Source organism: Streptomyces sp. NPDC059247 (assembly GCF_042754005.1).
Taxonomy (GTDB): Bacteria; Actinomycetota; Actinomycetes; order Streptomycetales; family Streptomycetaceae; genus Streptomyces.
In genome coordinates this window covers 115343-173013 of the sequence record NZ_JBHYZW010000004.1, presented here as the reverse complement: position 1 = coordinate 173013, position 57671 = coordinate 115343, and the positions used below count along the sequence as shown (strand labels likewise).

Annotated in this window: 43 protein-coding genes and 1 pseudogene (2 of these 44 running past the window's edge); 21 read left to right on the top strand and 23 right to left on the bottom strand. The window is 73.1% G+C overall.

Annotated elements, in window-relative coordinates:
* Positions 1-638, bottom strand: partial view of a glycoside hydrolase family 6 protein gene (locus ACFXGN_RS10685; RefSeq protein ID WP_384856256.1) — the 5' portion only. It extends 379 nt beyond the left edge of the window; 638 of the gene's 1017 nt are visible here — the first part of the coding sequence; its start codon is at positions 636-638; its stop codon lies off the left edge, out of view.
* Positions 639-875: 237 nt separating this feature from the next.
* Here ACFXGN_RS10685 and ACFXGN_RS10680 point away from each other — a divergent pair, with 237 nt between their 5' ends.
* From ACFXGN_RS10680 to ACFXGN_RS10670, 3 genes are all read left to right on the top strand, one after another.
* Positions 876-1385, top strand: a complete 510-nt coding sequence (locus ACFXGN_RS10680; protein ID WP_384856255.1) for a MarR family winged helix-turn-helix transcriptional regulator — start codon at positions 876-878, stop codon at positions 1383-1385.
* Between the two features lie 65 nt (positions 1386-1450).
* The gene (locus ACFXGN_RS10675; protein WP_366442277.1) at positions 1451-1783 is read left to right on the top strand and encodes a DUF3817 domain-containing protein; all 333 of its coding nucleotides are present in this window, start codon (positions 1451-1453) and stop codon (positions 1781-1783) included.
* A gap of 74 nt (positions 1784-1857) precedes the next feature.
* Positions 1858-3558 (top strand): methylmalonyl-CoA mutase, encoded by a 1701-nt coding sequence (locus tag ACFXGN_RS10670; protein ID WP_384856253.1) that lies wholly within the window; start codon positions 1858-1860, stop codon positions 3556-3558.
* Between the two features lie 66 nt (positions 3559-3624).
* Here ACFXGN_RS10670 and ACFXGN_RS10665 read toward each other — a convergent pair whose 3' ends face one another.
* Both ACFXGN_RS10665 and ACFXGN_RS10660 read right to left on the bottom strand, forming a co-directional pair.
* On the bottom strand, positions 3625-4035 hold the full coding sequence (locus tag ACFXGN_RS10665; protein ID WP_384856250.1) for a PPOX class F420-dependent oxidoreductase: 411 nt from the start codon (positions 4033-4035) through the stop codon (positions 3625-3627).
* A 9-nt stretch (positions 4036-4044) separates the two neighbouring features.
* Entirely contained in the window at positions 4045-4713 is a 669-nt protein-coding gene (locus ACFXGN_RS10660; protein WP_384856247.1) for a TetR/AcrR family transcriptional regulator, read from the bottom strand.
* A 298-nt stretch (positions 4714-5011) separates the two neighbouring features.
* Here ACFXGN_RS10660 and ACFXGN_RS10655 point away from each other — a divergent pair, with 298 nt between their 5' ends.
* The 4 genes from ACFXGN_RS10655 to ACFXGN_RS10640 all read left to right on the top strand — a co-directional run bounded on the left by ACFXGN_RS10655 (position 5012) and on the right by ACFXGN_RS10640 (position 9240).
* The gene (locus ACFXGN_RS10655) at positions 5012-5980 is read left to right on the top strand and encodes a tetratricopeptide repeat protein (protein WP_384856244.1); all 969 of its coding nucleotides are present in this window, start codon (positions 5012-5014) and stop codon (positions 5978-5980) included.
* Between the two features lie 589 nt (positions 5981-6569).
* Positions 6570-7244, top strand: coding sequence for a DUF6230 family protein (locus ACFXGN_RS10650; RefSeq protein ID WP_384856241.1), 675 nt, complete (start codon positions 6570-6572; stop codon positions 7242-7244).
* Between the two features lie 111 nt (positions 7245-7355).
* On the top strand, positions 7356-7928 hold the full coding sequence (locus ACFXGN_RS10645; RefSeq protein WP_384856238.1) for a DUF6114 domain-containing protein: 573 nt from the start codon (positions 7356-7358) through the stop codon (positions 7926-7928).
* A complete protein-coding gene (locus ACFXGN_RS10640; RefSeq protein ID WP_384856235.1) occupies positions 7918-9240 on the top strand; it encodes a hypothetical protein in 1323 nt (440 codons plus the stop codon). The genes ACFXGN_RS10645 and ACFXGN_RS10640 overlap by 11 nt, the downstream gene beginning before the upstream one ends.
* A 130-nt stretch (positions 9241-9370) precedes the next feature.
* On the opposite strand, the gene pyk is transcribed toward ACFXGN_RS10640, so the two are convergent.
* The 3 genes from pyk to pta form a co-directional block, all read right to left on the bottom strand.
* A complete protein-coding gene (pyk, locus tag ACFXGN_RS10635; protein WP_384856232.1) occupies positions 9371-10801 on the bottom strand; it encodes a pyruvate kinase in 1431 nt (476 codons plus the stop codon).
* An 82-nt stretch (positions 10802-10883) separates the two neighbouring features.
* Positions 10884-12149, bottom strand: a complete 1266-nt coding sequence (locus tag ACFXGN_RS10630) for an acetate kinase (RefSeq protein WP_384856229.1) — start codon at positions 12147-12149, stop codon at positions 10884-10886.
* Entirely contained in the window at positions 12146-14239 is a 2094-nt protein-coding gene (pta, locus tag ACFXGN_RS10625) for a phosphate acetyltransferase (RefSeq protein WP_384856228.1), read from the bottom strand. Before pta ends, ACFXGN_RS10630 begins: the two co-directional genes overlap by 4 nt.
* 354 nt (positions 14240-14593) lie before the next feature.
* On the opposite strand from pta, the gene ACFXGN_RS10620 reads away from it, so the two are divergent.
* From ACFXGN_RS10620 to ACFXGN_RS10605, 4 genes and pseudogenes are all read left to right on the top strand, one after another.
* Positions 14594-15619, top strand: a complete 1026-nt coding sequence (locus ACFXGN_RS10620; protein ID WP_384856225.1) for an ATP-dependent 6-phosphofructokinase — start codon at positions 14594-14596, stop codon at positions 15617-15619.
* A gap of 256 nt (positions 15620-15875) precedes the next feature.
* On the top strand, positions 15876-17612 hold the full coding sequence (locus ACFXGN_RS10615; protein ID WP_384856222.1) for a helix-turn-helix domain-containing protein: 1737 nt from the start codon (positions 15876-15878) through the stop codon (positions 17610-17612).
* A 364-nt stretch (positions 17613-17976) separates the two neighbouring features.
* Positions 17977-18783, top strand: a complete 807-nt coding sequence (locus ACFXGN_RS10610) for a phytanoyl-CoA dioxygenase family protein (RefSeq protein WP_384856219.1) — start codon at positions 17977-17979, stop codon at positions 18781-18783.
* Positions 18780-19262: pseudogene (locus ACFXGN_RS10605) on the top strand (DUF6309 family protein); the annotation flags it as partial. The gene ACFXGN_RS10610 and the pseudogene ACFXGN_RS10605, both read left to right, overlap by 4 nt.
* A 30-nt stretch (positions 19263-19292) precedes the next feature.
* Here ACFXGN_RS10605 and ACFXGN_RS10600 read toward each other — a convergent pair.
* Positions 19293-20042 (bottom strand): SDR family oxidoreductase, encoded by a 750-nt coding sequence (locus ACFXGN_RS10600; protein ID WP_384856218.1) that lies wholly within the window; start codon positions 20040-20042, stop codon positions 19293-19295.
* 90 nt (positions 20043-20132) lie between these two features.
* Here ACFXGN_RS10600 and ACFXGN_RS10595 point away from each other — a divergent pair, with 90 nt between their 5' ends.
* Positions 20133-21467 (top strand): aspartate aminotransferase family protein, encoded by a 1335-nt coding sequence (locus ACFXGN_RS10595; RefSeq protein WP_384856215.1) that lies wholly within the window; start codon positions 20133-20135, stop codon positions 21465-21467.
* A 28-nt stretch (positions 21468-21495) separates the two neighbouring features.
* Here ACFXGN_RS10595 and ACFXGN_RS10590 read toward each other — a convergent pair whose 3' ends face one another.
* The 3 genes from ACFXGN_RS10590 to ACFXGN_RS10580 form a co-directional block, all read right to left on the bottom strand.
* Positions 21496-22104 (bottom strand): helix-turn-helix domain-containing protein, encoded by a 609-nt coding sequence (locus tag ACFXGN_RS10590; protein WP_384856830.1) that lies wholly within the window; start codon positions 22102-22104, stop codon positions 21496-21498.
* A gap of 146 nt (positions 22105-22250) precedes the next feature.
* Positions 22251-22946: a response regulator gene (locus ACFXGN_RS10585; protein WP_384856212.1), complete on the bottom strand. Its 696-nt coding sequence runs from the start codon at positions 22944-22946 to the stop codon at positions 22251-22253.
* Positions 22943-24751 (bottom strand): ATP-binding protein, encoded by a 1809-nt coding sequence (locus tag ACFXGN_RS10580; RefSeq protein ID WP_384856210.1) that lies wholly within the window; start codon positions 24749-24751, stop codon positions 22943-22945. Before ACFXGN_RS10580 ends, ACFXGN_RS10585 begins: the two co-directional genes overlap by 4 nt.
* A 354-nt stretch (positions 24752-25105) precedes the next feature.
* Here ACFXGN_RS10580 and ACFXGN_RS10575 point away from each other — a divergent pair, with 354 nt between their 5' ends.
* Positions 25106-26458, top strand: coding sequence for a cation:dicarboxylate symporter family transporter (locus ACFXGN_RS10575; protein WP_384856827.1), 1353 nt, complete (start codon positions 25106-25108; stop codon positions 26456-26458).
* A 164-nt stretch (positions 26459-26622) separates the two neighbouring features.
* On the opposite strand, the gene ACFXGN_RS10570 is transcribed toward ACFXGN_RS10575, so the two are convergent.
* Together ACFXGN_RS10570 and ACFXGN_RS10565 are read right to left on the bottom strand one after the other, a co-directional pair.
* A complete protein-coding gene (locus tag ACFXGN_RS10570) occupies positions 26623-27504 on the bottom strand; it encodes an aldo/keto reductase (RefSeq protein ID WP_384856207.1) in 882 nt (293 codons plus the stop codon).
* On the bottom strand, positions 27504-28403 hold the full coding sequence (locus tag ACFXGN_RS10565; RefSeq protein ID WP_384856205.1) for an NAD-dependent epimerase/dehydratase family protein: 900 nt from the start codon (positions 28401-28403) through the stop codon (positions 27504-27506). Before ACFXGN_RS10565 ends, ACFXGN_RS10570 begins: the two co-directional genes overlap by 1 nt.
* Before the next feature lie 67 nt (positions 28404-28470).
* Here ACFXGN_RS10565 and ACFXGN_RS10560 point away from each other — a divergent pair, with 67 nt between their 5' ends.
* From ACFXGN_RS10560 to ACFXGN_RS10545, 4 genes are all read left to right on the top strand, one after another.
* Positions 28471-28998 carry an Lrp/AsnC family transcriptional regulator gene (locus tag ACFXGN_RS10560; protein WP_384856202.1) on the top strand — a complete coding sequence of 176 codons (528 nt, stop codon included), beginning with the start codon at positions 28471-28473 and terminating at the stop codon, positions 28996-28998.
* A gap of 161 nt (positions 28999-29159) precedes the next feature.
* Entirely contained in the window at positions 29160-29597 is a 438-nt protein-coding gene (locus tag ACFXGN_RS10555; protein WP_384856199.1) for a MerR family transcriptional regulator, read from the top strand.
* Positions 29594-29932, top strand: coding sequence for a thioredoxin family protein (locus tag ACFXGN_RS10550; RefSeq protein ID WP_384856196.1), 339 nt, complete (start codon positions 29594-29596; stop codon positions 29930-29932). Before ACFXGN_RS10555 ends, ACFXGN_RS10550 begins: the two co-directional genes overlap by 4 nt.
* 203 nt (positions 29933-30135) lie before the next feature.
* Positions 30136-32379 carry a HelD family protein gene (locus tag ACFXGN_RS10545; RefSeq protein WP_384856194.1) on the top strand — a complete coding sequence of 748 codons (2244 nt, stop codon included), beginning with the start codon at positions 30136-30138 and terminating at the stop codon, positions 32377-32379.
* Here ACFXGN_RS10545 and ACFXGN_RS10540 read toward each other — a convergent pair.
* The 5 genes from ACFXGN_RS10540 to ACFXGN_RS10520 all read right to left on the bottom strand — a co-directional run bounded on the left by ACFXGN_RS10540 (position 32354) and on the right by ACFXGN_RS10520 (position 41513).
* Entirely contained in the window at positions 32354-33244 is an 891-nt protein-coding gene (locus tag ACFXGN_RS10540) for a ScbA/BarX family gamma-butyrolactone biosynthesis protein (RefSeq protein WP_384856192.1), read from the bottom strand. The genes ACFXGN_RS10545 and ACFXGN_RS10540 overlap by 26 nt on opposite strands.
* Positions 33245-33532: 288 nt before the next feature.
* Positions 33533-35794 (bottom strand): 1,4-alpha-glucan branching enzyme, encoded by a 2262-nt coding sequence (gene glgB, locus ACFXGN_RS10535; protein ID WP_384856188.1) that lies wholly within the window; start codon positions 35792-35794, stop codon positions 33533-33535.
* Between the two features lie 460 nt (positions 35795-36254).
* The gene (locus ACFXGN_RS10530; protein WP_384856185.1) at positions 36255-37604 is read right to left on the bottom strand and encodes a maltokinase; all 1350 of its coding nucleotides are present in this window, start codon (positions 37602-37604) and stop codon (positions 36255-36257) included.
* A 232-nt stretch (positions 37605-37836) separates the two neighbouring features.
* Positions 37837-39531, bottom strand: a complete 1695-nt coding sequence (gene treS / locus ACFXGN_RS10525) for a maltose alpha-D-glucosyltransferase (protein WP_384856182.1) — start codon at positions 39529-39531, stop codon at positions 37837-37839.
* Entirely contained in the window at positions 39528-41513 is a 1986-nt protein-coding gene (locus tag ACFXGN_RS10520) for an alpha-1,4-glucan--maltose-1-phosphate maltosyltransferase (RefSeq protein WP_384856179.1), read from the bottom strand. The genes treS and ACFXGN_RS10520 overlap by 4 nt, the downstream gene beginning before the upstream one ends.
* A 766-nt stretch (positions 41514-42279) precedes the next feature.
* Between ACFXGN_RS10520 and glgP the strand changes: the two genes are divergently transcribed.
* A complete protein-coding gene (gene glgP / locus ACFXGN_RS10515) occupies positions 42280-44835 on the top strand; it encodes an alpha-glucan family phosphorylase (RefSeq protein WP_384856176.1) in 2556 nt (851 codons plus the stop codon).
* 36 nt (positions 44836-44871) lie between these two features.
* Here glgP and ACFXGN_RS10510 read toward each other — a convergent pair whose 3' ends face one another.
* From ACFXGN_RS10510 to ACFXGN_RS10485, 6 genes are all read right to left on the bottom strand, one after another.
* Entirely contained in the window at positions 44872-46416 is a 1545-nt protein-coding gene (locus ACFXGN_RS10510) for a sensor histidine kinase (RefSeq protein WP_384856173.1), read from the bottom strand.
* Complete coding sequence (locus ACFXGN_RS10505; protein ID WP_384856171.1) at positions 46409-47065, bottom strand: response regulator; 657 nt, start codon at positions 47063-47065, stop codon at positions 46409-46411. The genes ACFXGN_RS10510 and ACFXGN_RS10505 overlap by 8 nt, the downstream gene beginning before the upstream one ends.
* 87 nt (positions 47066-47152) lie before the next feature.
* A complete protein-coding gene (locus ACFXGN_RS10500) occupies positions 47153-49177 on the bottom strand; it encodes a M4 family metallopeptidase (protein WP_384856168.1) in 2025 nt (674 codons plus the stop codon).
* Between the two features lie 1232 nt (positions 49178-50409).
* Positions 50410-52332, bottom strand: coding sequence for an ABC transporter ATP-binding protein (locus ACFXGN_RS10495; RefSeq protein ID WP_384856167.1), 1923 nt, complete (start codon positions 52330-52332; stop codon positions 50410-50412).
* Complete coding sequence (locus ACFXGN_RS10490; RefSeq protein ID WP_384856164.1) at positions 52329-54287, bottom strand: ABC transporter ATP-binding protein; 1959 nt, start codon at positions 54285-54287, stop codon at positions 52329-52331. The genes ACFXGN_RS10495 and ACFXGN_RS10490 overlap by 4 nt, the downstream gene beginning before the upstream one ends.
* A 388-nt stretch (positions 54288-54675) precedes the next feature.
* On the bottom strand, positions 54676-55032 hold the full coding sequence (locus ACFXGN_RS10485) for a hypothetical protein (protein WP_384856162.1): 357 nt from the start codon (positions 55030-55032) through the stop codon (positions 54676-54678).
* A 71-nt stretch (positions 55033-55103) separates the two neighbouring features.
* Here ACFXGN_RS10485 and ACFXGN_RS10480 point away from each other — a divergent pair, with 71 nt between their 5' ends.
* The 3 genes from ACFXGN_RS10480 to ACFXGN_RS10470 form a co-directional block, all read left to right on the top strand.
* Positions 55104-55970: a TIGR03620 family F420-dependent LLM class oxidoreductase gene (locus ACFXGN_RS10480; protein WP_384856160.1), complete on the top strand. Its 867-nt coding sequence runs from the start codon at positions 55104-55106 to the stop codon at positions 55968-55970.
* Between the two features lie 363 nt (positions 55971-56333).
* Positions 56334-57239, top strand: coding sequence for an ABC transporter ATP-binding protein (locus ACFXGN_RS10475; RefSeq protein WP_384856158.1), 906 nt, complete (start codon positions 56334-56336; stop codon positions 57237-57239).
* Positions 57236-57671, top strand: partial view of an ABC transporter permease gene (locus ACFXGN_RS10470; RefSeq protein WP_384856155.1) — the 5' portion only. The gene runs 329 nt beyond the window's last position; 436 of the gene's 765 nt are visible here — the first part of the coding sequence; its start codon is at positions 57236-57238; its stop codon lies beyond the right edge, outside the window. Before ACFXGN_RS10475 ends, ACFXGN_RS10470 begins: the two co-directional genes overlap by 4 nt.

Below are 57671 nucleotides of genomic sequence, written 5' to 3'. Positions count from 1 at the left end.
TTCCCCGGATCGTCGATCCACGCCGGATTGCCCGCGTCCAGATAGACCCGGGTGCGCGGCTGCCGCTTCAGCCGCTCGACCGCCTCCGCGAGCAGCGCGTACCGCTCGTCGTGGTACTGCCCCGGAGTGCAGCCGTCCACCACGTGCGGCACCGCGTCCGGTTCGAGGACCACGATCGCCGAGGAACCGCCGAGCGCCGAGGCGAAGGAGTCGACCCACCTCCGGTACGCCGCCGCGTCGTGCGACCCGCCCGCCGAGTACATGCCGCAGTCGCGGTGCGGGATGTTGTACGCCACGAACACGGCCGTACGGCCCTGGGCCGCCGCGCCCCGCACCGCCCGGGTGATCTCCGGCACGGGATCGGCGCCCGAGGGCCAGTCCGCGACCGGCCGGTCGGCGATCCGCTTCAGGACCCGGGCGTCCTCGGCCCTGCCCTGCGCCTCGTACCGGCGCATCTGCCGGACCGCGTCGCTCTCCGGGTCCACCCAGAACGGCGAACCGCCCGCCGGGGACGCCGCCTCCCCGCGCGCGGACGGCGGGCCGACCGGCCCCTTCGGTGGCGCGTCCGCGCCACAACCGGTCAGGAGCAGCACGGAGACGAGGGACAGGGCGACGGCGGTGACGGTACGGCGGGACATCCGGCCCCCAGGGTCGGGTTCGGCGGGTCCGCCGCCGCGTACGACGACGGGACGAGCCGGGCCATCGTGACATGCCGGTCAGCCGCTTCCGGGCTGCGACACCGCGATGCCCGGCGTACGGCACTCGGTGGCCGTACCGCCGGGACCCCCTGCCTCCCCGCCGCCGCCTCCGGACCCCGGATGACCGAAACGCGAGACGGGGCTGACCGGCATATGACCAGTGGGTAAGGTCGACGCGTGCCGAAGCCGCTCAGTCTCCCCTTCGACCCCATCGCCCGCGCCGACGAGCTCTGGCAGAAGCGCTGGGGTCCCGTCCCCTCGATGGCCGCGATCACCTCGATCATGCGGGCCCATCAGATCCTGCTCGCCGAGGTCGACGCCGTCGTGAAGCCGTACGGACTGACCTTCGCGCGGTACGAGGCGCTGGTGCTGCTCACCTTCTCGAAGGCGGGCGAACTGCCGATGTCCAAGATCGGTGAGCGGCTGATGGTCCACCCCACCTCGGTGACGAACACCGTGGACCGCCTGGTGAGGTCCGGTCTGGTCGACAAGCGCCCCAATCCCAACGACGGCCGGGGCACCCTGGCGACCATCACGGAGAAGGGCCGCGAGGTGGTCGAGTCGGCCACCCGCGACCTGATGGGGATGGACTTCGGGCTCGGCGCCTACGACGCGGAGGAGTGCGCCGAGATCTTCGCGATGCTCCGTCCGCTGCGGGTCTCGGCGGAGGACTTCGAGGAGCGGTAGCGCGGCGCGCCGCCAAGGGTGCCCCGGGCGAAGATCGCCCGTAACGTGCCGATACGCTCGACGCCATGAAATCCAGCGTGCTGACCCGTTACCGCGTGATGGCGTACATCACCGCCGTCATGCTGCTCGTGCTGTGCACGTGCATGGTCTTCAAGTACGGGTTCGACATGGGCGAGGACGTGACCTTCGCGGTCTCCCAGACCCACGGCGTCCTCTACATCATCTACCTCGTCTTCGCCTTCGACCTGGGCTCCAAGGCCAGGTGGCCCTTCGGGAAGCTGCTCTGGGTGCTGGTCTCCGGCACCATCCCCTTCGCCGCCTTCTTCGTCGAGCGCAAGGTCGTCGCCGAGACCCTTCCGCTGATCGAGGGCGCGCGCCCGGAGCCGGTCGAGGTCTGATCCCGGGACCCCCGCACCCCGGTGCGGGGGTTTCCCCATCGACATTTACTAGGACGTCCTAGTAAATTCGAAGCATGGACGCTGACGCCATCGAGGAGGGCCGCCGTCGCTGGCAGGCCCGTTACGACAAGGCCCGCAAGCGCGACGCGGACTTCACCACGCTCTCCGGCGACGCCGTCGAGCCGGTCTACGGGCCCCGGCCCGGCGACACCTACGAGGGGTTCGAGCGCATCGGCTGGCCCGGCGAGTACCCCTACACCCGGGGACTCCACCCGACCGGCTACCGGGGCCGGACCTGGACCATCCGCCAGTTCGCCGGCTTCGGCAACGCCGAGCAGACCAACGAGCGCTACAAGATGATCCTGGCCGCGGGCGGCGGCGGCCTCTCCGTCGCCTTCGACATGCCGACCCTCATGGGCCGCGACTCCGACGACCCCCGCGCCCTCGGCGAGGTCGGCCACTGCGGCGTCGCCATCGACTCCGCCGCCGACATGGAGGTCCTCTTCCGGGACATCCCGCTCGGCGACGTCACCACCTCCATGACGATCTCCGGCCCCGCCGTCCCCGTCTTCTGCATGTACCTGGTCGCCGCCGAACGCCAGGGCGTCGACCCCGCCGTGCTCAACGGCACCCTGCAGACCGACATCTTCAAGGAGTACATCGCGCAGAAGGAGTGGCTCTTCGAACCCGAGCCCCATCTGCGTCTCATCGGCGACCTGATGGAGCACTGCGCGCGCGGCATCCCCGCGTACAAGCCGCTCTCCGTCTCCGGCTACCACATCCGCGAGGCCGGGGCGACGGCCGCGCAGGAGCTCGCGTACACCCTCGCCGACGGCTTCGGCTACGTCGAGCTGGGCCTCAGCCGGGGCATGGACGTGGACGTCTTCGCGCCCGGTCTGTCCTTCTTCTTCGACGCCCACCTCGACTTCTTCGAGGAGATCGCCAAGTTCCGCGCCGCCCGCCGCATCTGGGCCCGGTGGATGAAGGAGGTCTACGGGGCGCGGACCGACAAGGCCCAGTGGCTCCGCTTCCACACCCAGACCGCCGGGGTCTCCCTCACCGCCCAGCAGCCGTACAACAACGTCGTGCGGACCGCCGTCGAAGCCCTCTCGGCCGTCCTCGGCGGCACCAACTCCCTCCACACCAACGCCCTCGACGAGACCCTCGCGCTCCCCAGCGCCCAGGCCGCCGAGATCGCCCTGCGCACCCAGCAGGTCCTGATGGAGGAGACCGGCGTCGCCAACGTCGCCGACCCGCTCGGCGGCTCCTGGTACGTCGAGCAGCTCACCGACCGCATCGAGGCCGACGCGGAGCGGATCTTCGACCAGATCAAGGAGCGCGGGCGCCGCGCCCACCCGGACGGGCGGCACCCGATCGGCCCGATGACCTCCGGCATCCTGCGCGGCATCGAGGACGGCTGGTTCACCGGCGAGATCGCCGAATCCGCCTTCCAGTACCAGCGGTCCCTGGAGAAGGGCGACAAGCGGGTCGTCGGCGTCAACGTCCACCACGGCTCCGTCACCGGCGACCTGGAGATCCTGCGGGTCAGCCACGAGGTCGAGCGCGACCAGGTCCGCGCCCTCGGTGAGCGCCGGGCCCACCGCGACGACACCGCCGTCCGCACCGCCCTCGACGCCATGCTGACCGCCGCCCGCGACGGCTCCAACATGATCGCCCCGATGCTGGACGCCGTCCGAGCCGAAGCCACCCTCGGCGAGATCTGCGACGTCCTGCGCGCCGAATGGGGCGTCTACACGGAGCCCCCGGGCTTCTGACCCCCCACGGGACGACGGAGGGCGGTACGGATCCCCGTACCGCCCTCTCCCACCGGGCGAGGTGACTTACTTCGCGGCCGAGCCCACGACCTTCGACGGGGTGATCCGCACGACCACCCGGACCCGCTCCGGCGGCAGCTCCAGGTACTCCCGCCCGGCGCCCTCGCCCTCGTACTTCTCCGCGAGGCGTACGGCGAGCGCCCGCCCGGCGTCCTCGGTGACCGTCGCCGTGCCCCGTATCTCGGCGTACACGAGCGCGTCGCGCCGGTCGTGGACGATCAGGCTGACCCGGGCGTCGGCCCGGATGTTCTTGACCTTGCGGAGGCCCTCCGTGCTGGAGATCAGGACGTCGTCGCCGTCGCGGCCCACCCACACGACCGAGGTCTGCGGGGAGCCGTCGGGCTGGACCGTGGCGAGCGCGGCCACATTGACGTCGTCGAGCAACGCGCGTACGGAATCGTTCAGTTCGATGTTCACCCCCGCACGCTAACCCTGCGCGACCGCCGCGCCCAGCCCGCCGAGGAGCAGGGCGGAGAGCCGCGCCGCCCAGGGCCCGTCCACCGGCTCCGCGCTCACAAGGGCGCGGTGCACCACCGCGCCCGCTACCACGTCGAAGATCAGGTCGTCGAGGGCGGCGACGGTGGCCGCCGGATGCGCGTCGAGGAGTTCGCCGCGCTGCTGCGCCCGTCTCCGGCCCGCGAGCACCAGCCGCTTCTGCCGGTCCACGATGGAGGCGCGGATGCGTTCCCGCAGCGGCTCGTCCCGGGTCGACTCGGCGACCACCGCCATCAGCGCGGTCCTGGTCTCGGGGCGTTCGAGGAGGGCCGCGAACTGGAGCACCACATGCTCGATGTCGGCCCGGAGGGACCCCAGGTCGGGGAGTTCGAGCTGGTCGAAGAGGACCGCGACCGCGTCCACCACCAGCTCGTTCTTGTTGGCCCAGCGGCGGTACAGGGTCGTCTTGGCGACCCCCGCCCGCCCGGCGACGTCCCCCATCGTGAGCTTGGACCAGCCCAGCTCGACCAGCAGCGCGCGGGTCGCCTCCAGGATGGCCGCGTCGGCCTCGGCGGAGCGCGGCCGGCCGGTGCGGCGGCTCCCGGGCCCGGTGCGGCACCCCCCGGACGAGCCGGGCGGCGGGGACGAGGGGGACGACATGGAGACCGACCATACCCGTCGGTAGGTACGGCGCCAGGGGCCCGGCGTGTGAGGCAGTTCACCGCCCTGATCAACCATGCGCCCTCCCGTGCGCTCCGCCCCCGCAGTTACGCTACGACCTGTAGCGAAAGGCCTGAGCGGCCCCAGCGACGACCATGGCGCCGGGTGGGGACCCGGCGCGGACCGAGGACGGGGAACCGTGTCGTCCGCACGTCTCGCACACCGGCGGGAGGCGCGGGGGCGGCACGGTTCAGCCATGGCTTACCGGTAACGCGCGCGGAAGGGGGAGGATGTACCCATGCAGCCCCGAAACATGTCCATGAGTGGCGTCGTCGACCTCGCCGCGGTGAAGGCGGCCGGAGAGGCCAAGGCGAAGGCGGAGCAGGCGCGTGCCGAATCCGCCCGGCAGGGCGGTCTCGCCGCAGTGCCCCCGTCCGCCCTGGTGATCGACGTCGACGAGGCGGGCTTCGAGCGCGAGGTGCTCCAGCGTTCCGCCGAGGTCCCGGTCGTCCTCGACTTCTGGGCCGAGTGGTGCGAGCCCTGCAAGCAGCTCGGCCCCCTCCTGGAGCGGCTCGCCGTCGAGTACGACGGCCGCTTCCTGCTCGCGAAGATCGACGTCGACGCCAACCAGATGCTGATGCAGCAGTTCGGCATCCAGGGAATTCCGGCCGTTTTCGCGGTGGTCGCCGGTCAGGCGCTGCCGCTCTTCCAGGGCGCCGTGCCCGAGGCCCAGATCCGCGAGACCCTCGACCAGCTGATCCAGATCGGCGAGGAGCGCTTCGGACTCACCGGCATCCTCGTGGACGGTGCCGCCGGGGACGGCGAGGACGCCCCCGCGCGTCCGGCCGGTCCCTACGACGCCCTCCTCGAAGCGGCCATGTCCGCGCTCGACGCGGGCGACCTGGCCGGAGCCGTCCAGGCGTACCGGAACGTGCTCGCCGACGACCCCGGCCACCCCGAGGCCAAGCTCGGTCTCGCCCAGGCGGAACTGCTCACCCGCGTGCAGGGTCTCGATCACGCCGCCGTCCGCAAGGCAGCGGCCGACGGGCCCGGTGACGTCGGGGCGCAGATCGCCGCCGCCGACCTCGATCTGGTGGGCGGTCACGTCCAGGACGCGTTCGGACGCCTGGTGGAGACCGTGCGCCGCACGGCGGGCGAGGACCGGGACGCGGCACGGCTGCGGCTGCTCGAACTGTTCGAGGTGATCGGTGCCGACGACCCGCGGGTCACGGCGGCCCGACAGGCCCTCGCGAGGGTGCTCTTCTGAGCGTTTCCGCCCGCCGGGTCGTCTGACGATTTGGCAGGAGGGTGACAAAAGGCGGCCGTGCTTTACCAAAACTTGGTAATCGCGGCCGCTGTTACTTGCAGTAAATCGAACCCGGCGTTCTGTCAGGATTCATCAGGCGATCCGCCGATATTCCCCGGCGTGCGAGCGCACCCTGCGTGCCCGATCGGTCCCCTCCCGCCACAGCGCGGTCATCCACCCGTTACTAGCCAGTAACGACCCCCCTTGTGCGGGGCCCCGGAATGGACCACGATCGGCGACGCTCGGTCCCCACCGCACCACCCCGGCAACCAACCGGGACGCGAACGGGGTCCCCACCGGGCGGACCGGCGCTCCGGCACCGGTCGCGGACAGGGGGGTTCCCGCTCGTGAGAACGGGGCCTGTCCGATCAGGCCGTGCTCCGACGCACGGTCCATGGTTGTCGCTCGGGGGTGATCGCCGACGGTCCGGACGCGCAGCGCGCCCGCCCGCACCACGGTGCTCCCCTTCCCGAGGACGTAGCTCTTCTCCCATCACAGGACGGGCCCCCGGCCCCTTCTGGAGATGTACGTCCGAGAAGGAGGAATTCTCATGAAGTCCCAGGTTCGTGGCGGGACCAGATGGAAGCGTTTCGCCGTTGTCATGGTCCCGAGCGTGGCCGCGACGGCCGCGATCGGCGTGGGTCTGGCCCAGGGGGCGCTCGCCGCCTCCTTCGCCATCTCCGGCCAGGAGTTCAAGGTCAAGGCCAAGAGCCTCGAAGGCTATGACTTCGTCCAGTACGGCAGTGTGGACGGCGGCAAGGACCTGGAGGGCAAGCCCTTCGCGGAGCCCGTCGCGGTCTCCGGGTTCTCCAGGGCCTACATCACCGACATGTGCCAGTCGGTCGTGACGCCGAAGGTGCCGTTCGTCGGCGACGTCACCCTCCAGCTCACCGCGGGCACCGAGGGCTCCAAGGACAAGGACAAGCGGGTCTACGCCGAGAACATCTACCTCGACGTCTCCTCGCTGAAGGCGGACGCCGAGTTCAAGAACATCGACATCGGTGTGGCCGCGGGCGCCCTGCCCAAGTCCGCGGGGAAGCCGGGCATCCAGCCGGGCACCCCCGAGGACCGCGTGAACAAGGCCGGATTCTCGCAGCGTGCCGACGAGGCGGTCCTCAACAACGTCGAGCAGAAGGCGTGGGCGACCACGGCGGCGACGTTCAAGCTCCCCAACCTGAGCCTGTCCCTGCACCGGGGCACCTCGAAGGAGTGCTTCAAGGACTGACCGGTCCTGAAGGGTGCGGGCCGTCCCCGGACGGCCCGCACTCCCTCCGGGGACCGCCCAGGTCGCCCCCCACCTCCCTTTCAGCGAGACCCCTTCCAGGGAGCTTCTTCCATGAGTGTCGAAACCCCCGCCTCCCGTGAAGTCCCCCGGGACAACCGGTTCAAGATCTGGCGGCAGACCCGGCCCTTCTGGGCGGGAGTGTTCACGATCATCGGTGGTGTGCCGATCGCCTATCTCCCGTACGGGGACATGAGGTTCGGCAACATCGTTCTCGCCATGAAGACCACCGCGGGCTCGGGCGCGCTGATCATCGGCGTCCTGCTCATCACGCTCGGCTTCATGATGTGGTTCCAGCCGGCGGTCCGTGTCTTCGCGGGCGTCGCCACCATCGTCCTGGGCCTCGTCTCCATTCCCGTCTCCAACTTCGGCGGTCTGGTCGTCGGGTTCCTCTTCGCCCTCGTCGGCGGCGGCATGTCCACCGCGTGGGCGCCCGCCCCACCAGTCGAGGACACCGGGCACGCCGAGGACACCGAGGACGACTACGCCGACGACTCCGCGTACGACCCCGGTCCGGAGTACTTCGGGACCGCCGTCCCGGTGGCCGCGGACGTCCCGGAGCAGCGTGAGCGGCCGGTCACCGACACCACCATCGACGCCGAGGGCGGGAGGAACAGTGCGGGGTGACGAGAACCAGCAGCCGCCCGCGAAGGCCGGGCCCCGGCACGCGGCCCCGCGCAAGTCGCTGCTGACCAGGATCCAGGGCCCCGCCGGAAAGGCGATGGCGCTGGCCGCGATGCCGACCGCGGTGTTCGTGGGCATGGGCCTGACGCCCCGGCTCGCGCTCGCCGACGGCAAGGACCTGCCCTTCGCACCCGGCCCCTGCGTCACCCGCTCCGACGAGCCGGTGACGGAGGAGACGCCCGAGCCCACCGGCCCGGCGAAGCCGAAGCCGACCGGGACGCCGTCCGCGACGGCCACGCCCACCACCGTCCCGACCGCCCCCGCGACCACGGAGCCGCCGGAGCCGGAGCCGGAGACGGAGTCCGAGGTGGAGCCCGAGTCCGAGTCCGAGGCGGAGCCCGAGTCCGAGACGGAGTCCGATACGGATACCGGGTCCGAGTCCGATGTCGAGACCGGGTCCGATGCCGGGTCCGGTGCGGAGACCTCGCGGCTCGATCCGCTGGGCGTCGGCGCCGCGCTCGGCGACCTCTTCGACGGCCTCGCCCCGAAGCCGACGGCGACACCCTCGGCGACGGTCCCGACGGCGACGGTCCCGGCGGTGCCGCCCGCCGGGCCCGCGACGCCCGACGACGGGCCGACCACGAGCACCGCGCCGAAGCCGACGACCCCGACGGCGGAGGCGGCCTCCGACCCCGCCGCCGCGAAGACGAAGGCGGCGATCGAGAGGGCGGCCGACGCGGCGGGCGTGAAGGTGGAGGAACTGCCGCGGGACGCCAGGGGACTCGAACCCAGGAAGGACGAGTCCATACCCGAGGGCGCCAAGCCGCGCTTCCCGTGCCCCGTGCGGGACGACGAGGCGCTGGCGGCGGCGGAACCGGAGCCGGGCATCCCGCTCCTGCCGGACCGGCCGTGGCTCCTGGAGAGCACCCGGCTGACGCTGAGCGGTCTGAAGTACCACGGCATCGTCGAGGTGAGGACCGGCAGCGGCAAGATCAAGAAGGTGCTGAAGTTCACCGCGACCACGGTGAAGATCAAGGACCTGCACCAGCTGACGGACCACCCCTCGGGGCTCACCGCCCACGTCCGCTCGGACCGGGGCAAGGAGTCCACCATCACCGAGGGCACGGTGACGATGTACACGGAGGAGCTGAAGGGGAATCTGATCGGGATCATCCCGATCACCTTCAGCCCCGCCGCCCCGCCGCCGCTGAACCTTCCGGAGGTCTACTTCACCGACGTGAAGCTGAAGCAGGCCGGTCAGTTCGGCGGCACGCTCAGGGTGCCGGGCCTGCGCAACACGATCGAGCCGGACTGATCCCCGTACCGCCGGAGGAGCGGCACACGGCCTGACCGGCCCCCCCGTACCACCGGAGGAGCGTTACGCGCCGGAGCCCCCGTCCTGCCATGAGGACGGGGGCTCCGGCGTACGGCTCGGGGAGCGGGGGTCAGTCGCGCTCGCCGCCGCCCAGGTGGTGGACGCGGACCATGTTCGTGGTGCCGGGGACACCGGGGGGCGAACCGGCCGTGATGACCATGGTGTCGCCCTCGTTGTAGCGCTGGAGCTTCAGCAGCTCGGCGTCCACGAGGTCCACCATCGCGTCCGTGTTGTCCACGTGCGGGACGACGAAGGACTCGACGCCCCAGCTCAGGGTGAGCTGGTTGCGGGTGTTCTCGTCCGTGGTGAAGGCGAGGATCGGCTGCTGGGCGCGGTAGCGCGACAGACGGCGCACGGTGTCGCCGGACTGGGTGAAGGCGACCAGCGCCTTGCCGTCCAGGAAGTCCGCGATCTCGCAGGCGGCGCGGGCGACCGAACCGCCCTGCGTGCGCGGCTTCTTGCCCGGGACCAGCGGCTGGAGGCCCTTGGAGAGCAGCTCCTCCTCGGCCGCCTGGACGATCTTCGACATCGTCTTGACGGTCTCGATCGGGTAGGCGCCCACGCTGGACTCGGCCGACAGCATGACCGCGTCGGCGCCGTCCAGGATCGCGTTGGCGACGTCGCTCGCCTCGGCGCGGGTCGGCCGCGAGTTGGTGATCATCGACTCCATCATCTGGGTGGCGACGATGACCGGCTTGGCGTTCCGGCGGCACATCTCGACCAGACGCTTCTGCACCATGGGGACCCGCTCCAGCGGGTACTCCACGGCGAGGTCGCCACGGGCCACCATGACCGCGTCGAAGGCCGCGACGACGGCCTCCATGTTCTCGACGGCCTGCGGCTTCTCGACCTTGGCGATGACGGGGACCCGGCGGCCCTCCTCGTCCATCACCTTGTGCACGTCCTTGACGTCGTCGGCGTCGCGGACGAAGGAGAGGGCGACCATGTCGCAGCCCATCCGGAGGGCGAAGCGGAGGTCCTCGACGTCCTTCTCGGAGAGGGCCGGGACGTTCACGGCCGCGCCGGGCAGGTTGATGCCCTTGTGGTCGGAGATGACACCGCCCTCGACGACGATCGTCTTGACCCGGGGGCCCGCGATCTCGACGACGCGCAGCTCGACGTTGCCGTCGTTGATGAGGACCTGGTCGCCCTTGGAGACGTCACCGGGCAGACCCTTGTAGGTGGTGCCGCAGATCGACTTGTCGCCGGGGACGTCCTCGGTGGTGATGGTGAACTCGTCACCGCGCACCAGCTCCACGGGGCCCTCGGCGAAGGTCTCCAGACGGATCTTGGGGCCCTGGAGGTCGGCGAGGACGCCGACGGCGCGGCCGGTGTCGGCGGAGACCTGCCGGACGCGGTCGTACCGCTCCTGGTGCTCGGCCTGGGAGCCGTGGCTGAAGTTGAATCGGGCCACGTTCATGCCGGCCTCGATGAGAGCCTTCAGCTGCTCATACGAGTCGACGGCGGGGCCCAGCGTGCAGACGATTTTGGAACGGCGCATAAGGCGGATCCTATCGGTTTGTTTCACTGCGGAATATTCCGTCTGGTGGAATGTACAAATGGGCGGAAGGTCGCTCAGGCGTTCACTCGTTCGAGCTGGTCTCGTTCTGAACGAGCGCGAAGGTCTGACGGGCGATCTCCAGTTCCTCGTCCGTCGGTACCACCGCCACCGCCACCCGCGCGTAGTTCGGCGAGATCAGCCGCGCCTCGTCGGAACGTACGGAGTTGAGGTCCGCGTCCACCGCGAGACCCAGCTCCTCCAGGCCCGTGATCGCGGCCTCCCGCACCTGCGCCGCGTTCTCGCCGACCCCGGCGGTGAACGCCACCGCGTCCACCCGGCCGAGCACCGCGTAGTACGCGCCGATGTACTTCTTCAGGCGGTGCACATAGATGTCGAAGGCCAGTGCCGCCCGCTCGTCTCCCTCGTCGATCCGGCGGCGGATCTCCCGCATGTCGTTGTCGCCGCAGAGCCCGACGAGCCCGGACCTCTTGTTGAGCAGGACGTCGATCTCGTCGGCCGACATGCCCGCCACCCGCTTCAGATGGAAGGTGACCGCCGGGTCGATGTCGCCCGAACGGGTCCCCATCACCAGGCCCTCCAGCGGCGTCAGACCCATCGAGGTGTCCACGCACCGGCCGCCGCGCACCGCCGAGGCGGAGGCGCCGTTGCCCAGGTGCAGCACGATCACGTTCACCTCCGACGGCTCCTTGCCGAGCAGCCGGGCCGTCTCCCGGGAGACGTAGGCGTGCGAGGTGCCGTGGAAGCCGTACCTGCGGATGCGGTGCGCGTCGGCGGTCTCCACGTCGATCGCGTACCGCGCCGCCGCCTCCGGCATCGTCGTGTGGAAGGCGGTGTCGAAGACCGCGACCTGCGGCAGGTCCGGGCGGAGCGCCGTCGCCGTACGGATGCCGGTGAGGTTCGCCGGGTTGTGCAGCGGCGCCACCGGCACCAGCCGCTCGATCTCCTCCAGCACCGCCTCGTCGATGACCGTCGGCGCGGTGAACCGCAGCCCGCCGTGCACCACCCGGTGGCCGATCGCGGCCAGCTCGGGGGAGTCCAGGCCGAGACCGTCGGCGGTCAGTTCCCCGGCGACCGCCTCCAGGGCGGCGGCGTGGTCGGGGATCGGCCCGAGCCGCTCGCGCCTCTCGCCGCCGCCGCCCTGGAGCGGGGTGTGGGCGAGCCGCGAGGTCTCCTCGCCGATGCGCTCGACGAGGCCCTGCGCCAGCCTGTCGCCGTCGCGCATGTCGAGCAGCTGGTACTTCAGCGACGAGGAGCCGGAGTTCAGCACGAGCACCCGGGTGGGGGCGGTGCCGGCCGGGACGGGGGCGGTGGGGACGGGGGCGGTCATGCGGGGAACTCCTCACCCTGGGCGGGGACCTGGGACTGGATCGCCGTGATGGCGACCGTGTTGACGATGTCGCTGACGAGCGCGCCGCGCGAGAGGTCGTTCACGGGCTTGCGCAGGCCCTGGAGCACCGGGCCGACGGCCACGGCACCGGCCGAACGCTGCACGGCCTTGTAGGTGTTGTTGCCGGTGTTGAGGTCCGGGAAGATCAGCACGGTCGCCTGCCCCGCCACCTCCGAGTCCGGCAGCTTCGTCGCCGCCACCGAGGGCTCCACGGCGGCGTCGTACTGGATGGGCCCCTCGATCCGCAGCTCCGGCCGCGTCGCGCGGACCAGCTTGGTCGCCTCGCGCACCTTGTCGACGTCGGCGCCGGAGCCCGAGGTGCCGGTGGAGTACGAGAGCATCGCGATCCTCGGGTCCACGCCGAAGCGGGCGGCGGTGGCCGCCGACTGGACGGCGATGTCCGCGAGCTGCTCGGCGTTCGGGTCCGGGTTGACCGCGCAGTCGCCGTACACGAGGACCTTGTCGGCCAGGCACATGAAGAAGACCGAGGAGACGATCGAGGCGTCCGGCTTGGTCTTGATGATCTCGAAGGCGGGCCGGATCGTGGCCGCCGTGGAGTGCACCGAACCGGAGACCATGCCGTCCGCGAGCCCCTCCTCGACCATCAGGGTGCCGAAGTAGTTGACGTCCGCGACCACGTCGTACGCCAGCTCCACCGTGACGCCCTTGTGGGCCCGCAGCGCCGCGTACTTCGCCGCGAAGCCGTCGCGCAGCACCGAGGTCTGCGGGTCGATCAGCTGGGCGTCGGCCAGCGAGATCCCCAGGTCGGCGGCCTTCTTGCGGATGGTCTCCACCTCGCCGAGGAGCGTCAGGTCGCAGACGTCACGGCGCAGCAGCACGTCCGCCGCGCGCAGCACCCGCTCCTCGGTGCCCTCCGGGAGGACCACCCGGCGCCGGTCGGTGCGGGCCTGCTCGATCAGCTCGTGCTCGAACATCATCGGGGTGACCCGGCCGCTGCGGGCCACCGAGACCCGCTTCAGCAGGTCGACCGTGTCCACGTGCCGTTCGAACAGGCCGAGCGCGGTCTCCGCCTTGCGGGGGGTGGCCGCGTTCAGCCTGCCCTCCAGGGCGAAGAGCTCACCGGCCGTCGTGAAGCTGTTGCCCGCCACGGAGATGACCGGAGTGCCGGGCGCGAGCCGGGCCGCCAGGGTCAGGATCTCCTCGCTGGGCCGCTCGTCCAGGGTGAGCAGCACCCCGGCGATCGGCGGGGTGCCCGCCGAATGGGCGGCCAGCGCCCCGACGACCAGGTCGGCCCGGTCCCCGGGGGTGACGACGAGACAGCCCGGGGTCAGCGCGTTGAGGAAGTTCGGCAGCATGGCGCCGCCGAAGACGAAGTCGAGGGCGTCCCGGGCCAGCCCCGCCTCGTCGCCGAGGACCACGGAGGCGCCGAGCGCGTGGGTGATCTGCGCGACGGTCGGCGCGGAGAGCGCGGGTTCGTCCGGCAGGACGTAACAGGGCACGGGCAGCCGGGCGGTCAGCCGCTCGGCGATCGACTCCCGGTCGTCGGGGGCCACCCGGTTGACGACCAGCGCGAGGACGTCGCAGCCCAGGCCGTCGTACGCCCGGAAGGCGTTGCGCGCCTCGGCCCGCACCGACTCCGCCGACTGGCCCTTGCCGCCGACGACGGGGATGACGGAGGCGCCGAACTCGTTGGCGAGGCGGGCGTTGAGCGCCAGTTCGTCGGGGAGCTGGGTGGCGGCGTAGTCGGTGCCGAGGACGAGGACGACCTCGTACGCGCGGGCCACCGCGTGGAAGCGGTCGACGAGCCGGGAGACCAGCTCGTCGGTGCCCTGCTCCGCCTGGAGCGCGGCGGCCTCGTGATAGTCCATGCCGTAGACGGTGGCCGCGTCCTGCGAGAGCCGGTAGCGGGCCCGCAGCAGGTCGAAGAGCCGGTCGGGGCCGTCGTGCACCAGCGGCCGGAACACTCCGACCCGGTCCACCTGGCGGGTGAGGAGCTCCATGACTCCCAGCTCGACGACCTGGCGGCCGTCACCGCGGTCGATCCCGGTCACGTACACGCTGCGCGTCACGCCGTGGTCTCCTGTCCAGTCCTGCGGGAAGCGGGGCTCGCGGAGCCCGGGACGAGCGGGGCCTCGCGGCGCGCTCGCGGTCCGTGCGCCGGCCGTCGTCCGTGGGGCCGTCCCACCGGGCCGTCAACCGACTGTGCTCAGGAAGCCCCGATAGGGCGGCATTACCCCCTTGACAGTACCCCCACCAAGGGATAAGTCGCCCGCCGGACGAAGGGCCCGGAACCCGGGACGAAAGGCCCCCGCGCCACGGCCCCGGGGGACGCGCGGAGCGGCGTCGAGCGCGCCCCTCCTGTCCGTCGTGTGAGAATTGCGGTGGCTCATAACGGAACGCGACCGAGCAGGAGACACAGCACGATGCGTATCGGAGTTCTCACCGCAGGCGGCGACTGCCCCGGCCTCAACGCAGTGATCCGGTCGGTCGTGCACCGGGCGCTGACCGGCCACGACGACGAAGTCATCGGCTTCGAGGACGGGTTCAAGGGACTGCTCGACGGGCATTACAGGCCCCTCGACCTCAACGCCGTGAGCGGCATCCTGGCCCGGGGCGGAACCATCCTCGGCTCCGCCCGGCTGGAGCGGAACCGGCTCCGCGAGGCCGCCGAGTCCGCCCCCGACCTGGCCCGCAAGTACGGCATCGACGTCCTCATCCCCATCGGCGGCGAAGGCACCCTGACCGCCGCCCGGATGCTCGCCGACGCGGGGATGCCCGTCGTCGGCGTCCCGAAGACGATCGACAACGACATCTCGTCCACGGACCGCACCTTCGGCTTCGACACCGCCGTCGGTGTCGCCACCGAGGCCATGGACCGTCTCAAGACCACCGCCGAGTCCCACCAGCGGGTGATGGTCGTCGAGGTGATGGGCCGCCACGCGGGCTGGATCGCCCTGGAGTCCGGCATGGCCGGCGGCGCCCACGGCATCTGCCTCCCCGAGCGCCCCTTCCAGGTCGACGACCTGGTCAAGATGGTCGAGGAGCGCTTCGCGCGCGGCAAGAAGTTCGCGGTCATCTGCGTCGCCGAGGGCGCGCACCCGGCCGAGGGCTCGATGGCGTACGCGAAGGGCGAGATCGACCAGTTCGGTCACGAGCGCTTCCAGGGCATCGGCAACCAGCTCGCCGTCGAGCTGGAGCGGCGCCTCGGCAAGGAGGCCCGCCCGGTCATCCTCGGCCACGTCCAGCGCGGTGGCACGCCGACCGCGTACGACCGGGTGCTCGCCACCCGCTTCGGCTGGCACGCGGTGGAGGCGGCGCACCGGGGCGACTTCGGCAGGATGACCGCGCTGCGCGGCACCGGCGTCGAGATGGTGCCGCTGGCCGAGGCCGTGACCCGCCTCAAGACGGTCCCGGAGGACCGGATGCGCGAGGCCGAGTCCGTCTTCTAGCGGTACGGGAAGGGGGCCGGACCTTCGGCCCCCGGGCCGGGACCTCCGGCCCGACCTGTCCCGGATTCCGCCCGGGACCCCCGCACGACCGAGTGGCCCCGACCGTCCCCCCGTGGACGGTCGGGGCCACTGTCGTGTGCCCGGCATCACCTCTGGAAATGCCGGTTTCCACTCTTGAGCCGGAGCGCCGGATCCACAAGGCTGGGGCCTGTCCCGGACATGTCCCGAACCCGTCCGGCGGAAGGAAGAGGCGCGGATGAGCCCGGGGGAGCACGTCCCCGACCCGAGGGGGGCGGGGACCCCCGCCGAGTTCCGGGCGCACCTCCAGGACCTCAAGGAGCGGTCGGGCCTGACGTACCGCGAGCTCGCGGCGCGGGCGGCGGAGCACGGGGACGTCCTGCCCCGTTCGACCGTGGCGAACATGCTGGCCCGCGCCACCCTGCCCCGCGAGGAACTCCTGACCGTCTTCGTCCGCGCGTGCGGGCTTCCGCCGGAGGAGGCGGAGGTCTGGCGCCGGGCGAGGAACCGCCTCGCGCGCCGGGAGCCGTACGGGGACGGGGGTACGGGCCCCGGCGCGGACCGGGGTGCCGACGGGGGTACGGGCGGGAGCCGGGGAGCCGACGCGGACGCGTGCCCGACTCCGGGCGAGGGCCACGGGGGTACGGGCGGGAGCCCCGGAGCGGCCGGGGGCACGGGAACGGACCGGGCCGCCCACGGGGACGGCGGCACGTACGGGGGGCTCGGAGCGTACGGGGAAGGGGCCGGGAGCACGGTCGCGGGCCCGCACCGGGAATCCGGCGCGGACACCGACCGGTCGTCGGACCCGGGCGCCCGCCGGATCTCCGGCGGGGAGACGAACGGGGCATCCGGCGCGGCCCCGGCCGAGCGCGCGGCCGAGCGCGCGGGCGCGGACCCGGGGCCGGGCGCGGACGGGGAGCCGACGAGCGGGGTGGGCCGGGGCGTGAGCGGTGCGGGTGGCACGGGTGGTGCGGGCCCGGACGCAGGCGGTATCGGCCAGGTCGTCTCCGGCGCGGGTCCGGACGTCACCGGCGCGTTTCAGAGCGCTGGTGGTGCTGGTCCGGCCGCCGGTGGCGCGGGCCGGGATGTCATCGGCGCCGGGCGGGGCGTCTTCGGCTCGGGCTCGGACGCGAGCGGCAGGGGCACTGGTATTGGCGCTGGCTCCGGCGGCTCGGGCTCGGACGGCTCCGACTCCAGCGGCTCGGGCCCGGGCGGCATCGGCTCCGGCATCGACTCGGGCCCGGGCGGCATCGGCACCGGCTCCGGCGACCCGGGTCCGGGAGCGGACGGTTTCTCCGGGGGCGGCGGGGTCTCCCCCGTGTGGCCGCTCGCCCCGCTCCCGCAGGACACCGCCCCGCCCCCGCCGCCCTTCCGCATACGGCGCGCCCTCGTCGCGGCGGTCGCGCTGACCGGGCTCGTGCTCGCGGGCGTCAGCCTCGTCGCGGCCCTCCGCGACGGGCCCCCCACGCCCGCCGCCCCCCGGGAACAGCCCTCCCGCGCCCCCGCCGCGTCCGTCGCCGCACCCGCCGCCGGGGAGGTGCGCATCCGGGTGGCCGGTACCGGCTTCTGCCTCGGGGAGCGGCGCGGCGCCCGCAGCGGCCAGATCCGCCAACTTCCCTGCGCCGAGGCGGACATGCCCCGCTACGCGCTGGTGGCGGCGGGCGCCGGACGGTGGCGGATCACGTCGGACCACCCGGACTTCGGGCCCGGCTGCTCCGGCCTACCCTCCGGCGGCCGGATACCCGGGGCCGCGTACGAGGACTCCGAGTGCGGCGACCCGAGCCGGGTCGAGATCTTCGCGCTCGAACCGTTCGGCACCCCCGTGCGCGGCCATCGGATCGTTCCCGTCGGCCCGGCGCCCCCCGGCGGCTGCGTCACCGTCACCGGCGACCGGGCGACGGCGGGAGCGCGGCTGGCCCAGGCCCCCTGCGCGCCGGACGCGACCGGACAGCTCTTCTCCTTCGAGATCCCCTGAGATCCCCTGAGAGCCCCCCGTAGGAGCCGCCGACGGGGTGACCGCCGGTCCGGACCGCACCGCTCCGGGCGCGATCCGGGCCGGGAGCACACCGGGCCCCGGACCGTCAACGGCTGAGAACTCGCCATCGCCACCACGCCTTCGCCCCCGCGCGAGCGCCGTACGGGACAGGACCGGGGGGCGGGCGGCGGCCGATGACGGAGGGCGGGAACCCGATCGCCCAGGCCACCGGCCACCAGTCGCCCGAAGGCATCCTTTTGGCCATTTATCAGGTCATGGGCATGTCAGCCATGAGGCCGGGATAGAAAGGGCCAAGCAAAGTGACCTTATGGCGATCGGTGCATGAACCAGGGGGGTTCCGTACGTGATAAACGCCCGTTTCATCGAGGGTCAGGTGGAGGATTTTGCCGAGCGCGGATTTCTCGTGCTGCCCGGATTCCTGCCGCCCGACCTTGTCGACCGTCTTGTCCCGGAAGTGGACAAGTGGGTGGAGACGGGATGGCGTCGGCAGTCGGTGGACGCCAGCCTGCGTCCCGCCGCCGGGCCGCCGCAGGTGGTCGAGCTGGACCTGCCCGCACACGGTGAACTCGCGGTCCACCCGCCGCTGTTGGACCTGCTCGGCCACCCCGGTCTGCTGGGGGAGTCCTTCGTCTTCCACCACCTGCACAGCGACCGGCGGCCCGCGGGAGGCGCGGGCAAGAGCTGGCACCACGACTACGAACAGACACCCCAGCGCGACCGCCGTTTCCCCATGATCCACGCGTTGCACTACATCTGCGGACTCCGGCCCGAGTGGGGCGGTCTGGCCGTCCTGCCGGGCTCGCACCGGGAGATCGCCGAGAAGGACGCCCGGAGCGGTCACGGCACGGACGTCCTGCCCGGCGAAGCGGTCGTCGACGACCTGCCGCCCGGCTCCACCGTCCTGCTCCACTCGGCGCTCTTCCACACCCGCCGCGCCGCGCCCGCGTCGCGTCCGAGCGCCGAGGGGCCGCCGCGTTACATGATCGACGGCTCCTACTGCCGCACCGGAACCCTGTGGCCGCCGGTCAAGCCGTACTGGCGCCAGGTGCTGGCGGTGGCACGATTAAGGGGTCTGGACGCGGGGCGGCCGGAGCTGTTCGCCGAACGGCACTTCAGCGAGTGGGAAGAGGACCGGAGGCACGGCGGATGAGAATTCAGGAAGCGGTCCCGTTCGACGCGGTCATGCGGCACTTCGCCCGTGAACACCCCTTCGACGCGTCCGACCAGGCCAACTCCAACGACGAGGCCGAGGGGCACATCGGCAACGCGCAGCGGGAGTCGGCCGGCCGCTGGCACCGGGTCCTGCTGGAGGGGCCGGAGGTCAGGGACGTCGTGCTCCCCTGGCACCTGGGCGAGGGCGGGGAGGTGGAGCTGGTCCCCCCGACCGGACTGAGCGTGGCCGAGGCGGCGGAGAGGCTCGCGGCGCTGGGCCCCTCCTACGCCCGGTCCAATCCGCTCTGCGCGCTCAAACTCAGCCGTCAGGACACCGGCGCGCGCCTCCCCCTCTTCCTGAGCACCCGGCCCGCGCCCGGTCCCGACTACGAGTCCCTGACGGTCCGCGAAGGACTGATCCACCTGGACGGACTGCACCGGATGCTCTCCTGGGCCAGGGCCGGGCGACTGGCGCCCGGCAACTGGTTCGAGGCGTACGTGGCCGGGCTACCCCCGACCCACGTACGGCATCGCGCTGGGCATGACCAGGACCGACTGGATGTTCACGCCACGGGGCAGACCGGCCATGGTCCGCACCATGTCGACGACGTGCCCGACGTCCATGGTGGGTTCGACCCGCCGTGACCCGTCGGCCTGCAGCACCGCGGGCTGAGGACGGTCGGGCGGAGTGACGTTGCCGATGTCGATCTGGCCGCAGGAGATGTCGTAGGGGCGGCCGTCCAGGGACAGCGAACGCGTCATCCCGGCCACCGCGTGCTTGGCCGCCGTGAACGCTATGGAGTCCGGCCGGGGCACCTGGGCGGACGGCGCCCCGTTGTTGATGATCCGCCCGCCGCGCGGGGTCTGCCGCTTCATGACCCGGAAGGCGGCGCGGGAACACAGGAACGTCCCGGTGGCGACGGAGTCCATCACACGGTGCCAGTCCTCGACGCCCACCTCGTCGGTCGGGACGTACGGCATGGTGTCGGCCGCGTTGTTGAACAGCACGTCCAGCCTGCCGAAGCGGTCCACCACCTGTCCGAACAACTCGTCCACGGCGTCCGGATCGGTGATGTCCGCGGGAAGGGGGACCGCGCGGTCACGGACGCCGACGGGGGCGAGCGCCACCGTCTCCTCCAGCGGTTCCCCACGACGCCCGACCAGGGCCACCGTCCAGCCGTCCGCCAGCAGACCCAGTGCGCACGCACGCCCGATACCACTGCCCGCGCCAGTGACGACAACCGTTCGCTCAGCCACGCCCCACCCGTCCTTACCTTCGGAACCCCTGCGCACGCAGGGCTCTGCGAACGTGCCCAACCACCCCCTTCACCCAAACGGGAGTCCCACGTGAATGGCCATATACAGGCGCTGGGCGGGACCGACCGCAGCCGCGCCCTGTTCGAGCGGGCCCAGAAGTCCCTGGCCGGCGGAATCAGTTCCTCCTCCCGGCTGACCTCGACCGGCCCGCACCCCTACCCGCTCTACATGGACAGCGGGTCGGGCGCGCGGATCAGGGACATCGACGGCAACGAGTACATCGACTACCTCATCTCCTACGGCAGCGCCGTCCTGGGACACGCCTCCCCGCTGCTCACCGAGGCGCTCACCGCCGTCCTGCACACCGGGACGATGTTCGGCACCTGCAACACCCCGGAAGTCGAACTCGCCGAACTGATCTGCGAGATGGTGCCCTGCGCGGAGCTCGTCCGGTTCGCCAACTCGGGGAGCGAGGCGGTGCAGGGCGCCGTGCGCGCCGCCCGGGGACACACCGGGCGGTCCAAGATCCTCAAGTTCGAGGGCCACTACCACGGATGGTCCGACACCCTCGCGATCTCCAACCGGCCCGGTGCCGAAGAGGCGGGCCCGTACGGGACTCCGCACTCCGTACCGCACTCACCCGGCATCCCGGACGGGGTCGTCGGCGACGTGGTCGTCTGCCCGTGGAACGACCCCGAGGCGCTCCGTACGTGCCTCGACGCCCACCGGGGGGAGATCGCGGCGGTCATCTGCGAACCGATCGTCGCCAACAACGCCTGCACCATGCCCGCGCCGGGCTTCCTCAACCTGCTGCGCGAGGAGTGCACGGCACGGGACGTCGTGCTCGTCTTCGACGAGGTCTGCACCGGGTTCCGCACCGGGCCCGGAGGCGCCCAGACGATGTTCGGCGTGGTGCCGGACCTGGCCGTCTTCTCCAAGGCGCTGGGCGGAGGCCTGCCGATCGCGGCCTTCGCCGGGCAGCGGCACGTGATGGAGCCCATGGCCCGGGGGCACGTCAAGCACGGGGGCACCTACAACGCCTCGCCGCTGTGCGCGACCTCCGCCCTGGTCACCCTCCGGGAGCTGAACCGGCCGGACGTCGGCAAGCGCATCGAGGAGAGCGGCCGTCGTGTCATGGAGGCGATCCGGCGCGCCGCCCACGACCGGCGCGTCCCCTGCGCGGTGCAGGGCGTCGGAGGCATGTTCCAGGTCGTCTTCACCCCCGACGGCGCCCCCACCCGGCAGTACCGCGACCTGCTCGGCACCGACCAGGCGCGCTACGACGCCTTCCGCCACGAACTCCTCAAGCGCGGAATCCACACCAACGCCTACGGCATGGCCTGCTGGTTCGTCTCCGCGGCCGTCACCGAGGACGAACTGGACGCCACCTGCGGAGCGGTGGAGGAGGCGTTCGCGGTGCTCTGACGGAGGCCAGGGGGCGGGACGCTTCCCGTCACGCCCCCGTCGCCGCCCAGAAGCGCGCGACGACGTCCTCCAGATACTCCCGGCCCTCCTCGCCGGTCGTCCCCGAAGCGCCCCAGCTGCTGGCCGCCGCCATCCGGGCGTGGTACTCCGTGTGCAGCCGCTGGAGGGCCGTCTCCACGGTCCGCTTCGGCAGCGGCAGCATCTTCACCGCCGGTTTCACGTACGCCTGCCAGCGGGTGGTCGCCGCGTCGCGCAGCAGCTCGGCGAGCCGCTCGTCCCCGCCGGTCGCGGTGACCAGGGCGCGCGGGCCGAGACCGAGGGCCTCGGCGAGCGCGGCGGTCTGGCGTTCGGTGCCGCGCCAGCGCCCCTCGTCCTCCATCCGCTGGTACGCCGGGGCCGCCAGGCCCACCCGCCGGGCCAGTTCCCCGGCGTCGAGCCCGTGCGCCATGCGGTGCTCGCGCAGGGTCGAAGCGGCGGCGATCAGCTCGGCGGGGGAGCACCACAGGACGCCCGCGAGGGCGGTCAGTTCCTGTTCGCCGGGGACGGCCCGGCCGCGTTCCCAGGCGGCGACCGTGTCGGGTCCGACGAGGAGGCCGTACTGGGCGCGCAGACCGTAGGCGACGTGGCCGTGGGTCATGCCGAGGCCCTCGCGCAGCCGCCGGGCGGCCAGGGCGTCGAAGGGAGGGGTGGGTCGGTGCACCCGCCCCACGCTAGATGCGGAGGGTGATGGCTGGATACGGTGCGTTCCGCCAACGTGCGCGGTCGTAGGAACGTGGGAACCGCTCAGTAACCCCGGGCGGGTCCTTCGAGCCAGCGGTACTGGAGTTCGGGCCGTCCGATCTGGCCGTACTGCGGGGCCCGTACCGCCCGGCCCCCGGTGACCAGGTGTTCCAGATAGCGGCGCGCGGTGATCCGGGAGATCCCGACCGCCGTCCCCGCCTCGGCCGCGGTGAGCCCCGCCGGGGCGGCCCGCAGCTCCCGGGTGACGGCCTCCAGGGTGGGCGCGCTCAGCCCCTTGGGGAGGGCGGCGGGGTGCGGGGCACGGAGAGTGGCGAGGGCCCGGTCGACCTCGTCCTGCCCGGAGGCCTCGCCCGCCGACGCCCGGAACTCGGCGTACCGCGCGAGCCGGTCCCTGAGGGTCGCGAAGGCGAACGGCTTCAGGACGTACTGGACGACGCCCAGCGAGACGCCCTCCCTGACCACGGCCAGGTCGCGGGCGGAGGTGACGGCGATGACGTCGGCGGAGTGCCCGGCGGCGCGCAGCGCCCGCAGCAGCTGGAGACCGTGGCCGTCGGGGAGGTAGAGGTCGAGCAGGATCAGATCGACGGGGGTCCGGTCGAGGAGCCGGACGGCGGCGGCGCGGGAGTGCGCGATCCCGACGACGGTGAAGCCCTCGACGCGCCCGGCGTACAGGGCGTGCGCGTCGGCGGCGACGGGGTCGTCCTCCACGACCAGCACCCGCAGGTCCCCGGCGCTCATCGGGCCACCTCCGAGGGGGAACCGGGACCGTCGACGGCGGTGCCCGTGTCCGTGCCCGTACGCGTGCCCGTGCCCGTGCCCGTACGCGTGCCCAGGTCCGTGCCTGTCCCCGTGCCGGTGTCCGTGGGTGCGCCCGGACCCGCGCCCACGACCGCCCCAGCCCCCGCCCCTGTCAGCGTCCCCGTCCCCGTACTCGCGTCCCCATCTCCGTCCGGGCCCGTCGGCAGGGGCAGGCGTACGGTGAACTCCGCGCCGCCCTCCTCCGCGTCCGTCACGGTCAGGGTGCCCCGGGCGCGGCCGACCGCCTGGCCGACCAGGGCGAGCCCGAGGCCCCTGCCGGGGCCCCGGGTGGACCAGCCCCGGCCCAGGACGGCGTCGCGGTCGGCCGGGCGCACCCCGGGGCCGCTGTCACCGACCCGCAGCAGCAGTTCCCCGTCGCCGGTGCGGGCCGCGACGGTGACCGTCACCCGGGCGTGCGGGGTGCCGCCGACCGCCTCCACCGCGTTGTCGATGAGGTTGCCGAGGATCGTCACCAGGTCACGGGCGGGCAGGGCCGGGGGCAGCAGCCCGTCGTCGATGCGGCTGTCCTCGGTGAGCGTCAGCTCCACGCCCCGCTCGTGGGCCTGGGCCGCCTTGCCGAGCAGCAGCGCCGCGAGCACCGGTTCCCCGACGGCGTCGACGACCCGGTCGGTGAGCGCCTGGGCGAGTTCCAGCTCCGCCGTGGCGAACTCCACCGCCTCGGCCACCCGGCCCAGTTCGATGAGCGACACCACGGTGTGCAGCCGGTTGGCCGCCTCGTGGGCCTGGGAGCGGAGGGCCTCGGTGAAACCCCGCTCGGAGTCCAACTCGCCTGAGAGCGCCTGGAGTTCGGTGCGGTCCCGGAGGGTGACGACGGTGCCGCGCCGCTTGCCGCCCACCACCGGGCGGGTGTTCACGACGAGGAGCCGGTCGGCCGTCAGATGCGTCTCGTCGACGCGCGGCTCGGAGGAGAGCAGGGCGCCCGTCAGCGACGCGGACAGGCCGAGCCCGGTCGCCGGGCGGCCGACGGACCCCTCGTCCAGGCCGAGCAGTTCGCGGGCTCCGTCGTTGATGAGGGCGATCCGCCGCTGCCCGTCCAGCATCACGAGTCCTTCGCGGACCGCGTGCAGCGCGGCCTCGTGGTAGTCGTACATCCGGCTCAGCGCGGTCGCGTTCATGCCGTGGGTGTGGCGGCGCAGCCGGGCGTTGACGACATAGGTCCCCGCGCCGCCGAGCGCGAGGGCCGCGCCCGCCATGAAGAGCAGCGCGGTGACCTGCTCCCGTATCTGCTCGCTGATCTTCTCGATGGTGATCCCCGCGCTGACCAGGGCGACGACCCGGTCTCCCGCCATGACGGGCGCCACGGTCCGCACCGAGGGGCCGAGCACGCCGAGATGGGTCTCGGAGTAGAGCCGCCCGGCCCGCGCCTCCTCGATGTGACCGAGGTAGGCGCGGCCGATCTGGTCGGGCTCGGGGTGCGTCCAGCGGGTGCCCTCCGGGGACATGATGACGACGAAGGCGACGCCCGCGTGGCGGCGGAGCGCCTCGGTGTACGGCTGGAGCACCGCCGACGGGTCCGCGGTGCGGGCCGCGGCGACCACGGACGGGGAGTCGGCGACGGCGGCGGCGGTCGCCGTGGCCTGCCGCCGCGCGGTCTCCTCGGCCTGCCCGCGGTCCGTGACGTACGCGAAGACCGCGCACCCCGCCACGATGACGGCCACGACCGCGACCTGCATCGCGAAGAGCTGTCCGGCCAGGCTGCGCGGGCGGGGGAGGGGGAGACACATGCGGGTAAGTGTGCACGCCGGGATTTGCTCCGGGGCGTCGCGTTCCCGAATCGTTCCCTTTCCGTACGGTCGCGCGGGGTTCGCGCCCGAGGCCGCGCGGGGGCGTACGGAGGTCGTACGGGACCGGTGCGCGGGGTCGCGCGGGGTTCGCGTGCGCCACCATCGGCCCTCGGGTCCGTCCCTCCGCGCGGTCCGGAGCGCCCTCCGGAGCACGGTCCCGCCCGGCCGTCGCCGGACCCTTCCGACGGTTCGGCCGTGAACGAAACGTACGCAACAGTGACCCGGGTCACAGGCTGGTGGATAGTCGCCGGAGTCCACCGGGACGTGGACATCCATCAGCGCGAGGAGGACCCCGTGGCCGCACGCCGGGACCGTACCCACTATCTGTATCTGGCCGTGATCGCCGCCGTCCTGCTCGGCATCGCGGTCGGCTTCCTGGCGCCCGGTGTCGCCGTCGAGCTCAAGCCGCTGGGCACCGGCTTCGTCAATCTGATCAAGATGATGATCTCGCCGATCATCTTCTGCACGATCGTGCTGGGCGTCGGTTCGGTCCGGAAGGCGGCGAAGGTCGGCGCCGTCGGCGGGCTCGCCCTCGGCTACTTCATGGTGATGTCCACGGTCGCCCTCGCGATCGGTCTGCTCGTCGGCAACCTCCTGGAGCCCGGCTCCGGTCTCCACCTCACCAAGGAACTGGCCGAGGCGGGCGCCAAGCAGGCCCAGGGGGCGAGCGAGTCCACCCCGGACTTCCTGCTCGGGATCATCCCCACCACGATGGTGTCCGCCTTCACCGAGGGCGAGGTCCTCCAGACCCTGCTCGTCGCGCTGCTCGCGGGCTTCGCGCTCCAGGCGATGGGGGCGGCGGGCGAGCCGGTCCTGCGCGGGATCGGGCACATCCAGCGGCTGGTCTTCCGCATCCTCGGCATGATCATGTGGGCCGCGCCGGTCGGCGCGTTCGGCGCGATCGCCGCGGTCGTCGGCGCGACCGGGATCGACGCCCTGAAGTCCCTCGCCGTCATCATGATCGGCTTCTATCTGACCTGTGCGATCTTCGTCTTCGTGGTGCTGGGCGCGCTGCTGCGGCTGGTCGCCGGGATCAACATCTGGACCCTCCTGAAGTACCTGGGCCGCGAGTTCCTGCTGATCCTCTCCACCTCCTCGTCCGAGTCGGCGCTGCCCCGGCTCATCGCGAAGATGGAGCACCTGGGCGTCTCCAAGCCGGTCGTCGGCATCACGGTGCCGACCGGCTACTCGTTCAACCTGGACGGCACCGCGATCTATCTGACGATGGCCTCGCTCTTCGTCGCCGAGGCGATGGGCGACCCCCTCTCCTTCGGCGAGCAGGTCTCCCTCCTGGTCTTCATGATCATCGCCTCGAAGGGGGCGGCGGGCGTCACCGGCGCCGGTCTCGCCACCCTCGCGGGCGGCCTCCAGTCGCACCGGCCCGAACTGGTCGACGGGGTGGGCCTGATCGTGGGCATCGACCGCTTCATGAGCGAGGCGCGCGCCCTCACCAACTTCGCGGGCAACGCCGTGGCGACGGTGCTGGTCGGCACCTGGACGAAGGAGATCGACAAGGCGCGGGTCTCCGAGGTGCTCGCCGGGCGCGCCCCGTTCGACGAGAAGACCCTCGTCGACGACCACGGCCCGTCCCCGGTCCCGGACCAGCGCGCCGAGGAGGGCGAGGAGAAGGCCCGCGCGGGCGTCTGACACGGGACACCGGCTCGGTGTGACGGTCGGTGAGGGGCGGCTCCAGGAAAGGAGCCGCCCCTCACCGCGTACGGCTTCCGGAGCGGCCTGACCGCGTACGGCCCCGGCGGTCTCACCCCGTACGTACGGCCTCCCGGGCGGCGCCCGACCCCCGTGCGGGCGCCTCACGGGCCGTCCAGGGCCGTCACCTCCTCCCGGGTCAGCGCGAGGTCCGCCGCCGCGGCGGAGTCGCGGGCCGATTCCGGGCGGCTCGCGCCGGGGATCGGCAGGACCGTCCCCGGGCGGGTCAGCAGCCAGGCGAGGGCCACCCGCTGCGGGCTGGTCCCGCGCTCCCGGGCCACCCGGTGGAAGGCGCCGCAGCGGGGGTCCTCCTCCCGCGCGGACGTCCCGTCGAGGGAGCTGCGGGAGATGCCGCCCAGCGGGCTCCACGGCAGGTACGCGAGGCCGAGTTCCGCGCAGAGCCGCAGCTCGGCGCCGCCGGTGCGGACCTCGGGGGAGTAGCGGTTCTGCACGGAGACCAGCCGGTCGCCGAGGATCTCGCGGGCGAGCAGGATCTGCGCGGTGTCCACGTTCGAGACGCCCGCGAGCCGGACCGTGCCCGCGTCGAGGAGTTCCCTGAGCGCGCCGAGCGATTCGGCGTACGGGACGGCCGGGTCGGGCCTGTGCAACTGGTAGAGGCCGAGGGGGGTGCGGCCGAGCCGCCGGGCCGAGCCCTCGGCGGCCCGGCGCAGGTGCTCCGGGCGTCCGTCGACGGTCCAGCCGCCGTCGGGGCTACGGCCCCGGCCGCCCTTGGTGGCGACGAGGACGTCGTCGGTCCGGCCGCCGTACGAGGCGAGGGCGCGGGCCACGAGCAGTTCGCCCTCGCCGGGCGCGCCGCCCGGCGGGTGGTAGGAGTCGGCCGTGTCGAGCAGGGTCACCCCGGCGTCGAGGGCGGCGTGCACGGTGGCCAGGGCCCGTGCCACGCCGGGCCCGCCCTCGATGGAGAGCGGCATGGTGCCGAGCCCGACGGCCCCGACCCGGACGTCCCCCAGCAGGCGGTAGCGCATCAGCCGGCCTGTGCGCCGAGGGTCTCGGCGACGGCCCCCGCGAGCCAGTCGGAGGAGTGGGAGAAGGAGTAACCGAGCGCGGTGGCACGGGAGTTGTCCATGCTGTACGCGCGGTCGAAGGAGAACGGCGAGACCTCGCCGACCTCCACCGGGTGGAAGACGGTCCGGCCGCCGACCTGCTTCTCTATCTCCGCGCAGAGGTCGGCGGTGGTGAGCGGGCCGTGGGAGCGGGCGTTGACCGGGCCGGTGAAGTCGCCGGTGACGGTCCAGGCGAGGAAGTCGGCGATCTCCTCGACGTACACGTAGGTCGCCGGGTGGTTGACCGCCGGGACGGTGATCGGCTCGCCCGCCCGGACCCGTCGCACGTAGTGGTCGAGGCGGCCGGTGAAGTCGTCGTCGCCGCCGAGGACGTGGGCCACCCGTACCGAGGTCCAGGCGAAGGGCGGGTCGGCCGCGAAGACCGCCTCGGCCTGCCGCTTGCCTTCCCCGTAGTGGGCGTCCCGGAACTCCTGGTCGTACCAGGGCAGTTCGCTGTCCACGGTGACGGCGGACAGGTCGAGGGCGTCCTCGGGGACCGGGTCGGCGGAGTCCTCGTACTCGTACACCATCACCGTGGAGGTCATGACGTAACGCCGGGTGCGGGCCGCGAAGACCCGTCGGGCGATCTCCGCCTGGCGCGGGGTGTAGCAGACCTGGTCCACGACGACGTCGAAGGAGCGGCCCGCGAGCGCGGTCTCCAGCGCCTTCTCGTCGTCGCGGTCGGCGATGAGGTGTTCGACTTCTCCGGGGGTGCCCGAGGAGCCCCGGTTGAGCACGGTGATCCGGTGTCCGGAGCCCCGCAGCAGGGCGATGAGCCGCTTTCCGAAATAGCGGTTCCCGCCGATGACCAGAATGTCCATGAATACCAACTCCCTTGTCTCGCAGGACAAGTGTTACGTTGATTCTCCGCCGTCTGAAGGGGGAAAAATGGGAGTCCAGGCCGCCGTACCGAAGGAACCACGGCCTTCGCGTCTTCTCGCCGACGAAACCTCGGCGGCCTCCTTCGACGCCGTCGACCGGCAGATCCTGGACGTCCTCCAGAGCGACGGCCGGATCAAACTGAGCGAGCTGGGGCGGCGGGTCCGGCTCAGCCCCGCCGCCGTCACCGAGCGCGTCCGGCGCCTCGAAGCGAGCGGCGCGGTCACCGGCTACGGCGCCCATGTCTCCCCGTCCCGGCTCGGCTACGGCATCCAGGCCTTCATCCGGGTCGATCCGCACGGCGGCTACACCCTGAGGCACCCGAGGACCCTGGAGCTGACCGCGCGGCCCGAGGTCCTGGAGGTGCACCACGTGGTGGGCGAGGACTGCTGGATCATCAAGGTCGCCGTCACCGACACCGTCCATCTGGAGGACGTGCTGGAGCAGACCTCGGCCCTCGGCCGGACGACCACCTCGATCGTCCTGTCCTCCCCGGTGGTCCGCAAGCCGCTCCTCCCGCCACCCGCGCGGAACTGACCACCCGCGCGGAACTGACCACCCGTACGGGACCGGCTGCCGTACGGGACCGGTCCCGGGCCGGACCGGCCTCCCCGGCGGCGGTCTTGCGTCCCGGGTCGGCGGTCCCGGGCCGACGCGGGCTTGCCCTGACGTCGACGTCAAGGCATACCGTCGGGGACATGCGCATCGGAGAGCTGGCCGAACGGGCCGGGACGACCACGCGGACCCTGCGGTACTACGAGTCCCGGGGGCTCCTGACCGCCCGGCGTACGGAGCGGGGCCACCGCACCTACGACGAGGCCGACCTGCGGCTGCTGCGGGAGATCAGGACCCTGCGGGCCTTCGGGTTCGACCTGGAGGAGACCCGGCCGTTCGTGGACTGCCTGCGCGCGGGCCATCCGGCGGGCGACTCCTGCCCGGCGTCGATCGCCGTCTACCGGCGCAAGATCGCCGAGCTGGACGGACTGGTCGAACGGCTCCTCGCGGTGCGCGCGGAGGTGGGCGCCCAACTGCTGCGGGCCGAGGCGGAACTGCCGCACGGCCCGGAGCCCCGGTGCGAACTGGTGACGGCGGAGGGCCCCCGGCGGGCCCCGGCGACGGAGGGAGAACGGCGATGACGACGTACGCGGAGGGCGTGGCCGAGGTCACGGACACGGACTTCCGGGCGGAGGTCCTGGAGTCCGCGCGGCCGGTCCTGGTGAAGTTCACCGCCGGGTGGTGCGGCCCGTGCCGACAGCTGAAGCCGGTGCTGGGCGCGATCGCGGCGGAGGAGGCGGACCGGCTGCGGATCGTGGAGATCGACGTGGACCGCAACCCGGAGACCACCCTGCGGTACGGGGTGCTCGCCACCCCGACGATGCTGCTGTTCCGGGCGGGCGAGCCGGTGAAGTCCCTCGTGGGAGCCCGGCCGAAGCGCCGCCTCCTGGAAGAACTGGCGGACGTGCTCGGCTGACCCGGCCGGAGCGCCCGGCGGGCGTCCTCCCCGGGCGGCGCGTTCCCCGGCGGTGCGCGTGCTTTTTCGCGGGACATACGGAAATACCCCGACCGGAATGGCGGTCGGGGTATTTCTTCGCGTATATTAATGGATTCCGTGTCCGGACATGCCGAAAACGCGGAGAAGTTCAATAAACGTACTGTATCGCGCCGGGAGTCGAATTGTCAACCGAGGAATTTCGGAAAGAGCAGCAATTCATCACCGATCTCTACGCACGGCTCGACGTCCTGCGGGACGTGGCCGGGGCCGCCGTCGCCCGCGCCCTGCGCACCCCCGGGTCCGGGAGCAGCCAGGGCCGACTGGAACGGGACGTGCTCGTCGCCGAGCAGTCCGGGCTCCTCGCCGCGTTCGACGCGGGCGAGAGCGGGCTCTGCTTCGGCCGTCTCGTCTTCCGGGACGGCCGCGACCACCACATCGGCCGCCTCGGCATCCGCGAGGACGATCCCGAGCGCACCCCGCTCGTGGTCGACTGGCGCGCCGAGGCCGCCCGCCCCTTCTACCTCGCCACCGGGTACGAACCGATGGGCCTGTCCCGCCGCCGCCACATCGGCACCCGGGGCCGTACCGTCACCACCCTCCACGACGAGGTCCTCGACCTCGCCGACGCCACCCGCACCGGGCACGAGAGCCGGGACGCCGACGAGGTGCTGCTCGCCTCCCTCGACGCGGCCCGCACCGGACGGATGCACGACATCGTGCAGACCATCCAGGCCGAACAGGACGCCATCATCCGCTCCCCGCACCGGGGCGTCCTCGTCGTCGAGGGCGGCCCCGGCACCGGCAAGACCGCCGTGGCGCTGCACCGGGCCGCGTACCTCCTCTACGCCCACCGGGAGCAGCTCGCCCGCCGGGCCGTCCTCATCGTCGGACCCAACCCCGCCTTCCTCGGCTACATCGGCAACGTGCTGCCCTCCCTCGGCGAGACCGGCGTCCTCCTCGCCACCCCCGCCGAACTCTTCCCCGGCGTCCGCGCCACCGGCACCGACACCCCCCGCGCCGCCGCCGTGAAGGGCTCCGCCGCCATGGCCGGGGCGCTCGCCCGAGCCGTGCGCGACCGCCAGCGGGTCCCCGGGCGCGGGGCGCCCCTCGTCGTCCCGCACGAGGACGGCGACCTCGTCATCGACTGGGACACGGCCCTGGAGGCCCGCCACAAGGCCCGCGAGACGGCCCTCCCGCACAACCTGGCCCGCCCCTACTTCGTCTTCCGCGTCCTGGACGCGCTCGCCGCGCAGCTCGCCGACCGCATCGGCGCCGACCCCTACGGCGGCCCCAACTTCCTCGGCCCCGACGACATCGCGCTGCTCGCCAAGGGCATCGCCGCCAACCCCGACGTCCACAGGGCGATCGAGGAGCTGTGGCCCGCGCTCACCCCGGAGGAGTTCCTCACCGGCTACCTGGCCGACCCCACCCATCTGCCCGGGGCGGACGCCGGGGCGATCTGGCGCGACGGCGGCCCCTGGACCCCCGCCGACGTGCCGCTGCTCGACGAGGCGGCCGAACTCCTCGGCGAGGACGACTCGCCCGCCCGCGCCGCAGAGGAGGCCGAACGGCAGAAGCGGATCCAGTACGCGCAGGGCGTCCTCGACGTCTCCTACGCCTCCCGGACCTATGAGTTCGAGGACAAGGAGGAACAGGACAAGGACGCCTCAGAGGTGCTCTCCGCGCACGACGTCATCGACGCCGAGCGGTTCGCGGAGCGGCACGAGGAGACCGACCACCGCACCGCCGCCGAACGCGCCGCCGCCGACCGGACCTGGGCCTTCGGGCACATCATCGTCGACGAGGCCCAGGAACTCTCCGCGATGGCCTGGCGCCTGCTGATGCGCCGCAGCCCCAGCCGCTCCATGACGCTGGTCGGCGACCCCGCCCAGACCGGCGACCCGGCGGGCGTCGGGAGCTGGCAGGACATCCTCGCCCCCCATGTGGAGGACCGCTGGGAACTGGTGCGCCTCGGGGTCAACTACCGCACCCCCGCCGAGATCATGGCGGTCGCCGCGGAGGCGCGGCGGGCCGCCGACCCCGGCTTCGAGCCGCCCCGCTCGGTACGGTCGACCGGCGTCGAGCCCTGGGACCGCACGGTCGCCGACCCGGTCGCGGAGACCGCCGCCGCGGTGGCGGCCGAGCGGCCCGGCGAGGGCAGGATCGCGGTCGTCGCCCCGCCGGAGCTGCTCCCCGCGCTGGCCGCCGCGGTGCCGGACGCGGCGCACGGTCCGGCCCCCGACCTCACCCGGCCGGTCGTCCTGCTCGACCCCCGGCAGGCGAAGGGCCTGGAGTTCGACACGGTCCTGGTGGTGGACCCGGAGGGGATCGTCGCGGGCGCCGCGCACGGCGTCAACGACCTGTACGTGGCGCTGACCCGGGCGACCCAGCGCCTCGGGGTCATCCGTCCCGCAGCGCACAGCTGAACAGCGGCTCCCCGTCCTGATGGCCGGTGACCCGGACCGTCCCCGGTGTCCTGCCGGGCTCCGCCCCGAGCAGACAGGGGCCGCCCCGGAACTCGGCGTACCGGTGGAAGACGATCCGCAGCGCGGCGGGCAGGAAGGGGCGGGGCCAGACGGTGGCGGCGGCGGCCTGCCGGGCGGCTTCGAGGACGAGCATCCCCGGTATGTGGTCGTTGGGCCGCTGGAAGAGGGTGGGGTGGCCGGTGTCGACGACGAGCCGCCACGTCCCGTCCCGGCCCCGGGGGGCGAGGAGCACGTCCTCCGTCCTGGTCCGGCCGGTGCGGCCGGCCGGTGCCCGGCGGCTCTCCGGGCCGGGGCGCGCCACGCCGGGTTCGACGTGCCCGCCGCGCAGTCTGCGGTAGGCGGCGGGCCCGGCGAACCGGGCGTGGGCGGTGCCGGTCGCCAGCAGCCGGTCGGTGCGCCGTACGGTCCACTCCGCCCGCATCACGGCCAGTTCGCCGCCGCGCCGGAGGAGTTCGGCGAACCTGATCTCCATGTCGGCGGCCCCGCCGGTGACGGCGAGGCCCGCCGGGTCGCAGGTGAGGGACAGTTCGCTGAGCAGGATGCGGCGGGACAGCGGCATCCCGTGGGCGGCGTGCAGCAGGGCCATGGTGGCCTGCCGCAGGGTCTCGGCGACGAGCAGCGGGTCGTGGCACCGACGGCCGCCCCGGTCCAGCGGGGCGAAGAACGGGTGGTCGTCGGGCCAGACGGCCCGGACCGCGAAGCGCGCCTCCCCGGCGAGCGGGCGCCACTCGACGGGGAAGGTGTCCTCGTGGCGCACCCGGTGGCAGAGCTGCGGCGACAGGGGCCGCTCCACGGTCTTCCGCATGGTGTGTCCCCGCTCATCTGGATCCCTCGAAAAGATCCGATGAGTGAAGATAGTCGAACAGGACCCTGGATGTCCGAACGAATGAACGATCAACTGATCGAACATCAACTACCCTGCGTCCGGCCTCGATTGCTCACGCGGGGCCGAGCCGGAGTCAGGGCCGCGGACGGGGTCGCGGACGGGACCTCAGGCGGGGCCGGAGACAGGGCCGGAGACGGCCCCCGTCCGGCCCGGCCCCCGCCCGCCCGGCGCCGGAGCCGCTCGCCCCGGCCCCGGGCCCCGTGCTCCTCAGGCCGGTCGCAGCCACACCGTCGCGAGCGGCGGCAGCGTCGTCCGGACGCTGGTGCTCCACCCGTGGTGCGGCACGGACTCCGCCTTCAGCGGGTCCCGTCCCACCACGTCGCTCCCGCCGTACCGGGCGTCGTCCGTGTTCAGCACCTCCGACCAGGCGACCACGGACTCCGGCACCCCGAGCCGGTACTCGTGCCGCACCACCGGCGAGAAGTTCGACACCGCGAGCAGCGGCAGACCGGAGCCGTCGAAGCGCAGGAACGCGAACACGTTGTCCTCCGCCGCGTCCCCCACCACCCACCGGAAACCCTCCGGGACGGTGTCCCGCTCCCAGAGCGCCGGGGTCGCCGCGTACACCGTGTTCAGGTCCCGGACCAGGTCCCGCACCCCCCGGTGGTCGGGCTCCGCCCCGTACGCCGGATCGAGCAGCCACCAGTCGGGGCCGTGGTCCGCCGACCACTCCGCGCCCTGCGCGAACTCCTGCCCCATGTACAGCAGTTGCTTGCCGGGATGGGCCCACATGAAGCCCAGATAGGCGCGGAGGTCGGCGCGCTGCTGCCACCAGTCGCCCGGCATCTTCGACACCAGGGACCGCTTGCCGTGCACCACCTCGTCGTGCGAGATCGGCAGGATGTAGTTCTCGCTGTACGCGTACACCATCGAGAAGGTCATCTCGTGGTGGTGGTACTTCCGGTGCACCGGCTCCTTCCGCACGTACTCCAGCGAGTCGTGCATCCACCCCATGTTCCACTTCATGCCGAAGCCCAGACCGCCGAAGCCGCCGGGACCCACCTGGTCCGTCGCCCGGGTCACCCCGTCCCAGGCGGTGGACTCCTCCGCGAACGTCACGATCCCCGGGCAGCGCCGGTACACGGTCGCGTTCATCTCCTGGAGGAACGCCACCGCGTCCGGGTTCTCCCGCCCGCCGTGCTCGTTGGGCAGCCACTCGCCGTACTCCCGCGAGTAGTCCAGGTAGAGCATCGACGCCACCGCGTCCACCCGCAGCCCGTCGATGTGGAACTCCTGGCACCAGTACACCGCGTTGGCCACCAGGAAGTTCCGCACCTCCTTGCGGCCGTAGTCGAACTCCAGCGTCCCCCAGTCCGGATGGTGCGAGCGGCGCGGGTCCGGGTGCTCGTACAGCGGACGCCCGTCGAACTCCGCGAGGGCCCAGTCGTCCTTCGGGAAGTGCGCCGGGACCCAGTCCATCAGGACCCCGACGCCCGCCCGGTGCAGCGCGTCCACCAGGAACCTGAAGTCGTCCGGGGTGCCCATGCGGGCCGTCGGCGCGTAGAACCCGGTGACCTGGTAGCCCCACGAACCGCCGAACGGATGCTCGGTCACCGGCATCAGCTCCACATGGGTGAAGCCCAGGTCCCGCACGTACGCGGGCAGTTGCTCCGCGAGCTGCCGGTAGTCCAGCCCCGGCCGCCAGGACGGCAGGTGCACCTCGTACACCGACAGCGGCGCCTCGTGGTGCGGGCGCGCCCCGCGCCGCGCCATCCACTCCGCGTCCTCCCAGACGTAGTGGGACGCGGTCACGACCGACGCCGTGGCCGGGGGGCATTCGGTGCGGCGGGCCATCGGGTCCGCCCGTACCGTGTGCGTCCCGTCCGGCCGGGTGATGTCGTACTTGTAGAGCGCGCCCTCGCCGACCCCCGGCACGAACAGCTCCCACACCCCCGTCGAGCCCAGCGAGCGCATCGGCAGGGCCGTGCCGTCCCAGTGCGTGAAGTCACCGGTGACGCGCACCCCCCGCGCGTTCGGCGCCCACACCGCGAACCGGGTCCCGGCCACCCCGCCGTGGGTCATGACCCGGGAGCCCAGCGCTGTCCACAGCTCCTCGTGCCGCCCCTCCCCGATCAGATGCAGGTCGAGCTCGCCCAGCGAGGGCAGGAAGCGGTACGGGTCGTCCGCGACCAGCTCCTCCGGCCCGTCGTACCGCACCCGCAGCTCGTACGCGGGCACCTTGCGCAGCAGCGGCAGCACCCCCGAGAAGAGCCCGTCGCCCTCGTCCGCGAGCGGGACCCGCCTGCCCTTGGTGAGGACGGTCACCTCCTTCGCCCACGGGCGGAGCACCCGGACCACCACCCCGCCCCGGATCCGGTGGGCGCCCAGCACGCCGTGCGGGTCGTGGTGCTCACCCGCGAGCAGCCGCGCCCGGTCGCCCGGGTCGAGCGGCGGCGCGGGCCGGGGCGCCGGGGGAGCGGCGGGGGACGTGGTGCTGCGGGCCGTCTTGCCTGCGGGGCGGGCGGTCACCGGGATGCCTCCTGGGATACGGGGGGGAGATGTGACGGGTGTGATGGAAGAAGAGGAGAGAGACGCGTGAGGGGGGTGGGTCAGGGGATGTGTGAGGTGCCGGAGATACGAGAGATTCAGGTGGTACGTGCAGAGCCGGAGAGCTGAGCGGTTCAGGCGATACCGGCGGGGCCGGAGAGGTGAGCGGTTCAGGCGGTACCGGCAGGGCCGGAGACACGAGAGATCCAGGCGGTACGGGCAGGGCCGGAGAGCTGAGTGGGGCGGGGGATGCCCAGAGGGTTCGGGGTACGGACCGGCAACGGTGCCCGGTGCGGGCGGGACACTCCGCCGAACGGGGGCGGGCGGGGTTCCCGCAGGCCGGAGCGGTCCGGCGGCCCCGAACGCTGGTCCGAACGGGGCGGCCCGCCGGGCCGGTGCCGCGCCGGACGGGGCGCGGCGGTCGGTGCCGGATCCGCGCACGTCACCGGGTGGCCGCGAGGCGTTCGATCGCGGACATCGGGACCGGGAGCCAGTCCGGGCGGTGCCGGGCCTCGTACACCACCTCGTACACCGCCTTGTCCGTCTCGTAGGCGCGCAGCAGCGCGGGGTCGGCGCGCGGGTCGACGCCCGCCGTCTGCGCGTAGCCGGTGCAGAAGGCCGCCCGGCAGCGGGTCGCCCAGTCCGCCCGCCAGGGCCGGTGGGTGCGGGCCGCGTAGTCGAAGGAGCGGAGCATCCCGGCGACGTCGCGGACGGCGGGCTGCGGGCTGCGCCGCTCGTCCAGCGGCTTCGCGGGCTCGCCCTCGAAGTCGATGACGGCCCAGCCGCCGTCGGAGCCCCGCAGGGTCTGGCCCAGGTGCAGGTCGCCGTGGACGCGCTGGAGCGTGCCGCCGCCGGTCGCGCCGCCCGCCGCCGCGAAGACCGCCCGCAGGGCCGGTACGTACGGCAGGAGCGCCGGGACCGCCTGCGCCGCCGTGTGCAGCCTGCGGGCCATCGCGGCGGCCAGCTGCTCCGTCTCGGCGCGCTGGAGCCGCCGGGTGGGCAGCGCGTCCGCGAGGGCGAGGTGCACCTCGGCGGTGGCCCGGCCCAGGGCCCGCGCCTCGGTGGTGAACGCCCGGCCGTCGGCGAGCGCGTCGAGGGCGAGCCGCCAGCCGTCGCGGGAGTCGCGCAGATAGGGCTGGAGGACGCCGAGGGTCGCGGCTCCGGTCTCGAACCAGGCGACCGGCGCCGGGACCCGGGCGCAGCCCGCCCCGGCGAGGGCGAGCGGGAGTTCCAGGTCGGGGTTGGCCCCCGGGCTGACCCGGCGGAAGATCTTCAGGATGTACGCGTCCCCGTACACCAGGGAGGAGTTGGACTGCTCGGCGTCGAGCATCCGGGGGGCGGGCGCGGGCGGCAGCGCGGTGGTGGCGTGGAACCGCAGGGGGCCGGTCCGGCCCGGGGTGCGCAGCCGCTCGTAGAGGAGTCCGGCGAGGCGCGGGTCGCGCAGCCCCTCGTAGACCGCGCGTCCGGCGAGCGGGCCCTGCCGGAGCCGTCCGATCAGGGCGGGGGCGAGCCGGGGCGGCAGTTGGGGCCGCACGCCCAGGAGGAGTTGGTAGCAGTCGGCGGGCGATCCGGCGGGGCGGCCCGGCTGTTCGACCCGGAGGAGCAGATGGAGGAGCCCGGGGCCCGAGCCGTCCAGGGGCAGCAGCTCGGTGGCCGCTTCCAGGCCGAATCCGGTGACCTGGCGGCCCTTGCCCGCGAACCAGCGCTGCCGGGGCAGCCATTCATGGAGCAGGGGGGTGAGGGAGGGGAGGAGGGCGTCCGGGGCCCGGGTGGTGGATGCGGTCTCCGGCATGGCATCGCGTCCTTTCCCCGGGGCGCGCAGATGACTGTCATATGGGTTCAAATGCGCAGATTGTCCCGGATGGCGGCTGGGGCTGTCCGGATGTGCGGGACGTGTCGGAAGGGGAAGATCCGTACGGGTCCGGCGGGAAGGCCCGGATGGACCCGGATCGTGTGTGTTTCACAGTGCCCGGAGTGGGACGGGGGAAACCGTCCCACCCGGAGGAATCCGAACAGGCGGGCGGTCAGCCCCTCTTGAGACGGAACCAGTAGAAGCCGTGCCCCGCAAGGGTCAGCAGGTACGGCAGGCGGCCGATGGCCGGGAACGTCACCCCGCCGATCAGCTCCACCGGCTGGGCGCCGTCGAAGCCGCTCAGGTCCAGCTCGGTGGGCTGCGCGGACCGCGAGAAGTTGTTCACGCAGAGGACGAGGTCGTCGCCCTCCTCGCGGAGGAAGGCCAGCACCGCGGGGTTGGACGCCGGGAGTTCGGTGTACGCGCCGGTGCCGAAGGCCCGGTTCTGCTTGCGGACGTCGATCATCCGCTTCGTCCAGTGGAGCAGCGAGGACGGCGACGCCGTGCCCGCCTCGACATTGGTCACCTGGTAGCCGTGGACCGGGTCCATGATGGCCGGAAGGTAGAGGCGTCCGGGGTCGCAGGAGGAGAAGCCCGCGTTCCGGTCGGGGGTCCACTGCATCGGGGTCCGCACCCCGTCCCGGTCGCCCAGCCAGATGTTGTCGCCCATGCCGATCTCGTCGCCGTAGTAGAGCACCGGCGAGCCCGGCAGCGAGAAGAGCAGCGCGGTGAACAGCTCCATCTGCTTGCGGTCGTTGTCGAGGAGCGGGGCGAGCCGCCGCCGGATGCCGATGTTGGCCCGCATCCGCGGGTCCTTGGCGTACTCGGCGTACATGTAGTCGCGCTCTTCGTCGGTGACCATTTCGAGGGTCAGCTCGTCGTGGTTCCGCAGGAAGATGCCCCACTGGCAGCCGGAGGGGATCTCCGGGGTCTTCGCCAGGATCTCGGAGACCGGATGGCGCGACTCGCGCCGCACGGCCATGAAGATCCTCGGCATGACCGGGAAGTGGAAGGCCATGTGGCACTCGTCGCCGCCCGAGCGGAAGTCGCCGAAGTAGTCGACGACGTCCTCGGGCCACTGGTTGGCCTCGGCGAGCAGCACCGTGTCCGGGTAGTGGTCGTCGATCTCCTTGCGCACCCGCTTGAGGAAGGCGTGGGTGGCGGGGAGGTTCTCGCAGTTGGTGCCCTCCTGCTGGTACAGGTACGGCACCGCGTCCAGCCGGAAGCCGTCGATCCCGAGGTCCAGCCAGAACTTGAGCGCCGACAGGATCTCCTCCTGCACCGCCGGGTTCTCGTAGTTGAGGTCGGGCTGGTGCGAGAAGAACCGGTGCCAGTAGTACTGCTTGCGGACCGGGTCGAAGGTCCAGTTGGACGTCTCGGTGTCGACGAAGATGATCCGGGCGTCCGGGTACCGCTTGTCGTCGTCCGCCCAGACGTAGTAGTCGCCGTACGGGCCGTCCGGGTCGCTCCGCGACTCCTGGAACCACTCGTGCTGGTCGCTCGTGTGGTTCATCACGAAGTCGATGACCACGCGCATCCCGCGCTGGTGCGCCGCGTCGACGAACTCCACGAAGTCCGCCAGGTCGCCGAACTCGGGCAGCACCGAGGTGTGATCGGCGACGTCGTAACCGCCGTCCCGCAGCGGGGACTTGAAGAAAGGCGGCAGCCAGAGGCAGTCCACGCCCAGCCACTGGAGATAGTCCAGCCGGGACGTGATGCCCTTCAGATCGCCGACACCGTCCCCGTTGCTGTCCTGGAAGGAGCGGACGAGGACCTCGTAGAAGACGGCCCGCTTGAACCAGTCGGGATCGCGGTCCTTGGCGGGGGTGTCCTCGAAGGTGTCGGGGACGGGCTCGTTGACAGTCATGATGTGGGTGACCCTCCGGTCTGCGGGGACGGTCGCAGGACGAGGACGTGCGCGGGCGTGACGCCCGGTTGCAGGCGCACGTAGCTGGCCCTGCCCCAGTGATAGGTCTCGCCGGTGAGCTCGTCGCGCACCGGCACGGTCTCGTGCCAGTCGAGGCCGAGCACCGGCATGTCCAACGAGAGCGTCGCCTCCTGGGTGTGGTGAGGGTCGAGGTTGACGACCACCAGAACGGTGTTCGAACCCGAACGCTTGCTGTACGCGATCACCTGCGGGTTGTCCGTGTCATGGAACGACAGGTTCCGCAGCCTGCGCAGCGCCGGGTGACGACGTCTGATCCGGTTGAGAGCCGTGATGAGCGGGGTGATCGTCGCCCCCGCCCGCTCCGCCGACTCCCAGTCGCGTGGCCTCAGTTGGTACTTCTCCGAGTCCAGGTACTCCTCGCTGCCGTCCCGCAGCGCGGTGTTCTCGCACAGCTCGTACCCGGCGTACATGCCCCACGAGGGCGAGAGCGTCGCCGCGAGTACCGCCCGCGCCTCGAACGCGGGCCGCCCGGCCCCCCGGAGACCGGACGGCAGGATGTCCGGGGTGTTCACGAAGAAGTTCGGCCGCATCAGCGCCGCCGTCTCCCCGGACAGCTCCGTCAGGTACTCCGTCAGCTCCTCCTTGGTGTCGCGCCAGGTGAAGTACGTGTACGACTGCTGGAAGCCGACCGCGCCGAGCGCCCGCATCATCGCGGGCCGGGTGAACGCCTCCGCCAGGAAGATCACGTCCGGATCGGCCCGGTTGACCTCGCCGATCACCCGCTCCCAGAACACCACCGGCTTCGTGTGCGGATTGTCCACCCGGAAGATCCGGATGCCCCGGTCCATCCAGAACCGCAGCACCCGCACGGTCTCCGCGACGATCCCGTCCATGTCCTTGTCGAACGCGATCGGATAGATGTCCTGGTACTTCTTCGGAGGGTTCTCCGCGTACGCGATCGAACCGTCCGGCCGGTGGTGGAACCACTCCGGGTGCTTCTCCACCCACGGATGGTCCGGCGAGCACTGGAGCGCGAAGTCCAGCGCGATCTCCAGCCGCAGCTCCCGCGCCCGCGCCACGAAGGCGTCGAAGTCCTCGAAGGTCCCCAGATCCGGGTGGAGCGCGTCGTGCCCGCCCTCCGGCGAACCGATCGCCCACGGCACCCCCACGTCGTGCGGCGCCGCCGAGAGGGAGTTGTTCGGGCCCTTGCGGTGGGTCTCGCCGATCGGATGCACCGGCGGCAGGTACACCACGTCGAAGCCCATCGCGGCCACCGCCGGAAGCCGCTCCGCCGCCGTGCGGAAGTTCCCCGGCACCGTACGGCCCCGGACCTCGCGCACCCCCTCCGAGCGCGGGAAGAACTCGTACCAGGAACCGAAGAGCGCCCGCTCGCGCTCCACCCGGAGCGGCAACGCCGGTGAGCAGGACAGCAGTTCGCGCAGCGGATGCCGGTCGAGGACCCCGGTCACCCGGGGCGCGAGGGCCGCCGCGAGCCGGGCCGCCGCGGGCCGGGACGGATCCCGCAGCGCGTCCGCCGCCGCGAGCACCGCCTCCCGCCCGCCGCCCTTCTTCGGGACGCCCTTCGCGGCCCGCTCGTGCAGCTCGGCGCCCTCGGCGAGGACCAGCTCGGAGTCGATCCCGGCCGGGATCTTGATCCCCGCCGTGTGCCGCCAGGTCGCCACCGGATCGCTCCAGGCCTCGACCGTGTACGTCCAGGGACCCTCGGCGTCCGGGGTGACCTCCGCCCCCCACCGGTCGGTGCCCTCGGCCAGCTCGCGCATCGGCGTCCAGGGGCCGGGCCGGCCCGAGGGGCCGCGCAGCACGACATTGGCGGCGACCGCGTCGTGGCCCTCGCGGAAGACGGTCGCCGTCACCTCGAAGGTCTCTCCGGCCACCGCCTTCGCGGGTCGTCGGCCACAGTCGACCAGGGGGCGTACGTCCAGTACGGGAATGCGTCCCATGAGCGGATTCACAGCATCACCTGACGGTTTACGGGGGTGCGGGTGGTGGTGCGCTCTTTCTAGCTCCGTATACGGCCGCCGGGTCGAGGGCATGGCCGCTCCCGTCCGCGTTCACTCGGACGGCTTGTTCAGAGGGATGAACGGAGATCACGGGAAGAGGACGAGGGGTTCGCAGAGGAGCCTTCCCCCGGAACGCGCGAGGGCAATCCGGGAGCTTTGTTAACTACGGGTACGTAGCCGGGACGACAAGGGCGCGACCCGGACAAAGAATCCGCCCCCGCGGCCCGGGGAATCCGGCCCCGCGCCCGGACGGCGCGGGACGGTCCCGCCCGCACCGCCCGGCCCCGCCCCCGGCCCCGCCCGGAGCCTCCCGGCCGCGCCCCGCTCCCCGACCGGCGGGGTCCCCGCCCGCTCCCCGACCGGCCCGGGGGCGGCCCCCCGGGACCTCCGCCGGTGCCCCGCCCCCGGCGCCGGACCGCCGCCGCCCGCCACGGAGGGGCGCGTCCCGGCCACCCCCGGCACCCTCCCCGGGCCGGACGGCCGGACCGGACCCCGCCCGAAGACGGCCGGATCCGGCTCGTCGTACGCACCCCGAGCCGGGCCCCGCCCGGAGGCCGCCGGGGACACCCCGGACGAAACGGGAGGACGCCCCGGACGGAACGGGAGGACGCCCGGACGGAACGGGGAAGGACGCCCCGGACGGAACGGAAGGACGCACAGCGTGGTGCGCCCGCTCCGCTCCGTGGTCGCCTGCGAAGGTGGAACCGTGAAGGCAATCCGTCGATTCACCGTGCGTCCCGTCCTCCCCGACACCCTCCGACCCCTCACGGACCTCGCGCACAACCTGCGCTGGTCCTGGCACGAACCCACCCGCTCCCTCTTCGACTCCCTCGCCCCCGACGGCGTCCCGGGCGCCGACCCCGCCCGGATCCTCGGCGCCCTCGAAGCCCCCCGGCTCGCCGCCCTCGCCGCCGACGGGGACTTCCTCGCCCGGCTGCGGGCCGCCGCCGACGACCTCGCCGCCTATCTGGAAGCCCCCCGCTGGTACCAGCGCCGGACCGGGGAGGGGCCCGCCTCCGTCGCCTACTTCTCCCCCGAGTTCGGCGTCGCCGCCGCCCTGCCCCAGTACTCCGGCGGCCTCGGCATCCTCGCGGGCGACCACCTCAAGGCCGCCAGCGACCTCGGCGTCCCGCTGATCGGCGTCGGACTGCTCTACCGCCACGGCTACTTCCGCCAGTCCCTCGGCCGCGACGGCTGGCAGCAGGAGCACTACCCGGTCCTCGACCCCGGCGAACTGCCCGTCAGCCTGCTCCGCGAGACCGACGGCACCCCCGCCAGGACCACCCTCGCCCTGCCCGGCGGACGCAGCCTGCACGCCCACCTCTGGATCGCCCGGGTCGGCCGCGTCCCGCTCCTCATGCTCGACTCCGACGTCGAGGAGAACGCCCCCGGCGAACGGGGCGTCACCGACCGGCTGTACGGCGGCGGCAGCGAACACCGGCTGCTCCAGGAGATGCTCCTCGGCATCGGCGGGGTCCGCGCCGTCCGGACGTACTGCCGCCTCACCGGCACCCCCGCCCCCGAGGTCTTCCACACCAACGAGGGCCACGCGGGCTTCCTCGGACTCGAACGCATCCGTGAACTCCAGGGCGAGGGACTCGACTTCGACGCCGCCCTGGAGACCGTCCGGGCCGGAACCGTCTTCACCACCCACACCCCCGTCCCGGCGGGCATCGACCGCTTCGACCGCCCCCTCGTCGCCCGCCACCTCGGCGAGGACGCCGCCCTGCCCGGCGTCGACACCGCCCGGATCCTCGCCCTCGGCGACGAGACCCCCCTCGGCGGCGACCCCGGCGTCTTCAACATGGCCGCCATGGGCCTGCGCCTGGCCCAGCGCGCCAACGGCGTCTCCACCCTCCACGGCGCCGTCAGCCGGGACATGTTCGCCGGACTCTGGCCCGGCTTCGACACCGACGAGGTCCCGATCACCTCCGTCACCAACGGCGTCCACGCCCCCACCTGGGTCGCCCCCGAGGTCGGCCGCCTCGGCCCCGACCCCACCGACCGCGCCCTGTGGGAGCTGCGCCGCACCCTGCGCGAACGGCTCGTCACCGACGTACGGGAACGGCTGCGGGCCTCCTGGCGGCAGCGCGGCGCCGCCGCCGCCGAACTCGGCTGGACCGAGTCCGTCCTCGACCCCGACGTCCTCACCATCGGCTTCGCCCGCCGCGTCCCCTCGTACAAACGGCTCACCCTGATGCTCCGCGACCCCGACCGGCTGCGGGCACTGCTCCTGCACCCCGAGCGGCCCGTGCAGCTCGTCGTCGCGGGCAAGGCGCACCCCGCCGACGACGGCGGGAAGCGGCTCGTGCGGGAACTCGTCCGGTTCGCCGACGACCCCCGGGTACGGCACCGGATCGTCTTCCTGCCCGACTACGGCATGGCGATGGCCCGGGGCCTCTACCCCGGCTGCGACGTCTGGCTGAACAACCCGCTGCGCCCGCTGGAGGCCTGCGGCACCAGCGGCATGAAGGCCGCGCTCAACGGCTGCCTCAACCTGTCCGTCCTGGACGGCTGGTGGGACGAGTGGTTCGAGCCGGACTTCGGCTGGGCCATCCCCACCGCCGACGGCGCCGCCGCCGACGACGAGGAGCGCCGCGACGACCTGGAGGCCGCCGCGCTCTACGAGCTGATCGAGCGCCGGGTCGCCCCCCGCTTCTACGACCGGGGCCCCGACGGCGTCCCGGCCGGATGGACGGCGATGGTCCGCCGCACCCTCGCGGACCTCGGCCCGAAGGTGCTCGCCGACCGGATGGTCACCGAGTACGTCGAGCGGCTCTACGCGCCCGCCGCCGCCGCCCGCCGGGCGCTCACCCCGGACCGGGCGCGGGACCTCGCGTCCTGGAAGGCGCGGGTCAGGGCGGGCTGGCCCGGGGTGGGCGTCGACCGCGTCGAGGTCGGCGACGGGCTCGACGACGAGCCGACCGACGCGGAGCTGGGCGCCACCCCGGTCGTCCGGGCCCGGGTGCGGCTCGGCGACCTCGGCCCGGACGACGTCGAGGTGCGGGCCGTCACCGGCCGCGTCGACGCCGACGACACCCTCACCGAGACCCGTACGGTCCCGCTGAAACCGGCGGGCGGCCCGGACCTGGACGGCGGCCGGCCCTACGCGGGCACCCTGGAACTGGACCGCACCGGCACCTTCGGCTGCACGGTCCGCGTCCGCCCGTCCCACCCCCTCCTCGCCCACCCCGCCGAACTGGGCCTGACGGCCCTCCCGGAGGAGACCCCGGTCGAGGGGGCGGGGGTGCTGCTGCGGTAGCCCGGACCGTCCGCCCGGGGGCGCCGGGCGGCGGGGTCAGGGGACCTCGGCCTTGGCGGCGAGGTGGCCGTCGACGAAGCACAGCCGGTACACCGGGATCGCGGCGAGCATCGTGGCCCGGTAGTACCGGCACTCGTGCATACCGGGAGGTTCCGGCGGGACGCCCCGCGGCGGCTTGTCCAGCGGATGCTCGGGCAGGTCGTCGGAGACCTCGGCGAGCTGCGCCGGGGACATCCCGATCCGCATCCGGGCGTAGTCCTCCGGCTCCAGATAGGACCGGGCCTGCGTCCACAGGGCGACCCCCGCCATCAGCAGGCCGAGGGCGGCGAGCAGGGCCAGCGGGATCCACACCGCCCGCACCAGGCCCCTGCGGACCTCGCGGCGGGCCCGGTCCAGCTCCCGCGCCGAGGTCGGCGCGGCGGGCAGCGGCGCGGGAGGACGCCGGGGCAGTACGGCCTCCAGCAGGAAACCGCCGTCCTCGGTGGCCCGGTGGGCGAGCCTGCCGCCCGCCAGCCGGACCCGTTCGTCGAGGCCGACCAGGCCCGTACCGCCGGACGCGTCCCGCCCGCCGGGGCCGCCGCCGTCCGGCCCGGGGCCGTTGACCACCCGGACCCGGACGTTCGCCGGGTCCGGGGTCACGGAGACCGTGACGGGCGCGCCCGGTGCGTGCTTGGCCGCGTTGGTCAGCCCCTCCTGCACCACCCGGTGCAGGGCGAGGCCGGACATCCCCGGCAGGGTGGGCACGGGGGTGGCGTCGACGGTGACGGCGAGTCCGGAGGCGCGGGCGCGGGCGGCCAGTTCCTCGACGGTCTCGCCGGGCGGGCTGGTGGTGGGGGCGGTGGGGTCCTCCTCGCGGAGCACCCCGATGATGTCCCGCAGCCGGGCCGTGGCGTCCGCCGCCGCCCGCCGCAGTTCGCCCGCCGCCCGCTGCTGGTCGGGCCCCAGCTCGGGGGAGACCTCCAGGGCGCCCGCGCGGATCGCGATCAGGGCCAGGTCGTGGCCGAGGGAGTCGTGCATGTCCCCGGCGATCCGGGACCGCTCGCGCAGCCGCTCGCGGTCGGCGACGGCCGCCTGTTCCCGTTCCATCCGGTCCGCCAGCTCCCAGCCGCTGCGGACCAGCCGGTCGTACTGGCGGACGTACCGGCCGATCAGCCAGGGCGCGACGACGGCGAGCGCCAGGGCCAGCAGCAGGGTGAACCACTGGCCGAGGGAGGTGTGGGTGAGCCGGGTGAGGAGCAGTCCGACGGCCGCGACCGCGCCGAACAGCCAGAGCGCGGCCCGGGTGTGCTCCTGCCGCCGTCCGGCGAGGTAGCCGAAGGCGATCAGGGCCAGGCTGTACGAGGGGGTGAACAGTTCCAGGGAGGCGGGGAGGCTGGCCGCGACGACGACGGCGAGCGCGAGCAGCGGCCACCGGCGGCTCACCGCGACACAGCCTCCGAGGACGGCGACGCCGACGGCGACGAGCGTCCAGCTCCCGCCGTCGTCCGGGTCCGACTTCAGCAGGACCGGTACGCAGAGCAGCAGCCACAGGAGCAGGTCGAAGAGGTGTTCCCGGAGGCGTTCGGGCCGGTCCTCAGGCATCGGGCACCAGTCCGGCCTCGTGGGCGAGGACCGCGAGCTGGACCCGGTTGCGCAGGCCGAGCCGTCCGAGGACGGCGCTGACATGGGCCTTGACGGTGCCTTCGACGACGTAGAGGCGCTCGGCGATCTCCTGGTTGGACAGTCCGGCGCCGAGCAGGGCGACGACCTCGCGCTCCCGGCCGGTGAGCGGTTCGAGGCGGGCCCGTGCCCGCGCGGCGCGGGCGAACCGTTCGCCGCCGAGGGTGTCGATGACCCGGCGGGCGACGCTGGGGGAGAGGGCGGCGCCGCCCCCGGCCACGGCGCGGACCCCGGCGATCAGCTCGCGCGGGTCGCCGGACTTGAGCAGGAAGCCGCTGACGCCGCAGCCGAGGGCGCGGGCGACGAAGGCGTCCTCGGAGAAGGTGGTGAGCATGACGACGGCGGTCTCCGGCACGACCCGGCGGAGTTCCTCGGCGGCGTCGAGTCCGTCGAGCCGGGGCATCCGGATGTCGAGGAGGGCGACGTCGGGCCGGTGCTCGCGGGCCAGCTCGACGGCCTCGCGGCCGTCCCCCGCCTCGGCGACCACCTCGATCCCGGGGTCGGTGGCGAGGATGGCCCGGACACCGGCCCTGATCATCGTCTCGTCGTCGGCAAGCAGCACCTTGATCATGCGGCAACCCTACGCAGACGGGCGGACGCCCCGGGGGATCGAGCCCCCGGGGCGTCCGTCGGATGCTTTCAGGCGTCGTTCCCTGGCTTACGGGAAGGTCAGCTTGAAGCCGTTGATGTAGCCGGTGTCCGCGGCTGCCTTGTCCTGGGCGCGGAGCTTCCAGACACCGTTGGCGACCTCGGAGGAGGCGTCGACGGTGAAGGTCTCCTGGATGTTGTCGGCGCTGCCGCCGGTCCGGTTGGCCAGGTTGTAGACCGTGCCGTCGGGGGCGATGAGGTCGACGATCAGGTCACCGCGCCAGGTGTGGACGACGTCCACGCCGACGGCGAGGTTGGCCGGGGCGTTGCCCGCGACGCCGGAGACGGTCAGGGAGGAGGTCACCGCGACGCCGTTGTCCGGGATGGACACGTCGGCGGCGTTCTCGAAGACCTTGCCGGTGGGCGGGTTGCCGCCGGGGCGCGGACCGACGTTGATGCCGGCCCAGGCGTTCTCGACGGCCGTGACCTCGGGGCTGCCGGCGCCGTACAGCTCGGTGGCCACCGCGACGGTGCCCGTGCGGGCTCCGGCGTAGTTGGTCGAGGAGCCGAACTTGGTGGTGAGCGCCTTGAACCAGATCAGCGAGGCCTTGTCCCGGCCGATGCCGGTGACGGGCAGGCCGTCGGAGGTCGGCGAGTTGTAGGTGACGCCGTTGATGGTCTTGGTGCCGCTGCCCTCGGAGAGCAGGTAGTAGAAGTGGTTCGCCGGGCCCGAGGAGTAGTGGACGTCGATCGAACCGATGCCGGAGTACCACGCGTCCTTGGACGAGCCGTCCTTGCTCGGCTTGTCCATGTAGCGGAGCGGGGTGCCGTTGCTGTTGATGTCGATCTTCTCGCCGACGAGGTAGTCGCCCTGGTCCTGCGCGTTGTTGGCGTAGAACTCGACGGCCGCGGCGAAGATGTCGGAGGTGGCCTCGTTGAGGCCGCCGGACTCGCCGCTGTAGGTCAGGTTGGCGGTGGCGGCGGTGACGCCGTGGGTCATCTCGTGGGCGGCCACGTCGATGGACGTGAGCGGCTTGGCGTTGCCCGCGCCGTCGCCGTACGTCATGCAGAAGCAGCTGTCCTGCCAGAACGCGTTGATGTACGCGTTGCCGTAGTGGACCCGGGAGTACGCGCCGACGCCGTCACCGCGGATGCCGGTGCGGCCCTGCACGTTCTTGTAGTAGTCCCAGGTGAGCGCGGCACCGAAGTGCGCGTCGGCGCCCGCGGTCTCCTTGTTGGCGGGGAGACCGTTGCCCCAGGTGTCGGTGGTGTTGGTGAAGAGGGTGCCGGTGCCGGACGAACCACCGTTGAGGTTGTACGTCTTGTGGTTGCCCCGGCCGGTGTCGGTCAGCGAGTACGAGGGCGCGGTGCCGAGGGTGACGGTGCCGCTGTACTGCGTGTTGCCGGTGCCGTTCTCGACGCCCTGCCACTCGAAGAGCTTGGCGCCGGTCTTGGCGTCGGTCACCACGTGCAGCTCGTTCGGGGTGCCGTCCGGCTGGAAGCCGCCGACGACGGTCTCGTACGCGAGGACGGGGGTGCCCTGGGCGGCCCAGACGACCTTGCGGGGGGCGGCGGCCGAGGCCTTGTCGGCGCCGTCCGCCTTGGCGAGGCCGACGGCCTGCTTCTCGGCGGCGGCCGGGGCGACCGTGGCCGTGGTGGCGATGTTCTTGAGCTCCGCGCGGGAGGACTTGGTGACACCGGTGGTGGCGCCGGCCTTGGACTCGGCGACGATCAGGTCACCGCCGAGGACGGGCAGTCCCGCGTAGGTCCGCTCGTAGCGGGTGTGGGTGGTGCCGTCCCTGTCCTGGACGATGTCCCGGACGACCAGCTTCTCCTGGGCGCCGAGGCCGATCTCCTTGGCCTTGGCGGCCTTGTCCGCGTCCGCCGCTTTGATGAGCGCGGTGCGCTGGGCGGGGGAGAGGTCGGCGGGGAGCTTGCCGGGATCGGCCTGGCCGCCCTGCTGGGCCTTGGGGGCGATGCCCAGGGGGCTGTCCGCCGCGGTGGCGGCGCCCGTCTGGAAGCCCATGGAGAGCATGGCGGCGGCGGCGATCAGGGCGCCGGTCGCGGTGGCGCGACGGCTGGGCGTGGATCTCACGCAGACTCCTTCTTGCGAGGGGGGTACCGGCGGACTGGGTTGCGCCCGTCCGGGCGGAGCAAGCAGAGCTGTGGAGCACGTTCTTGTGACGCGGAGCCCGTTCGGGTGAAGCTGCGAACGGTGGTACGAGGTGAGCCGGGGAGAGAGTGTCAGGAATGACGGGGACCTGTCATGACCGCGTCGGCAACTTGACCGGAAATCGTTCGCTGCCCGTACGGCTGTGTTCATTAAGCGGACGTTTCGTCGATCATGGACACGTCACCGTCGGGCGTTGGTGGGCGCGGGTGTGTGAGGCCTGTCCACAGAACGAGACGGGGGCGTCGGCCGCCCCTCGGGGGAGCCGCTCCCGGGCGGGTCCGACCCGATGGGTTCGCGTCGCCCGCTGGCCGGTTCTTTTCGTCCGGCCCGGCGTCGGGGATGCCCGAATACCGCCCGCGCCGATCCGGCCGGGGGCGGTTCTCCCCGGCCGTCGGGGTCCCGGGACGCGGGCGCGGCACGGCCGGGGGTCCGGCCCCGCCGCCACGGGGGCCCAGGCCCTTTCCGTACGGGTCCGGGCACCCGTCCGTACGGATTCCGGGCCCCGCTCCGGGGCGGGCGGGCCGGGCCCACGGGCGTCCGGGCGCCCGCGCGGAGGGGCGGGGATCCCCGGTCCGGCAAAGGGCGGACCGGGATCTGGCAAAGGACAGACCCCATTCTGGCAAAGAGCGACCCCGGGAGCCAGCCCCTCCGTCGGCCAACTCCCTTGGAACGGGGATCTGGTGGGCGTCTGGGGGGGAGAGGCGAGGGGGAGGGGCGGGAGGTCCGGTGCCGCCCCTGCCGGTCCGCCCCTGCCGGTCCGGTGCTGTCCTTCCGGGCGGGCCGTCCCTCCCGGACCGGTGCCGCTCCTCCTGGGCTGGTGCTGTCGGCTGGTGCTGTCCCTTCCGGGCGGGCCGTTGCTCCTGGGCCGTGCCGGTCCCTCCCGGGCCGGTCGGCCGCTCGGCGTGATGCCGTCCCGGGGCAGCCGGGCGGCCCCGCCGAGGAGGTGCCGGTCCTCGGCCGACCGGTCCCGTCGGCGTGGTGCGGCCCCCGTCGGTGGCGGGGTCGGCCCTGCCGACAGGAGGGCTCCCACAGCCGGTCGGCCCCGTCGGCGCGGCCCCGTCGGCGCGGCCCCGGCCTGCTCGGGCCCGGTCTCCTCTGCCCGGTCTCCTCTGCCCGGTCTCCCCCGGTCCTCCGGGCCCACCGGCCCGGTCCGCTCAGCCCACCAGGCTCTCCCGCCACGCCCGGTGCAGACCCGCGTACCGGCCCTCGCCGGAGACCAGGTCCGACGGGGTGCCGTCCTCCACGATCCGGCCGTCCTCCATCACCAGGACCCGGTCCGCGACCTCGACCGTCGACAGGCGGTGGGCGATCACCACCGCCGTACGGCCCGCCAGGACCGTGTCCATCGCCCGCTGCACCGCCCGCTCGCCCGGCACGTCCAGCGAACTCGTCGCCTCGTCCAGGATCAGCACCGCCGGATCGGCCAGCAGCGCCCGCGCGAAGGCCACCAACTGCCGCTGGCCCGCCGAGATCCGCCCGCCCCGCTTCCGTACGTCCGTGTCGTAGCCGTCCGGCAGGCCCACGATGAACTCGTGCGCCCCGATCGCCCGCGCCGCCTCCTCGATCTCCGCGCGCGTCGCCTCCGGACGCCCGATCGCGATGTTCTCCGCGACCGTCCCCGAGAACAGGAACGCCTCCTGCGTCACCATCACCACACCCCGGCGCAGTTCCGGCACCGTGAGGTCGCGGAGGTCCACGCCGTCGAGCCGCACCGCCCCGTCCGTCGGGTCGTAGAAACGGGCCAGGAGCTTGGCGAGCGTCGACTTGCCCGCGCCCGTCGCCCCCACCACCGCGACCGTCTGGCCCGCCGGGACCGTCAGATCGAAGCGGGGCAGCACCTCACCGCCCGTGCGGTACGCGAACCGCACCCCGTCGAAGACCACCTCGCGGCCCGGGGCGCCGGTGCGCACGGGCAGTTCCCGGGGCTCCGCCGCCTCCGGCACCCCCGGCGCCTGCGCGAGCAGACCCGCGATCTTCGCGAGGGACGCGGCGGCCGACTCGTAGGAGTTGAGGAACATGCCGAGCCGGTCGATCGGGTCGTACAGGCGCCGCATGTACAGCACCGCCGCGGCGAGCACGCCCAGTTCCAGCGAGCCCGACGCCACCCGCTGGGCACCCCACAGGCACATGCCCGCGACGGCCGTGTTGGCGACCAGCCGGGAACCGAGGACGTACCGGGCCATCTCCAGGAGCGCGTCGCCGTTGCTGCGCTCGTGCCGGTGGTTGAGCGCCGCGAACTCCGCGTCGTTGGCCCGCTCCCGGCGGAACGCCCGTACCGGGCGGATGCCGTTCATCGTCTCCGCGAACTTCACGATCACGCCCGCCATCGCCGTCGAACGCTCGGCGTACACCGCGCCCGCCCGCCGCCGGTACAGCCGCACCAGCAGGTACAGCGGTACGAACGAGGCCACCGCCACCGCCCCGATGCCCAGGTCCAGCCAGAGCAGCACCAGGGAGATCGACACGAACGACAGGACCACGCCGATCAGTTCCTGGAGCCCCTCCGACAGCAGCTCCCGCAGCGACTCCACGTCCGTGGTCGAACGGGAGATCAACCGGCCCGAGGTGTACCGCTCGTGGAAGTCGACGCTCAGGACCTGGGCGTGCCGGAAGATCCGGCCCCGGAGGTCGAGCAGGACGTCCTGGTTGATCCGGGCCGCCCCGCGCACGAAGACGTACTGGAGGAGGCCGGACAGCGCCGCGCACAGCAGATAGCCCAGCCCCACCGCGATCACCGGCCCGTGGTCACCGGCCCGGAACGCCGGAACGCCCCGGTCGATGGCGTACGCCACGAGGAGCGGCCCCGCCTGCACGGCCACCTCCTTGACCAGCAGCACCAGCGCCGCGAGCACGACCCGGACCCGGTGCGCGGCCAGCAGGGAGCGCAGCAGCGCGCCCGTCGCCCCGCGAGGCGCGGGCAGATCGTCCCGGTCGAAGGGGTCCCCGGACGACTCCGGCGACCCGGACGCGCGCCCCTCGGGACCGGCGGGACCGGCGGGACCTGCGGGGCCGGTGGCATCGGTGGGGTCGGTGGGTTCCGCCGGGTCGCGGTGCCCGGTCAGTGCGGTGTCCGTCATCGGTTCCCGGCCTCTCCGGCGCCGCTCTCGCGGGCTCCGCTCTCCGTGGCCCGGCTCTCGGGGCCTCTGCTCTCCCCGGCCCGGCTCTCGCGGGCTCCACTCGCGGCGACGTCCCGGCTCCCGCCGCCTCCGCCCTCTCCGGCCGGGTCCTTCCCGGCCGGGTCCTTCCCGGCCCCGGGAGCACCCTCCCCGGCCGCACCCTCCCCGGTCTTGCTCTCCCCTGACTTGCTCTCCCCGGACATCAGCCAGGCGTACTCCTCGCTGCTCCGCAGGAGTTCCTGATGGGTGCCCACGGCGGCTATCCGGCCTCCGGACAGCAGGGCCACCCGGTCGGCCAGCATCACCGTCGAAGGGCGGTGCGCCACCACCAGCGCCGTCGTCTCCCGCAGCACCTCGCGCAGGGCCGCCTCCACCCGTGCCTCGGTGTGCACGTCGAGCGCGGACAGCGGGTCGTCCAGGACCAGGAACCGGGGTCTGCCGACGACCGCGCGGGCCAGCGCGAGCCGCTGCCGCTGCCCGCCGGACAGGCTCAGGCCCTGCTCGCCGACCTGCGTCCCGGCGCCGCCGGGCAGCCGGTCGACGAAACCCCCGGCCTGCGCGACGCCCAGGGCGCGGCGCAGCTCCGGCTCGCCCGCCGAGGCGTCGGCGCCCATCAGGACGTTCTCGCCGACGCTCGCCGAGAACAGCGTGGGCTCCTCGAAGGCCACCGACACCAGGGACCGCAGCCGCTCCCGTTCCATCAGGGAGATGTCCTCGCCGTCGAGCAGGATGCGCCCGCCGGAGGCCTCGTGGAGCCGGGGGACGAGGGCGGTCAGCGTGGTCTTGCCGGAGCCGGTGCCGCCGACCAGGGCGAGGGTCTCGCCGGGGCGGATGTGCAGGTCGACGCCGTCCAGTACGGGCGGGGCGTCCGCCGGGGCGTCCGGGTAGCGGAACGACACCGCCTCGAACCGCACCCCGTCGGGCCCGTCGGCCGAGGGGCCCCCGGCGGCGGGGGCGTCCGGCTCCACCTCGGAGTCCATCACCTCGAAGTAACGTTCCGTCGCGGTCGCCGCCTCCTGGCTCATCGCGAGCAGGAAGCCGATCGACTCCACCGGCCAGCGCAGCGCCAGGGCCGTGGAGAGGAACGCGACGAGCGTCCCCGCCGACAGATCCCCGTCCGCCACCTGTACGGTGCCGAGGACGAGCGCCGCGCCGATCGCCAGCTCCGGTACGAAGGTGATGACGGCCCAGATCATGGCGAGCAGCCGGGCCTTGACGAGTTCCGTGCCGCGCAGCAGTCCGGACAGCTCGCGGAAGGCGCGCGCCTGACTGCGGTGGCGGCCGAAGCCCTTGACGATCCGGATGCCGAGGACGCTCTCCTCGACGACCGTCGTCAGATCGCCCACCTGGTCCTGGGCGCGCCGCGCGACCACCCCGTACCGGCCCTCGAAGACGGAGCAGACGAGGACCAGCGGGATGACCGGGGTCAGCAGGACCAGGCCCAGTGACCAGTCCTGGGCGAGCAGCAGGACGTAACCCGCGAGGATCGTCACGCCGTTGACCAGGAGGAACGTCAGCGGGAACGCGAGGAACATGCGGATCAGCATCAGATCGGTCGTGCCGCGCGAGAGGAGCTGGCCGGACGCCCACCGGTCGTGGAAGGCGATCGGCAGCCGCTGGAGCCTGCCGTACAGATCGGCCCGCATACGGGCCTCGACGGAGGCGAGGGGGCGGGCGACCAGCCAGCGGCGGAAGCCGAAGAGCACGGCCTCGGTGATGCCGAGCAGCAGCAGATAGAGCGCGCCGAGCCACACCCCGCCCGGGTCGCGGTCCTGGACGGGCCCGTCCACGAGCCACTTCAGGACGAGCGGGATGACGAGCGACAGACAGGAGGCCACGATCGCGACGCACGCGGCCGTGAACAACCGCGTGCGCACGGGCCGCACGTACGGCCAGAGCCGCAGCAGCCCGCGCACGGAGGACCCCTTGCCGGGCGTGGACCCGTCCCCGGGCACGGACCTCCCGCCGGGCACGGACCCGTCCCCGGACGTGGACGCCTTGCCGGTCGCGGACTCCCCGCTGGGCGTGGACCTCCCGCCGGGCGTGGACCCGGCCCCAGGCGTGGACCCGTCCCCGGGGCCGGGCGCGGGACCGGCGGTGGGCTCGGGAGCGGGACCCGGCGCGGAGGCGGGTCCGGGACCGGACAGGGGCTCGGGGGCGGGGGGTTCTGGGGCGACAGGATTCTCGGGCATCAGGCCCGACCTTACGGTTCACCCCTGACACGTCTCATCAGGATTTCCGTCACACGGCCCCGGCAGCCGTCCCCGCCCCGGCCGCTCCGAAGCGGTGGCGGTCCGGGCCCGGTTACGGCGTCTGCCAGTGGTCGGCCCAGGTCCGGGCCGCTGCCACGGTACGGTCCAGGCCGCTCGTCCCGTACGCCCGCCACGCCTCCCAGGACCGGGCGTCGGCCTCGGCGAGGACCACCACCGCCTCGCGGGGCGCCCGCGCGAACGCGGGGACGCGCTCGCACCGGCGGGCGGCCCGCTCGGGGGTCTGCCCGCCGTCCAGCACCAGCCGCTGACCCCACAGAACCGTGTCCGCCCACGCGGGACCCCGGGCCGCCCGGGCCCAGTCGACCAGCCATGTCCGGGTGCTCCCGGGGCTGTGGGCCGTCAGGGCGGGTTGATCCGGACGCTGTGGGTCGGCTTCCGGACAGGTCACGGTTTTTGGGAAGGCGGGCCCTGTCCCGCACCGTTCAATCGGGGGTCCCGCACCCGGCAGGAAGGCTCGGTATGGATCTCGCGGCAGTAGGTGTCTGGAGCCTGGCGTTCACCCACGGAGATCGCAGCGAGGCGCGGGACGCCGCGGCCGAGTTGGAGGAGCTCGGGTACGGTGCCGTATGGCTCGGCGGCAGCCCGGGTGGCAATCCGAGCGGGGACCTGGTCACGGCGGCCGAGGTCCTGGCCGCGACCGATCGGATGATCGTCGCAACGGGGTGCGTGTCCATCTGGGAGAGGCCCCCGGAGCGACTCGCCGCGACGTACCACTCGCTTCCGCGACGGCAACGGGATCGGCTGCTGGTGGGACTCGGCGTCAGCCACGCCGACTTCGTCGGCCGTTACCACGAGCCGTACCGGGCTCTGTGCTCCTACCTCGACGCGTTGGACGCGGCGGTTCCCGCGCTGCCGCCGTCGGCGCGCGTCATCGGTGCGCACGGGCCGCGGATGACCCGGCTGGCAGCCGCCAGGTCCACGGGAGTGCATCCCTATCTGGTCAGCCCCGCCCATACCGCGTGGGCACGGTCGGTGCTGGGTGACGGCCCCGTGCTGTCAGTGGAGCAGACCGTCATCGCGCACACCGATGCCGGGGAAGCCCGCGCCAGGGCCAGGGCGATGCTCGCTCCGTACCTGAGACTGCGCAACTACCGGTCAGCCTGGCTGCGCGGGGGATTCGACGCCGAGGACCTGGCCTCGGGCGGCAGCGACAGGCTGGTCGATGCGCTGTTCGTCTGGGGCGACCCCGCGCGGATCGCCGCCCGGCTCACCGAGCACCGGCGGGCCGGGGCCGACCACGTCGCCGTACAGGTGGTCACCGACACCCCTGGTACCTTCGCCCGCCGGGCATGGCGCGACCTCGCCCCGGAACTGGTCGCCGAATAGCCGTTCCGCCGGGCGGTGGGCGCCGCACCCGTACGCCGTGTGCTTCGGCGCGCCCCGCACCCTGGCGCTGCCACCCGTCACCCGGCACACGCCGCCGGGGCCGTTCTGGTACCGGCCTCCGGCGGGCGACCGGCTCGTCCCGGCCGGTCCGCTCCGGGGCGTCCTCACCCGGCTCCGCCCCGAGCGCCCACCGGTCGAGTACCCCGGATGACCGCCCGACCTGTTCCGCGCCGGGCCCCAGGGAGCGGGTGGGCGTGGTCGGCCGGGCGTCCCGAAGTCGTACCCCCCTCAACCGATCGGCTGATGCCGTTCCGAGCGGGACGGCCGATGGTCCGGGAGGCGGCGGGCCGGAAAAGTGGGGGCATGAACGCGATCGAAGTACGGGGACTGCGCAAGACCTACGGTGGCCGGAAGGTCGTCGACGGGGTGTCGTTCGAGGTCGGTGAGGGGGAGGTGTTCGGGATCCTCGGGCCCAACGGGGCCGGGAAGACCACCACCGTGGAGTGCGTCGAAGGGCTCCGGGCGCCCGACGAGGGCCTCGTCCGGGTCTGCGGTCTCGACCCCGCCGCCCGGCGCGCGGACCTCACCCCGGTCCTCGGCGTCCAGCTCCAGGAAAGCGAGCTCCAGCCCAAGCTGACCGTCCGCGAGGCGCTCGACCTCTACGCCTCCTTCTACCCGAGGCCCGCCGACCGGCACGCCCTCGCCGAACGCCTCGGCCTCCTCCCGCACCTCGGCACCCGGTTCGCCCAGCTCTCCGGGGGCCAGAAGCAGCGGCTGTTCGTCGCCCTCGCCCTCATCGGCGACCCCCGCGTCGTCGTCCTCGACGAACTCACCACCGGCCTCGACCCGCGCGCCCGCCGCGAGGTCTGGGAACTCGTCGAGTCCATCAGGGACGGCGGCGTCACCGTCCTCCTCGTCACCCACTTCATGGAGGAGGCCCAGCGGCTCTGCGACCGGATCGCCCTCCTCGACGGCGGCCGGATCGCCGCCCTCGACACCCCCGAAGGGCTGATCGGACGCGCCACCGCCGCCAAGGCCATCTCCTTCGCCGCCGACACCCCGCTCGACCCGGCGGACCTGCGCGCCCTGCCCGGAGCCGTCTCCCTGACGAGCGCCGACGGCCGGACCGTCCTCGGCGGCACCGACGAGACCGTCACCGCCTTCGTCTCCCTCCTCGCCCGCCGGGGCGTCACCGCCGGACAGCTCCGGGTCAGCGACGCCAGCCTCGACGACGCCTACCTCGACCTGACAGGGACCGACCACCGATGAGCACCGCCACCGCCGCACCCCGCTCCGCCACCGCCGCCGTCCTGCGGACCGAGACCCGGCTCTTCACCCGCGAACCCGGCTCCCTGTTCTGGGTGATGGCCTCGCCGACGATCCTCCTGGCCGTCCTCGGACTGATCCCCTCCTTCCGGGAGGCCAGCGCCGACCTCGGCGGACGCCGGACCATCGACGTCTACGTCCCCGTCGCCGTCCTCTTCGCCGTCGTCATGTCCGGCCTCCAGGCCATGCCCCCGGTCCTCGCCGGATACCGGGAACGCGGCATCCTGCGCCGGATGTCCACCACCCCCGTCCGCGCCGGGACGCTCCTCACCGCCCAGCTCGTCCTGCACGGCGCCGCCGCGCTGGTGTCCGCCGTGGTCGTGATCACGGTCGGGCGGCTCGCCTTCGGCGTCGCCCTGCCCGGCAACCCGGTCG

Bases quoted from the DNA above. Each gene is read 5' to 3' on its own strand.
- ACFXGN_RS10675 (WP_366442277.1), top strand. From the start codon at position 1,451: ATGAAATCCAGCGTGCTGACCCGTTACCGCGTGATGGCGTACATCACC.
- ACFXGN_RS10670 (WP_384856253.1), top strand. From the start codon at position 1,858: ATGGACGCTGACGCCATCGAGGAGGGCCGCCGTCGCTGGCAGGCCCGT.
- ACFXGN_RS10660 (WP_384856247.1), bottom strand. From the start codon at position 4,713: ATGTCGTCCCCCTCGTCCCCGCCGCCCGGCTCGTCCGGGGGGTGCCGC.
- ACFXGN_RS10655 (WP_384856244.1), top strand. From the start codon at position 5,012: ATGCAGCCCCGAAACATGTCCATGAGTGGCGTCGTCGACCTCGCCGCG.
- ACFXGN_RS10650 (WP_384856241.1), top strand. From the start codon at position 6,570: ATGAAGTCCCAGGTTCGTGGCGGGACCAGATGGAAGCGTTTCGCCGTT.
- ACFXGN_RS10645 (WP_384856238.1), top strand. From the start codon at position 7,356: ATGAGTGTCGAAACCCCCGCCTCCCGTGAAGTCCCCCGGGACAACCGG.
- pyk (WP_384856232.1), bottom strand. From the start codon at position 10,801: ATGCGCCGTTCCAAAATCGTCTGCACGCTGGGCCCCGCCGTCGACTCG.
- ACFXGN_RS10630 (WP_384856229.1), bottom strand. From the start codon at position 12,149: ATGACCGCCCCCGTCCCCACCGCCCCCGTCCCGGCCGGCACCGCCCCC.
- ACFXGN_RS10620 (WP_384856225.1), top strand. From the start codon at position 14,594: ATGCGTATCGGAGTTCTCACCGCAGGCGGCGACTGCCCCGGCCTCAAC.
- ACFXGN_RS10615 (WP_384856222.1), top strand. From the start codon at position 15,876: ATGAGCCCGGGGGAGCACGTCCCCGACCCGAGGGGGGCGGGGACCCCC.
- ACFXGN_RS10590 (WP_384856830.1), bottom strand. From the start codon at position 22,104: ATGACCCACGGCCACGTCGCCTACGGTCTGCGCGCCCAGTACGGCCTC.
- ACFXGN_RS10585 (WP_384856212.1), bottom strand. From the start codon at position 22,946: ATGAGCGCCGGGGACCTGCGGGTGCTGGTCGTGGAGGACGACCCCGTC.
- ACFXGN_RS10580 (WP_384856210.1), bottom strand. From the start codon at position 24,751: ATGTGTCTCCCCCTCCCCCGCCCGCGCAGCCTGGCCGGACAGCTCTTC.
- ACFXGN_RS10570 (WP_384856207.1), bottom strand. From the start codon at position 27,504: ATGCGCTACCGCCTGCTGGGGGACGTCCGGGTCGGGGCCGTCGGGCTC.
- ACFXGN_RS10565 (WP_384856205.1), bottom strand. From the start codon at position 28,403: ATGGACATTCTGGTCATCGGCGGGAACCGCTATTTCGGAAAGCGGCTC.
- ACFXGN_RS10560 (WP_384856202.1), top strand. From the start codon at position 28,471: ATGGGAGTCCAGGCCGCCGTACCGAAGGAACCACGGCCTTCGCGTCTT.
- ACFXGN_RS10555 (WP_384856199.1), top strand. From the start codon at position 29,160: ATGCGCATCGGAGAGCTGGCCGAACGGGCCGGGACGACCACGCGGACC.
- ACFXGN_RS10550 (WP_384856196.1), top strand. From the start codon at position 29,594: ATGACGACGTACGCGGAGGGCGTGGCCGAGGTCACGGACACGGACTTC.
- ACFXGN_RS10540 (WP_384856192.1), bottom strand. From the start codon at position 33,244: ATGCGGAAGACCGTGGAGCGGCCCCTGTCGCCGCAGCTCTGCCACCGG.
- ACFXGN_RS10530 (WP_384856185.1), bottom strand. From the start codon at position 37,604: ATGCCGGAGACCGCATCCACCACCCGGGCCCCGGACGCCCTCCTCCCC.
- treS (WP_384856182.1), bottom strand. From the start codon at position 39,531: ATGACTGTCAACGAGCCCGTCCCCGACACCTTCGAGGACACCCCCGCC.
- ACFXGN_RS10520 (WP_384856179.1), bottom strand. From the start codon at position 41,513: ATGGGACGCATTCCCGTACTGGACGTACGCCCCCTGGTCGACTGTGGC.
- ACFXGN_RS10510 (WP_384856173.1), bottom strand. From the start codon at position 46,416: ATGCCTGAGGACCGGCCCGAACGCCTCCGGGAACACCTCTTCGACCTG.
- ACFXGN_RS10505 (WP_384856171.1), bottom strand. From the start codon at position 47,065: ATGATCAAGGTGCTGCTTGCCGACGACGAGACGATGATCAGGGCCGGT.
- ACFXGN_RS10495 (WP_384856167.1), bottom strand. From the start codon at position 52,332: ATGACGGACACCGCACTGACCGGGCACCGCGACCCGGCGGAACCCACC.
- ACFXGN_RS10480 (WP_384856160.1), top strand. From the start codon at position 55,104: ATGGATCTCGCGGCAGTAGGTGTCTGGAGCCTGGCGTTCACCCACGGA.
- ACFXGN_RS10475 (WP_384856158.1), top strand. From the start codon at position 56,334: ATGAACGCGATCGAAGTACGGGGACTGCGCAAGACCTACGGTGGCCGG.